This is a genomic window from Mesorhizobium sp. WSM4850 (assembly GCF_055811735.1).
This window is the reverse complement of sequence record NZ_JBVVPV010000043.1, coordinates 1-56,164: the sequence shown is the minus strand read 5'-3', so window position 1 is coordinate 56,164 and position 56,164 is coordinate 1. Positions and strand designations below refer to the sequence as shown.

The following is a 56,164-nucleotide window of genomic DNA, read 5'->3' as shown; positions in this document are numbered from 1 at the left end:
TGGCGAAAGCGGAGATGCCGGCCAATCTCCCCCCAAGTGGGGGAGATGCCCGGTAGGGCAGAGGGCGCTGTCCCACCGATCTCTGGTCAGCGAGCACCTAACCCGCAAGCCGGCTAACCATCTCGTGCTGCGCATAGGCGCGGCCGAAGCGGTTGGCGAGGAACGCGTCGAGCGCGATGTCTTCCTGCTTGATAAAACCCTGCGCCGGCAAGCTGCCGTCGGCCAGCATGTCGAGCACAGCGCAGATGGCGGAGGCGGTGGTAATCTGGATGGCGCTGCGCACCTTGTCGCCGACGCGCTTGGCGTAGATCTTGTTGGCGTAGGTTTCCTGGAGCAGGCGGCCGTTCTTGCGGCCGCTGACGGTGACGAAGACGATGACGACGTCCTGCAGCGTCGCCGGCAGGGCGCTCTCAAAAATGTCTTTCAGCACGTCGCGGCGGTGGCGCAGGCCGAGATCGTTGAGCAACGCCTTCATGATCGCGGCGTGGCCGGGGTAGCGGATGGTACGATAGTTCAGCGTGCGCACCTTGCCCTTCAGGGTTTCGGCCAGTGTGCCGAGCCCGCCCGAGGTGTTGAACGCCTCGTAGGTGACGCCGTCGAGCGAGAATTCCTCGCGCTCCTCCAGCGGCGGTACCTCGATCAGTTCGCCTTCGACGATCGCCTCGCAAGGCTCGCAATATTCGTTGATGACGCCGTCCGTGCTCCAGGTCAGATTGTAGTTCAGCGCATTCGACGGGTATTGCGGCAGTGCGCCGACCCGCATGCGCACGCTCTCCAGCGTGTCGAAGCGGCTGGCGAGATCATTGGCGACGATCGAGATGAAGCCCGGCGCCAGCCCGCATTGCGGGATGAAGGCGCTGTTGGCTGTACGCGCCAATTGCCTGACGCGCCGGGTCGCGACGACGTCCTCGGTCAGGTCGAGATAATGCACATCGGCACTGGCCGCCGCTTCGGCGATGCGCGTGGTCAGGTGGAAGGGCGCGGCGCTGAGCACCGCGAACTTGCCGGCAAGGGCCGCTTCGAGCGTGCCGGCGGCTTCGATGTCGAGTTCTAACGTCTCGACCGTTTCAGGCAGTTCGGCCGCGCCGAGCTGTGCGGCCGAACGGTCGGCGAGGGTTATGTGATAGTCGCCGGTGGAAACCAGCATCTCGGCGATGGTCGAGCCGATCTTGCCGGCGCCGACAATTATGATGTTCTTCATGACAGTTCCCTCGCCTTGCCTTTCACAGAGCGGACAGAATCGCAGCTTGCCTGTCGAAAGGAAGTGTTGAACTGTTCAAAACGAAGTGCCAAATTGGACAGTATGCTGATGAGGTTCGTCGAAAGTGCTTAGCAACGCCGAACAGGCCCTGCTCTCCCTGCTGCGCGCGAATGCGCGCGCCTCGACGGCCGAACTGGCGCGGCGGCTCGGCGTGTCGCGGACGACGGTGCAGAGCCGGATCGAGCGGCTGGAACAGCGCGGCATCATCACCGGCTATGGCGTCAGGCTTTCACCCGACTACGAACAGGGACTGGTGCGGGCGCATGTCCTGCTCACCGTCACGCCCAAGCTTGCCGACAAGGTGGTGCGCAGCCTGCAGGCGCTGCCGCCGGTGCGGACGCTGCATTCGGTGAGCGGCAATTTCGACATGATCGTCATCGTTGACGCGCCCTCGATCAAGGATCTCGACACGCTGCTTGATGAGATTGGCGCGATGGACGGGGTCGAGCGGACATCGTCGTCGATCATCCTGTCGACGCGGATCGACCGGTGAGTGCCTTGGCGGAGCATGGCACCGCTTCCCTCCTTCCAAAATGCTGCTGCCGGGCAGAACCTTGCGGAAAGTCGGCGGGACAGCGCCCCCCTCTGTCCTGCCCTCTTTGCCAAAACTTGGCATCTCCCCCACTTGGGGGGAGATCGGCAATTTTTGGCGCTACGCTTACGCTTGCGACGCTCCTGTAACAAAGCAACATGAAGTCCGAAAAAATGTTGCTTTCTGACATGGCCTGTATGAGAATTGCGCGGACAGGCCGGTTGAACGAGAACAGACAGGAGCCGGACGCCGATGCAATTTGATCTCCTGCTGAAGGGCGGCCGCCTCATCGATCCGGCATCCGGCCTCGATGCGCAACGCGATCTGGCCATCGCCAACGGCCGCATCACCGCGATCGATCCCGACATTCCCTTCGAGCGCGCCGCGCGCGTCATCGATGCGACGGGGTCCATCGTCGCGCCCGGCCTCATCGACCTGCACAGCCACGTCTATTGGGGCGGCACCTCGCTTGGCGTCGATGCCGACCGCCTCGCTGCAAAAAGCGGCACCACAACCTTCATCGACGCCGGAAGCGCTGGCGCCGGCAACCTCCTCGGCTTTCGCCGCCACGTCATCGAGCGCTCGAAGCTCCGCATCCTGGCCTATGTCAACATTTCCTTTGCCGGCATTTTCGGCTTCTCGCAGACCGTTTCGGTTGGCGAGTGCAGCGATCTGCGGCTCTGCGAACCGCGCGAGACGGTGGCGGCGGTGCGCGAGCACGCAGACGTGGTCGTCGGCGTAAAGGTACGCTCGGGTCGCCATGCCGGCGGCAGCAGCGGCATCGCGCCGGTCGATCTGGCGCTCGAGGCTGCCGACCAGGCCGGCCTGCCGCTGATGGCGCATATCGACGAGCCGCCGCCAGGCCGTTCGGAAGTGCTGCCGCGGCTGCGCAAGGGCGACATCCTCACCCACTGCTTCCGGCCGTTTCCCAACGCGCCGGTCTTCGCCTCGGGCGCGGTCCGGCCCGACATGCGGCTGGCGCGCGAGCGCGGCGTCATCTTCGACATCGGCCACGGCATGGGCTCGTTCGATTTCTCGGTTGCCAGGGCGATGCTCAGCGAAGGGCTGGCGCCTGACGTGATCAGCAGCGACGTGCATCTCTACTGCGTCGACGGCCCCGCCTTCGACATTCTGGTCTGCATGTCGAAATTGATGGCGCTCGGCATGCCGCTGGTCGAGGTGCTGCGCGCGGCGACACAACGGCCGGCCGAGGCGATCGCAAGGCCCGAGCTTGGCACGCTTAAGGTCGGTGCCGTCGGCGACATCGCGGTGCTGCGGCTGCGTCCGGGCCGTTTTACCTTTGTCGACGCGGTCGGTGCCTCGCTGACCGCCGAGCAGAGACTGGTCTCGGACGGCATCGTGGTCGGCGGCACCTGGTGGCCGAACGAAGCGGCTAACGATTTTGGCGATACCGACCGCTACGAAGCGCATGCGCATCAGACGCATGTCGATGTGGTGAGCCGGCATCTCGGGCGTGGGTGAAGGCTGGGCAGCTCTTCCTTCTCCTCTTGTGGGAGAAGGTGGCCGAGCGAAGCTCGGTCGGATGAGGGGTGCTCCAGAGAACACCAACGCCTCACTCCGTCCAACACCCCTCATCCGTCTTGGCGCTGCGCGCCAATCCACCTTCTCCCACAAGGGGAGAAGGAGAGATGCGCTGCTACCCATAGACCGGCGTCGCCATTCCTTCCATCCGCGCCTTGATCTGCAGCGCCACATATTTCGAATAGAAGCGCGACAGCGCCAGATTGCCGCCGTGGAACCATAGCGCTTCCTGCGCCGTCGGCTTCCACATGTTGCGCAATTCGCCTTGCCATGGTCCGGGGTCACCTTTCACGCCCGAGCCAATCCCCCAGCACGGCCCGACCTCGTCAGCGACGTCGCGCGAGACGATCGCCGCTACGGTTTCGTTCATCGACTGATAGCCGGTGCAGGAGATAATCGCATCGGCCGCCAATTCGCTGCCGTCGTCGAACAGGATTCCGGTCGGCGTCAGCGACTTGATCTCGACGCCGCTGCGGACGCCGATCGCGCCCTCGATGATCAGATCGGAAGCGCCGACGTCGATATAGTAGCCCGAGCCGGTGCGGTAGGCCTTCATCAGCAGCCCGGTCTCGTCGTCGCCGAAATCGATGGCGAAGCCGGTACCGCGCAAGCGGTCGTAGAAGGCCGCGTCACGCGCCTTGATGATGTCGTACAGCGCCCGCTGGCTTTGCGGCAGCAGCGCGAACGGCGTCGAGGCGACGATCATGTCGGCCTTTTCGGTGGTGATGCCGCGGGCCAGCGCCTTTTCCGAAAAGATCTCGAAGCCGACTTCCATCAGCGTGTCTGACTTGACCACCGTCGTCGGCGAGCGCTGGATCATGGTCACCGCAGCGCCGCTCTCCCAGAGGTCGACGGCGACATCGTGCCCCGAACTCGCCGCGCCGATGACCGCGACGCGTCTGTCGCGGAATGTCTCGCCGCTAAAATACTGGCTGGAATGCAGGATTTCGCCCTGGAACGCAGCGGCGCCCGGCAGGTCGATCTGCCGCGGCGGGCCATAGGCGCCGGTCGCAAAGACGATGTGTTTTGGCATCAGCGTGATGCGCTCGCCGGCGCGATCGACCTCGACCGTCCAGATTTTTTTGGCTTCGTCGTAGGACGCGCTGATGCATTCTGTGGAGGTCCAGTAATTGAGCTCCATGACGCGCGTGTACATTTCCAGCCAGTCGCCCATCTTGTCCTTGGGCGTGAACACCGGCCAGTTCTCCGGAAACGGGATGTAGGGCAGATGGTCGTACCAGACCGGATCGTGCAGCACGAGCGAGCGATAGCGGTTGCGCCAGGAATCGCCGGCCTGCGCATTCTTCTCGATGACGATCGCCGGCACGCCGAGTTGCCGCAGCCGTGCGCCCAGCATGATGCCGCCCTGGCCGCCGCCGATGACCAGGCAATAGGGCTGCTCAATGGCACCGAGATCACGCGTCTCGCGCGCCCTCGCCTCGGCCCAGGTCTCGCGGTCCGGGTCGGCCTTGTGGCGGACACCCAGCGGCCGCGCCGGTCCCCTGCGCTCCTCAAAACCCCTGAGGTCGCTCATCGCCGTGAACAGCGTCCGGCATCTGCCGTCCTGCAGGCGCATGATGCCTTGGCCCCAGGCCGACGACGTCTCGAAGCTGAACCAGGCCTCTATCATGCCTTCGTGCGAGCTTGCCTCGCCACTGAGCTGCCAGGCGGTCGGCTTGGTCGCCGCCAGAGTGGCATCCAGCATGTCGCGGATCGCCGCGCGGCCTTCCATCGTCTTGATGTTCCAGGTGAAGGTCAGCAGATCGCGCCAGTAGCAGTCCTCGACGAACAGATTGGTCGCGGCCGCGGCGTCGCCCGCCTCGAGGGCGCGGGAAAGAGAGGAAAGCCAGCAGGCCGCCTGTTTTGAGGGTGCCATGTCGAGCATTTTTTCTCCTTCGATTCGCCGCAGCTTCTTTCCTTCTCCCCTTGTGGGAGAAGGTGGATTGGCGCGTATGCGCCAAGACTGTTAAGGGGTGTTGGCCGAAGTGCCGTTGGTGCCAAGCTGGAGCACCCCTCATCCGGCCGCTTCGCGGCCACCTTTTCCCACAAGGGGAGAAGGCAAGAAGCCGCGCTGCTCAATCCCCCAGCGGCTCCATCTCCTTGCCCGTCCTGTGGATCTGGGCGTTGTATTTGATGCGGCGGACGGTTTCGCGGGCCGAGCCGTCGAGCTTGTATGCGGCCGCCACCGCCATCAGGTCGATCGCGGCCAGAAAGGCGAAGCGCGAGGCGGTCGGCTTCAGCGTGTCGGGATATTCGGGCACCGCCACCGTCAGCCTGACGTCGCAGGCGCGGGCAAGCTCGGTGTCGGGCGCGGTCAAGCCGATCGCATCGGCGCGGTAATGCTTGGCCAGCTCGACGGCCTCGATCACTTCGCGGGTGCGTCCGGTCGCCGAAATGGCGATCACCAGGTCGCCGGGCTTCAGGGTCGAGGCGGTCATCCGCATCAGATAGGGGTCGCATTGGGCGACGACGGTGATGCCGTAGCGGAACAGCCGGTACTGGGTTTCCTGCGCCAGCGCCGACGAGCTGCCGCCGAGGCCGAACACCGTGACCTGGCGCGCCTTGGCGATGAGCTCGGCGGCCTTCACCAGCTGCGCCGGATCAAGCTGCCGTTCGGCTTCCTGCAGTGCCCGGCGCGCCTCGCCGAACACGGCATTCCAGAACGGCATGCCATTGTCGCTGCTCACCGGCGGCGGCTTGCTCAGATAGAGCGCGCCGACGACCAGGCTCTGCGCCAGCTTCAGCTTGAAATCGCGAACCCCCTCGCAGCCGATGGCGCGGCAGAACCGGGTCACCGTGGGTTCGCTGACCTCGGCGCGCTGGGCGAGCACGGCGTTGGAGGCGTCGACCGCGAACCTGACATCGTCGAGCACGACATCGGCGACGCGCCGCTCCGCCGGGCGCAATTCACCGTAAGAGTCCTTCACCAGCGAAATGATGTCGGGGATGCGCCTGATATGATCGCGTCCATCCGGGTCGTCGCCCGAGGTCAATCGTACATGGCCTTCAGCTTCGGTCATGACTCATCCCCGCCGTTCGTGGAACTCGATCTCTACCATGTTTGCGCGGTCGGTTTGCGAAGTATGTAGGAAAGAAACAAGCTTTTCAAGAAATAGAAAAGCTAATTCAAACAACACTGTAGTCGCGGTGCGAACGATCCCGATGATTAGAGCCGTGGTCGCCGTTCGACCGCAAGTCGGAGAGTTACGGGACACGCGACTCCCCTTCTCCCCCTGTGGGAGAAGGTGTCGCCGAAGGCGACGGATGAGGGTGCTCCAGCTTGGCACTGACGCACTCCGTCCAGCACACCTCATCCGTCTCGGCGCTGCGCGCCGATCCACCTTCTCCCACAAGGGGAGAAGGAAAGGGCAGCGATGCCCCCCTCAGCCCGTGCGTCGATGCTGATCCGAACCGCCATCCAGCCACGCGATGTCGTCGGGCGAAAGCGCAATGTCGAGGGCCTGCAGACTGTCCTCCAGTTCGTCGAGCGTGCGCGGTCCGATCAGCGGGACGGACGGGAACGGCTGGGCCAGGACATAGGCGAGCGCGACATGGATCGGGCTCTTGCCCAGCCTGTTGGCGAGCTCGATCGCCCGGTCGCGACGGCCGAAATTTTTCTCGGAGTACCAGACCCGGACCAGCTCTTCATTGTCACGCTGGTCGCGCCCGGCGCGGCCGGTGAAGAAACCCCTTCCCTGGCTCGACCAGGCGAAATTGGGCATCTGCCGGGCGGTCAGCCAGGCCTTCCATTCGTCGCTGGACGAGGTGACGCAACCCGGCCAGATCGGCACCAGCATCTCGGCCAGCGAAAAATTGTTCGAAAGCGCGCCAGGCTTCTGCTTGCCGGTCCGCTCGGCATAGGCAATCGCCTCGTCCATGCGTTCCTTCGTCCAGTTCGAGCCGCCGAACGGACCGCGAATGCGGCCAGCCCTGACCTCCCGGTCCATCGCGTCGACGAATTCGTCGACCGGCACGTCGGGATCGTCGCGGTGCATGAAATAGACATCGACATGATCGGTCTGCAGCCGGTCGAGCGACTGGGTGAGCTGCTTGCCGATCACATCGGGATAGCAGAGCGGGGTGTGCGCGCCCTTGCCGATGACCACCGAGTGCTCCCGTACGCCGCGGTTCTTCAACCATTGGCCGAGCAGCGTTTCGGTGTAGCCGCTGCCATAGATGAAGGCGGTGTCGAAGACGTTGCCGCCGGCTTCGAAATAGGCATCGAGCAGGATCATGCCGGAGGAGAAGGTGCGAAAATCCTCGAAGCCGAGCGCCAGGCACGAGGCCGGCCGCGGCAGGCCCGGAATTTCGCGCTTCGCAATGATGGTGCCGCCGGAGCGCAGCCGCCGGCCAGAAATGGTGTCGACGCGTTTTTCGGGTTTTTCGATCTCGTATTCGAGCCCGATGGCGGCACGCCATTTGTCGAGCACACGCAGATTGCCGAGACTGTCGGCCCAGCCCATGCCCGGCCAGGCAAACTCCTGCTTTCCGGCCAGGATCGCCTCGCCGGCGGCGTCGACCTCGAAAGCGTAGAGCCAGCGGTCTTCCCTGACCTCGACCACCTCCTCACCGCCTGAACGGATGATGCGGATCTCGCCGGTGCCGCCTTCCCTGCCGCTCGCATACCAGAAATCCGCGACCTCGATGCGGCCTTTGGTACCAAGGATGCGCAGGACATTGTCCTGGGCGAGCGAGATCCCGCAGGAGACTTCGGCGACGATGCCGTTGGGAAAATGCAGCAGCGCCGAAGCCCATTCGTCGACGCCGGACTGGCCGAGATGCGCCGCACCCGCCACCTTGTCCGGCTCGGCGAAAGGCTTTCCTGATGCGGCCCCGGCAATCAGCCGCGCCATCGAAACGGGGTAGCCGCCCACGTCGAGAATGCCGCCGCCGGCGAGATCGTTGGCATAAAGCCGGTGCTCCGGCATGAAGCCAGGCATGGCGAAGCCGAAGCTCGATTTCAGCATGCGCACCTCGCCGATCGCGCCGGACCTGACGAGGTCGACCAGCTTTGCCGTCTGCGGATGCAGCCGGTACATGAAGGCCTCGCCGAGAAAGGTGCCGGCCCTGCGCGCCGCATGGATCATCGCGTCCGCTTCGAAAGCGGTCAGCCCCATCGGCTTTTCGCAAAGCACATGTTTTCGGGCCTCGGCCGCCCTGATCGCCCATTCGGCGTGGCTGGGGTGCGGCGTCGAAATGTAGACCGCATCGACGTCCGGGTCGGCGAGCAGAGCCTCATAGCCGTCGAGGATGCGGGCGCCGGGGAAGTTTTCATTAAGGCCCGATTTGCCGGGATTGCGCGCACCAATGGCGACCAATGTGCCGGTGCGCGAATGGGCGACGCCGCCGGCAAAGGCCTTGGCGATGGTGCCGGGCCCGAGAATGCCCCAGCGGATTTTTTGTGGTTCGGACGTCATTCCTGGATCTCCTTGGGGTCGCCTCGGCGTCGCGAGTTGGTGAAAGAAAATTGCGTGTCTTGGTGTGCATGGCGTTGTCCCAAACCGCTGCGCACCCTCGGTTCACGCCCGAGGGCATGCTTTTGGGCACTAGCGAATGCGAGCACCTGACTTGTCGAAGAGAAGCGATTGGCCAGCCTTGATCGACACCACCATGTGGTCGCCAGTCGCCCGCTGCCGCGACGCCTCGCGCTCGATGATCAGTTCCTCTGGTCCGGCATTGGCATAAATGTAGCTCACCGATCCGAGGTGCTCGGCGACATCGGCCTTGACGGCGATGTCGCAATCGCCTTCGCCGGCCTCGAAGAAATGCTCCGGCCGCACACCGAGCACGACCTCGGCGCCGGCCGCAGGCGGGGCGCCCGACAGCGGTTTCTGCAGCCGAGCGCCGCCATGGTTGGCGAGTTCGAGGAGCGTTGCATTGCCGTCGTTGCCGACCACTTGTGCCGCCAGAAAATTCATCTTCGGCGAGCCGACGAAACCGGCGACGAAGCGGTTGGCGGGGTCGTCATAGAGATCGAGCGGCGCGCCGATCTGCTCGATATTGCCGGCGTTGAGCACGACAATCCTGTCGGCCAGCGTCATTGCTTCGGTCTGGTCGTGCGTCACATAGATCATGGTGACGCCGAGCTCCTTGTGCAGGCGCGAGATCTCGACCCGCATCTGCACCCTGAGCTCGGCGTCGAGATTGCTCAGCGGCTCGTCGAACAGGAACACTTGCGGCTCGCGCACGATGGCGCGGCCGATGGCGACGCGCTGGCGCTGGCCGCCCGACAATTGCCGCGGGCGCCGCTTCATCAGCTCGGCGATGCGCAGGATCTCGGCGGCCCGCTTCACCCGCCGCTCGGTGTCAGCTTTCGGGTTGCCGTTCATTCTCAGCCCGAAGCTCAGATTCTGCTCGACGCTCATATGCGGATAGAGCGCGTAGGACTGGAACACCATGGCGATGCCGCGGTCCGCCGGCTCGACATTGTTCACTACCTTGCCGCCGATGGCGATCTCGCCGCCGCTGATGTCCTCGAGCCCCGCGATCATCCTGAGCAGCGTGGACTTGCCGCAGCCGGAGGGGCCGACGAAGACGACGAATTCGCCGTCCTCGACGCCGATGTTCGCGCCGTGAACGATCTCGAAGACGCCGAAGCGCTTGACGACATTTTTGAGTGTGACCGCTGCCATGCTGATCCTATTTGATGGCGCCGGCGGAAATGCCGGCGACGAAATGGCGCTGCAAGAGCACGAAGACGACGAGCATCGGCACCGTGAGCATCACGGCGCCCGCCATGATGCCGCCCCACGACACTTTGGTGAGGCCGATCAGCGTGCCGAGCGCCACCGGCGCCGTCATCGCGCCGGGCTTGGAATTGATCAGCAGCGGCCAGAGATAATTGTTCCAGGAGGCAAGGAACAGGATGATGGCGAGCGCCGCCAGCATCGGCCGCGCCAGCGGCAGCGCTACGAACAGGAAGATCCGCCATTCCTTGACCCCCTCGACGCGTGCGGCGTCGAACAGATCGCCCGGCATCATCGAGAAGCTCTGCCGCATGAACAGCACGCCGAGCGAATTGAACAGCGGTGGCACGATCAGCGCCACCCAGTTGTTGGCGAGCTTGAAGTCGCGCGCCACCATGATGAATTGCGGGATCAGCACGACAGCATAGGGAAGCGTGATGGTGCCGAGGATGATGGCGACGACGACGCCCTTGCCGAAGAACTGGTAGCGCGCCAGCGCCCAGCCGGCCATCGAGGTGAGCAGCACCGACAGGAAGGTGTAGGTCACCGCCACCGAGACGGAGATGCCGATGGCGCCGATGAAATTGGTGTCGCGCTGCAGATTGTTGACATTGTCGAGGAAGCTGCCGTGCGGCAAGAGCTCGATACTGGGGCTGAAAATGCCCCTGTCGGGCATGGTCGAGAAGATCACCATCATCCACAGCGGAAACAGCCAGATCAGCGCCAGCGGCGTCAGGAAGAGATGCAGCGCGATGCTGCGTCCCAATCTGGATGAGGAGCGGCTGGAGGAGGAACGTGAGCTCATTTCGGCTCCCTCGTCAGCCACAGTTGCACCAGCGAGATGGCGATCGCCAGCCCGGCCATGGTGTAGGCGATGGCCGAGGCGTAGCCGAAATTGAGCGACCTGAAACCCTGGCGGTAAAGCAGCAGCCCGAGCGTTTCGGTGCCGCCGCCCGGCCCGCCGCGCTCGGTGATCAGGAACGGTTCGGTGAACAGCTGCATGGTGCCGATGATCGACAGCACGGCGCAGAACACGATGATCGGCTTGAGCAGCGGCAGGGTGATGTAGAAGAACTGCTTGAGCTTGCTGACGCGGTCCAGCGTCGCCGCCTCATAGACATCCTGGGGGATGGACTGCAGGCCGGCGAGCAGGATGATGGCGTTGTAGCCGGCCCAGCGCCAGGTCACCGCGATCATGATCACCGCCATTGCCGGGGTGACGTTGGAAAACCAGTCGATACGCGGCAGGCCGACGCCGTTCAGCAGCTTGTTGATGATGCCGTAGTCGAGATTGAACATCAGCCGGAACACCGCCGAATACGCGACTTCGCCGACCACGACCGGGGCGAAGAAGGCGAAGCGGAACAGGCCACGGGCCTTGAGCAGCGGCGAATTGAGCAGCACCGCCATGACGATCGCCAAAGTGATCATCACCGGCACCTGGATGACGAGGATGAGCAGCGTGTTCTTCAATGCGTTGAAAAAGGCCGGGTCGCCGATCAGCCGGCTCCAGTTGACGGTCGGCGCGAACCGCCACGGCACGGTGCGCGTCGCCTGGAAGGAGATCAGGAAGGAGTTGATGATCGGCCACAGCCAGAAGATCGAGAAGATCAGCAGATAGGGCGCGAGGAAGCGGTACGCCGTGGCGTTCTGATAGCGCATCGTTGCCTCCTTCGCTTCCCGTTTCTAGGTTTACCGGCCTGCTTTGCCTTCTCCCCTTGTGGGAGAAGGTGGATTGGCGCGCATGCGCCAAGACGGATGAGGGGTGCTGGACGGAATGAGACGTTGGTGTTCCCTGGAACACCCCTCATCCGACCTCGCTTCGCGAGGCCACCTTCTCCCACAAGGGGAGAAGGGGAGTCGCGTTCAGATCACTCCTCGACCGGCAGGCCGGTCGCCGAGGCGATCTGGCTTGCGGCATCATCGAGCGCCGCCTTGGCGTCGGGGTAGCCGCCGCCGAGATATTTGGTCTGCACTGCGCGGACGATGATTTCCGCGTCGCTCTGGAACGGCGTGCCGCGGCTGGGGACGACTTTCGGCAAGGTCCCAAGAATGTCCTTCCACACCGCCTGGCCGCCCCAATAGGGCTGTCCTTCGGAGACATAGGGGTCGTCGAGCGCCGAGATCAGCGACGGCACCAGGCCAAAACCCTTCAGCATCGCTATCTGGCCCTCATTGGTCGCGAGCGAATATTTCAGGTAGGCGTAGGCGGCTTCCTTGTTGTTCGACACCGAGGTGATGGCGAGCGAGGAACCGCCGAGATTGGCGGCGCGCGGGCCGTCGGCGGTGAGGCTCGGCATCAGGTAGACGCCCCATTTGCCGCTGCCGTCGGGCGATTCGGTGCGTATGGTGCCCTCGTACCAGCCGCCATACATCTGGCTGGCGACCTTGTCGGCGGTGTTGTTGGTGATCTTGGTGCCCCAATCGGCCGAGGTGATGATGCCGGCGTCCTTCATCTCCTTGATCTTGGTCATCGACGCCACGCAGCCCGGCTCGTTGACGGTGATCGACTGCCCGTCGGCGGCGAAATAGGCGCAGCCCTGCTCGTTGGCGATCATGCGGAAGAATTCGGAGTCGCCGTTGAAATCGGCGTTGGTCATCGTCACGCCGGGGTTGGCCTCCTGGATCTTCTTGCCGGCGGCAATGAAATCGTCCCAAGTCTTGATCGATGCGGGATCGACGCTGGCCTTCTCGTAAAAGTCGCGGCGATAGTACATCGCCACCGGGCCGGAATCCCACGGCATCGCATAGGCCTTGTCTTCCACTTCGAGCTCGGTGCGCTTGAAATCGGGGAATTTTGCCTGGTCCTCGGCGGTATAGCCGAGCGTATGGAGGTCGACGAAGCAGTCCGGGAACTGGCTCCAGTAGTTCTCGGCCTCACCGTTCTCGATCGTCACGATGTCCGGCAGCCCCTCGCCGCCGGCGGCGCAGCCGGCGATCGACTTGTCGTAGGTCGGCTGGTTGCCGAGATCCTGGACCGTGACCTTGATGTCGGGGAACTGCTTGTTAAAACCTTCTATGGTGGCCTTCAGCGACGAAGCGGCGACGTTCCAGCTCCAGATCGTGATTTCGCCGGATTGCGCAAAGGCCGGGGCTGAGCCCAGGGCAAGCGCGAACGCGGCGCAGGTCAGTGTGATGCGCATTGAAATCCTCCCATTTCATTTGCTCTCTCTTCGCGAGCATGGCTAGACTAGGCGCCGGCGAAGGCTTGTCCGCGACAAAGGGAATAAAGAATGGGCGGAAAGTAAGATGCCGGAAAGGCCGTTTTACCAGCCCGGCGCCAGCAGCGTGGAGGGTCTGCCGCTGCTGCTGCAGATGTTTCACACCCAGCCCCTGGTGATGCTGAAGCCGCATTGGCATGCCCAGGTCGAGGTGAATTTCATCGTCCGCGGCGCCGTGCACTACCGCATGGACGAGCACGAGATCGCGCTTTCGGCCGGCGACATGTGCCTGTTCTGGGGCGGCCTGCCGCACCAGATGGACGATGCGTCGGACGATGCCGTCTATGCCGGCGCGCATCTGCCGCTGGTGCACTTCTTCCGGCTGCACCTGCCCGCCGACGTCCGCAACCGGCTGATGACCGGCGCGACATTGGTGACCAATGCCACCGACCGGTCCGACAGCGACAATTTCGAGCGCTGGAACCGCTACGTCCGCTCGGGCGATGCGGGCAAGGCCGAGCACGCCGTCAACGAACTCTTGCTGCGGCTGGAGCGGGTGCGCTTCGAACCCTACCGGCTGGTACCCGAAACGCCGATCGAGCAGGAAGCAGGCAGCCCCTTCGACCAGCAATCGCTGCGCAATGTCGGGCGCATGTGCGACTTCATCGCCGAGAATTTCCTCTACGACATCGACTGCGTCGACATCGCGGCGGCGGCCGACATCCATCCCAAATACGCCATGAGCGTTTTCAAGAAGTCGACCGGCATGACGCTCAACGAGTATGTCAATTTGTTGCGGCTCAGCTACGCCCAGGCGCTGCTGATGCACCAGGACGCCAACGTGCTGCGCGTCGCCATGGACTCCGGTTTCGGCTCGCTCAGCGCCTTCAACAAGTCGTTCCGCAAGCTGGCCGGCATGTCGCCGTCGGATTTTCGCAAAGGCGCCGGCGCCAGATAGCAATGCGCAGGGCATTTCGAGGTCGATGCCGGCGCGCTCGATCCATTCGCACCGGCCAACCTCCCGATCCCGTGCCCTGCCTGCTGCTCGGACAGCTGGCCACCGACGCCGGCTGGGCCGGCCGCGGCATCGGAACCGGCCTGGTCAAGCACGCGCTGCAGCGCTGCGTAATGGCTGCGGAGCTCGTCGGCGGCCGCGCGCTCCTGGTCAACGCCATCGATCCCGAAGCCGCCGCGTTCTGGCAGCGGCGTGGTTTCATTCCGCTAAGGGATGACCCGCTCGTGCTGTTCCGCTCGATTGCGGCGATTGCCGCTTCGTTGGCCAACGCGCATGGATGAAGATCGGCCGGAAACGGCCACGGCTAGCGCCAGTCGAGCCCGCGCCCCAAGAACGCACCACCGGCCCGAGGCCGGTGGTGCTCGCTGGACCGTCTGTAGGGGCAGGACCGTTCCAGGGGATCCCTTAGGATCGGACTCGAATGTCGGCTGTTTCTTGACCCACGGCATCGGCCGAACAGATGAAGCAGCCCGGCAAGTGACCAAGAATCTCGATGCTAGGATGCGCCGCCGCGCAGCGCATGATTTGCGATTTTTATTCGGCTGCGTCAGGAATTTCGCCGGAGGTATCGTCGGCCGGATCGGCCTTTCTTGCCAGGAACTTGTCCAGGGCTGCCTGCAAGGACAGGGTGGCCTGCGGCGAGGCCGGCGTCGTCGAAACGACAGCCATTGCATGAGCAATTCCCCGCGTCGACTTATCCCTAGCCGCCGCAGACGTTGCGGCTCCGTGGCCCTGCGATCCGGCTGCAGCCGAGTTTCCGCCATTGCCGTTGCTTGCGCCATTACCCTTCCCGCCACCATTGCCGCCGGGGCCGGCGAGGACTGGAGACGCGACAAGGGCGAGAGCGGCGACCGTTGCGAACAGACTGGTTCGAGTTTTCATAATTCCTCCTTCGAGCCGCCCTCCCGCCAGGATGGTTCCAGACTATAAATAGGAGGACTCTCTAATATGATGGTCCACTACTTCGCCAGTTTGGTTTAAATACACCTGTCCGCAAGGGACCTTGGTCCGAAATTGAAAAGCAAAAGTCCTAACTCTATTGGGGGTATTCCGAGCGGCGAACAAAGCGCCTGAAGGCCACAGGCAGCCGGCAAGTGACAAGCTCGCTCCGTCTGCTGGGTGATGCCGTGCTGCCCAAAAACGAAAAAGCCGCGGTGGACCGCGGCTTTTCGATGCTTGATTCCCTTAGAGGACACTGGAGCGGGTGAAGCGATTCGAACGCTCGACCCCGACCTTGGCAACCCATTGATTCCACGAAACTTATCGTCGCAAACCGTAACCTATTCAGCCAGAAAACGATTGTCCAGCGCTCCGGGAGCGGAACACTCTGTCCCACGGAGTTCCGTCGAAAACCGCGCCTTGCGGCTCCCCCTCGGAAACCCGGCAAACGATCGACTCAAGCAACCCGAACACCCAGGGGAGCAAATGGCTAGGACGAGTAAGAAGCGACTGACGAACCAGGTACTTGAACGCATGACGCCGCCCAAAACAGGGCGGCTGGAAGCCCGGCCTTGCGATTGCGTGGCACGGTTCTTGCTTCTACAGCTTCAGACATGCCGGGCGGCGAAGACCCTGTTCCACATCAATACCGGCGTGTGAGGTAGGGACAATGATGTCGCGTAAGCTTCTGTTCGGCCCTCCAGCAGCGTTTTTGGCCGCCGCCCTGGGGGTAGGCCTCTTGTCGTCCGTCACCTCGTGGGAATTTTTGACTGCGACCCAATCCGATTCGGTCTTTTGTTCAAGCGGCCGATCAACCGAGACCGTATCGACGTCGGCGTCGCGGACTTTGCCACCATGTCCGCCGGCCGTCACAAGGTCATAAGGAGCGCCTCGATGGCCGCGAGACTGTGGATGTGGTCGCACATAGCATTCCTGAAAGATGCGGCCGCCGCCGGTACATCCGCGGTCGGCGGAAAAGGCGTCGTAGCGCAGACAAAAATCGGGAACGAACAGCCTCCCGCGGCGGCGGCTTGCGGTTACAGGAATCGGCTACGAGTGCGCCCAGGGAAAGTTGTCATGGATCGTTCGACTCGGTTGGCATCAGCCTTTCGCGAACTCGTTGCACCGCGCTACCGGCCGGAGCTCCACTATATGCGCGGCCCGGGGCCAGCCTCCGCGCGCCGCGAGAGCGCACTGAAGGCCGGCCCTCATCCCTCCTGATCTGATCTCTTGCAGTGCCGCATGCCCCAGCAACCGCGCGCCTCGCTGACCGTGCACTGCGTCTTCCGGCTTGGCGCCCAGGCACTCGGCAAAACATTTCCGGTCCGGTCGGTCCGGTATGTCTCCAATTCTCCTGCTGCCTTCGCCACTAACGGTTCTTGGTTGCCGTTCGCGCTTAGAATTAGAAAGAGATCGGACCGACCGGACCGTTTCGAGTCCGAAAACCACGTTCCTCTGGCGCGAGTGCAGCATGGCGTGCCTGATCTGTCTGGATGACCATGGACCCGAGTGGATTAGCAAGAGACTGGTGTTGGTTCTTCCTCTAATTTTGGTCTGAGAAACCTGACCGGAGGAATCGCCATGACTGCCCCACGTCCGTCCAAGACGCATATTGGAAATCATCGGCTGCATCCGGAAACGTTGATGGTGAGCTACGGCTTCGACCCTCAGCTGTCGGAAGGTGCGGTGAAGCCGCCGGTGTTCCTCACCTCGACCTTCGTGTTCCGATCTGCCGAAGAGGGCCGCGATTTCTTCGATTTCGTATCCGGACGCAAGGAACCGCCGAGCGGAACCGGAGCCGGGCTGGTCTATTCCCGCTTCAATCATCCCAACAGCGAAATCGTCGAGGATCGCCTGGCAATCTACGAAGGGGCCGAGGCCTGCATCCTGTTCTCGTCCGGCATGTCGGCCATCGCCACCACTCTGCTTGCCTTCGCCCGTCCGGGTGACGTTATCGTGCATTCGCAACCGCTTTATGGCGGCACCGAAACTTTGTTAGCCAAGACCTTGGCCAATTTTGGCGTCGGCGCTGTGGGTTTCGCCGATGGCGTCGATGAGTCAGCCATTCGCACAGCGGCGGATGAAGGCTGCAGGAAAGGCCGCGTATCGCTCATCTTCATCGAAACGCCCTCCAACCCGACCAACTCGTTGGTCGATTTCGTGGCGGTCGACCGCATCGCCGACGAGATCGCCGCCAAACAGGGACAGCGCCCGGTCGTCGTGTGCGACAATACTTTGCTCGGACCGGTTTTTCAGCGTCCGCTTGACCACGGCGTGGACGTTTCCGTTTATTCCCTGACCAAGTATGTCGGCGGCCATTCCGATCTGATCGCCGGCGCGGCACTTGGCAGCAAGGCCGTCACCAAGTCGATCAAGGCGCTCAGGGGGGCGATCGGCACGCAGCTCGATCCGCACTCGTGCTGGATGCTCGGCCGCTCGCTGGAAACGCTGAGCATCCGCATGGAGAAAGCCAACGCCAATGCTCGCATTGTCGCCGAATTTCTGGCCGACCATCCGAAGGTCGCAAGGGTGGCCTATCTGCCATTCCTTGGCGACGACACTGCGGCCGCAGGGGTATTCAGGACGCAATGCACAGGCGCCGGATCGACGTTCTCGTTCGACATCCGCGGTGGTCAGGTCGCGGCGTTCGCGTTTCTCAATGCCCTTCAGATATTGAAACTTGCCGTCAGCCTTGGCGGCACGGAATCGCTGGCTAGCCATCCTGCCGCCATGACCCATTCGGGCGTGCCCAAGGACGTTCGGGAACGGATCGGCGTTCTTGAGTCGACAATAAGGCTGTCGATCGGCGTCGAGCACCCCGACGATCTTGTTGCCGATATCGCCCAGGCGCTTGCCCTCGCCTGAAATATGCCTGACCGCTGGTGGGCGGACTGGCGTCCATCTCGTCGCGATTGCCGCGTCCAGGAGTCACCCTGACCCCACCGGTTTTTTTTAACCGGGAGGGGGCATCTCCGCTGAAAAAAGCGCGGCGGCTCCCCCGACGCTCCCCGCGACCGGTCCAGCGCTGGCAAGAAGCCCGCACCAACAAGCTTCGCGGCCCGGCACCCTAACCCTTGCAGGAGTATGCTGGAGCTGATTGGCGCGCAGCTCCAACCTTAAAGTCAAACGCTCCGCTCCCTGGTGTTTTCTCGTCAGTCGTGGCTTATTACAAGAACCCGCGTCCAGTAAGATTACCGGCATGCCCCCCGAGATTATTGGTTTGATCGAAGAGCCACATCTGCTGATCGCCGTTCTCTTGGTCGGCGCCTTTGGTGGTATGGCCGTCGAGCGGTTCTGTTCAAAGATACGACGGCAGGCGTGGCGGGAAAAGAACCGTTGGCGCTGGGACAGGAAGCGCGATTGGAGCAAAATAGATAACAGGCCGTTAGCGCCGAAGCCTGATCCAGTCACTCCAAAACAACCCGACGCTGCTGACCAATTACGCATCGTTATGGGGGCTCACTTCACGATACAGCCGCTCCTCAACAAGAGCGAAGCGCGCGTATTCCGGGAGCTCGACACCATAGTGATAGGCTGCAATCCCGGATGGCAGGTGATGGCACAAGTATCGTTAGGCGAAATTCTGCGCAGCAAGGACGCGGACGCCTACCGTTGCATCAACTCGAAACGGGTCGACCTGCTTCTGGTGAACGAGGACTGCCAGCCCCGACATGCGATCGAATACCAAGGCGGCGCCCATCACCAAGGTCTCGCCGCAGCGCGCGATGCTGTCAAGAAGGAGGCCCTACGAAGGGCAGGGATCGGTTATCACGAGGTTGTTGCCGGGCACACCACTCCTTCCGAGCTCAGGCGGCTGGTCGAGAAACTCGTAGACAAACCAAAGGACGGCTGAGTATCTGCTACGCCAGGCTGAGTAGAGCTAAACACTATGTGCCCTGAAATCATTATCGCGGGAGATCGATCCGTTGCCAGCGATGCCGATCGGCGACGTACCGCCCTGTGCGTTAGCGAAGGCAGCGAGCGTCTCTATGGTTACGCCTTCCGGGACCCTAGTACGCATCAAACCGTTCAATCACACGTGCACCGTGACGTCGTGTCCCAAAGAACGCAAAGCCTTACTTGTACGGCCGTTGCGCGGTGGAAATTGGTTCGGCAGGGCCCAGCCTACTAGCTCGCCCATCGCGCTAATGCCGAAGTTTTCAATTCTTAACTTTGGGTCGTGCAAAGCATCCCACATGCGGCTAGGCAGTTCCTTCGCAGGGCCGCCGTAAAGTACATAATTCAAGGTCGCCACCGGTGACGGCCCACCTCTCTCTGGCTGCTTATAGATGTGTTTGGCCAAAGCGATCACTTTTTCGGACATGTTGTAAGGAGGACCCTCCTGAAGACCCACCGCCCGGTTTGACACTCGGCGCGCGTATTCTATTGCAGCGTGGATGTGGGACAGAATCTCAGCAAATTCGCCCTCCGTAGTCGCCATGATGCGCTCGGCGCTTAGGATCTGACGAAGATATGGTGCCCACTTGTTAAGAGTGAGGTCTTCACCGTTTGGAGCTGACTTAAGAGATCGCCACCAAGACAAGGCTGTCTCTTCAGCCAAGCCGGGGTTTGTTTGGTGGCTTTTAAAATGCGTCTCGTAATCGGCTCGCCGACCATCGAACGTATTTTGATAGTAGTGCGCATGGAGAAACTGGTCAGCCTGAGCGCCCCAAGGTGCATCCTTGGCGACCCAACTTGGTCTATTCTCATCGGCGGAAACTTTTGCGGCCAGATCGCGGAGGAGTTGAAGCGTCTGCATCCACTCATTCAGAAACGCATCTCTCCTGAGGTCGAGGGCGGCTTTGCCTGAAACGTTCCCAAGCCCCTCCCATGGCTGCACGTAGTCGGTGTTCCAAAATTTCTTTGCAGCTTCGCGATCAATTGCGGCCTGTTTGTCCAAGGCGGCAGATCGTTGCTCGATCAAAGCGTAAAGCTCGTCGGTAAGTGGAGACGAGTGGGCATGAACAGCTTGGAAAAACAATTCAAGTTCCAGAGCCTTGTTGTCGCCTACCAACTCGTCGCCGTGAGGAAAACACCGACTTCGACATTCTTCCACCAAGCAGACTGGCTTAGATTAGCAGAACCGATGTAGACTCCAAATCCTCTCCACCAAATCACCTTTGGATGAAACTGTCTGACGAGTCTGCAAACGTAGTTTGGGGATTTGCGATCAAGGAAACGTTTAAGGATGTGTGGACTGATCGGGACGCCCTCATCAAAGCGCCCCCAAAACCGAAGAGGAATATCTCGCTTCCAACACCACTCAAAAAGAAGATCTTGGTCTGAAACATACGCTACGGCCGCGTCCACCCGTTCGGTCAGATTGGAGCCGTTTTTCAGTTCGGCCGCCGCGCTTTCAAGAATGTTTCGCAGGTAGCTCCCGTTGAGCCCGTTTAAAACCATCTTCAATTTGTCGTCCCCCGCCATCGCTTTCGTAGGACGCTAACCTTTACAAGTATAAGTTAATGGTCCGCCCATGCGACCGACATAAGTCGGACAGCGGCTGATCGCCGAGGCGGGTATGTTCAACTTCGAGGGTGCGATACGATGCCTGTCGATTACAGATTGTCGAAAGTCGTAATCAAAAATTTTCGCGGAATCGATTATTTTGAGCTCGAACTGCAACCAGGGTTTCCAACTGTCCTAATCGGAACTAACAACGCCGGTAAAACTACAGTGCTTAACGCCATTGCTTTGGCGTTTCACCAAGCCGAGTTCTACAATTGGTCGCCCGCCGAAACTGACTACTCTGCGATTCGACGGGCAGCCGGTCAAAAGAATTTTTGGTTCAAGTCCATTTTCAAGCTGGCGGTGAACTGGCGCTGCCTGCCGTCCGGACAATCGGTGATGCAACGTTCGTTCACGGAGTCCAAGTCGTAGGTAAGACCAGCAGGGACGGCATTTTCAGCCATACTCGAACGCTGTTGGGAAAGGACGGTAAGTCCATCACGCTCAATCTTCGAACAAAGCAATCTGAGGCCGATAAGAAGGCCCTGGTCGATCAAAATGTCGGCTGGAAAACAGTGAACGCGAAGATAGACGAAGTCCGCGACCATCTGCCGGAAACCTGGTTCTTCAAGCCGGAGGACATAGAGGCTTCCCTTTACATCTGGAAGACCGGCCTGCTCGCGAAGCTGTCGAGGCATTTGGCAGAGCGGTTCATGAGCGACAGTTGGGAGATGGAGACCGTGAACGGTGATAAGCGGGAGATGCCAGCTACATTGGAGAATGGGTATCGGTTCTTCCAGCAAATTGTTGAGGCATTTCCCTTCTGGAAGGATGTCATGAAACCGGATCTGGAGAGGGTCTTCAGCGGCTACGTCGGGGGGCAGCCCGCATTGATCCTAAGACCAGCACTCAGTCGATCAAGGATTGGCTAGCGCAGCAGCTAATGATCTCGATGGCAACGGATCCGGAGAGCGCTCCAACGCCATTGCGAAGTATGGGCGACGGTTGGCAGAGTGTTATCCGTCTCGCTGCCCTGGAAGCCTTAACTCTTTACCCCGAGCTGATCCGAGAGCGAGTAGTTCTTTTGCTCGAAGAGCCAGAGACGCACCTGCATCCGCACCTTCGTCGAAAAATACGGAAAACCCTCGGCGACCTGGCGACGAAGGGATGGACCATTATCTACACTACGCACTCTTCCGAGCTTGTGTCATTCGAGGACAAGATGGCTATAACCCGCCTCGTCCGCACCAAAGGTAGCGTGTCGATGAGGACCGTCTACACGGACAAGATTGAAGCGCCGGCCAAACTTCAGTCCAAGCTTGACGACAATGGCTCCCACGACTTCCTTTTTGGAACGGCAGCAGTGTTCTGCGAAGGTCCATCCGATACCTTCAGCTTGAAATACGGAATGGAAAAGCTGGGCTTTGATCTTGATGGCCATGCGGTAAGCATCACCTTTTGTGGCAGCTGCACCGCCATTCCCTCGTTCGCCTACATCGCGTCCGCGCTGGGGATTCGCTGGTGTGCCTTGACTGACGAGGACCGGCTGCCCGACCAAACCGTTAAGCCGCAGATGGTGCGGCAGCGCGCGAATATTGAGAAGCACCGCACATCCTCTGACGCGCAGGTCATGTGGAAAGTCGATCTTGAAACTAGCCTGGGGATACTCAAAGGCGGAGCAAACTCTCGAATATCTTCGAGAAGCTGAACCTACCTGGATGGACGACGGACTTCCCAAAGTTCAAAGCGACACTGTCTGAGATCGCGACCTGGGTCGATCCTGAGATAAGGGTGTAGCTGAGGCAGCCGCGGATAGTTGCCCTTCTGCGCAGGCTCAGGTCCAGGCTGCCGGCAAAAGGTTCGGACACAAGAGTGCGCAAAGTCGAGGCTGTCAAGAAATCCAATGTGCTAGGCAGCCATTGTTTGCGAAAGTTGGCGTAGCCTTGAGAGGGGTTAGGGATGTGGCAATGGCTGTCAGAACTACAGGGTGCGCAAGCGAGCTTGCTAGGCTCGTTTGCCGGCTTTTTGTTCGGTATCTGCGCGCTTGTCGTCGGCGCACTCGTCAATTTTCGGCTAAACCGCAGAAGGGATGCCCTGCTTCGTGGTGAGGAAGCCGACTCGGTCGCTGCGGCCCTATACGGCGAGATCGTCCTCATTAGGAAGGAATTAGCACGAACGGCCAACATCGTGGCGAAGACTGAAATGAGAGGTGGTACGTTCGACAAACACTTCCTCGAGTTGACCCGACTTCAAGAGCCGTTGCTCTACAAGGCGCTCGCAAACAAATTGGGCCTGCTTGCCCCGGAGGTGGTTCTGGCAATTACCGACTTCCATGGCAATGTTGAACTCGCACGCGGCTGGCTTCCCCAGCTGGTAGAAAGTGATGATCGCAAGTTCAGCTACAGTCCGCTTACCGTCCTGGAGCCGGCAATAAAGGCGATCGATGGCGTTAAGCCGACGCTGGATCATATCGCCAAAACAATGCGAATTGGACCGCCAGAAGATGATTTCGATCTCAGCAATCCCTATGCAATCGCCGAAAATGAAAGGGAAAAATTTGGAGAGAGATAGGCGCAATCTGTGGCAAAGGCGCACTTCAGGGAGACCTGGTGACGCCGCGATCCCATACGACTTCTTAACTTCGCGAACTCGTAACCGCGCGGTAACCATGGCCTTCTGAGCTGCCTAAGCCAACTGCGATTTCGACAACCCCGAAAACGAAAAAGCCGCGGCGAACCGCGGCTTTTCGATGGCTTGATTCCCCTTGGGGAAACTGGAGCGGGTGAAGCGATTCGAACGCTCGACCCCAACCTTGGCAAGGTTGTGCTCTACCCCTGAGCTACACCCGCTCGCGCGGCGTTTGGGCCGCAAGCCGAGCCTATATGGCTGAAGGGCGCGGCGATTGCAACAGGGAAGTCGCAGGTTTTTTGGCCGCACCCGGCGACGTAAACGAGCCTTCCCGGCGCGGATGGGAATGCAATCGGCAGCCTTGCTGCGCAATGGTCTTGTCTCGGCCGCGTCATTGGCCGTAAACGGCATGATCCAACCACGACAACAAGCCAAACCGCAACAACAAGAAAGTCCGACAAGAAACGACATGCCGAAAACCGAAGCCGAGCTTTTCGCCTTTCTCGCCGATCTCGGGATCGAGGTCTCGACGCTCCGCCATCCGCCGCTGTTCACGGTCGCCGATTCGCAGGCGCTGCGCGGGGAAATCGCCGGCGGGCATACCAAGAATCTGTTCCTCAAGGACAGGAAGGACAATTTCTTCCTGGTCAGCGTCGCTGAGGAGGCGGTGGTCGATCTCAAGCAGATCCACCAAATCATCGGCGCCGCCGGGCGCGTTTCCTTCGGCAAGCCGGAGATGCTGATGGAGCTTCTCGGCGTCGTACCGGGTGCGGTCACCGTGTTCGGCTTGATCAATGATACGCAGTTGCGGGTCAAGGTCGTTCTCGACCAGGAGTTGATGCGCCATGCCGCCATCAACGCCCATCCGCTGACCAACGAGGCAACGACATCGATCGCCGCCGCCGACCTGGTCAAATTCGTCGAGGCAACCGGGCATGATGCTGTTATCTTGAAAGTCACGGCATGATCGCCACATGGATGACGATAAACCGGCTTCTGAGTGAGAATTAAGGATGTTGCGCCGGGCTGGCGGCCGGGCGGCGACCGAAAGGGCACGAGATGAGCGACAACAATCAATTTGGCGGCCCGTTTGGCAGCAATGCCGGACAGTATGCCACCACTGTGCAGTATGGCGGCACTGACGCCACCCCCGCGAAAGTGGCGCTTGGCGACCCGCCTGTCGCTGCCGACGTCATCAAGGAGACGACGACCGCCACATTTGCCGCCGACGTCATCCAGGAATCGCGCCGTCAGCCGGTGCTCGTCGATTTCTGGGCGCCATGGTGCGGGCCCTGCAAGCAACTGACGCCGCTGCTGGAAAAGGCGGTCACCGCCGCCGGCGGCAAGGTCAAGCTGGTCAAGATGAACATCGACGACCATCCTTCGATCGCCGGACAGCTCGGCATCCAGTCGATACCGGCAGTCATCGCATTCAAGGACGGCCAGCCGGTCGACGGTTTTATGGGGGCCATTCCCGAGAGCCAGATCGCCGCCTTCATCCAGAAGGTCGGCGGCAAGGGCAATGGTGCGCCGCAGGTGGCCGAGGCGCTTGCCGCGGCCGCGGAGGCGCGCGCCGCCGGCGATGTGCATACCGCGGCGGACATTTTCGACGCGATCCTGGAACAGGCGCCGGAGACGATCGAAGCGATTGCCGGGCTGGGCGATCTGCTGTTCGAGGCCGGCGATGCCGAGGGCGCCGAAGCCGTGCTGGCGCGGGCGCCGGAAGCAAAAAAGGATGCGCCGCCGCTCGCCGCGGTGCGCGCCAAGATGGCGCTCGCCGTGCAGGCACAAGCACTTGGCAATCCGGCCGAGCTCGAGCGACGCCTGGCTGAGAACCCCGGGGATCATCAGGCACGTTTCGAGCTTGCCATGATCCAGAACGCCAACGGCGAGCGCATGGCCGCAGCCGACAATCTGCTGGCGATCGTCAAGGCCGATCGCTCGTGGAACGACGACGGCGCCAAGACGCAGTTGCTGCAGTTCTTCGAGGCATGGGGCATGACCGACGAGGCAACGCTGGCGGCGCGGCGCAAATTGTCGTCGCTGCTGTTTTCCTGAGCGCAGCCTCAAGCTGTTTTTGCGTGACGGTCTTGCGGTCGGCGACGGCTGCGCCAGATTAGGAGGCCTGACCGATCCGTTCTTCGCCTGGTGACGATTTTGCGCCAGGTTGCTAAGGGATGGGCGGGCTTGATGCGCTTCTTGAGGGAGCGAGCGGAGGTTTGACGTGCAGGCGGGAAACGCGCATTACCGGCTCGATACGGATTTCCCGCCGACGGTGCCGATCTTCCCGCTTGAAGGCGCCTTGCTGCTGCCGGGCGGCCGCATGCCGCTCAACATTTTCGAGCCGCGCTATCTGGAGATGGTGGACGAGGCGATCGCCGGACCGCGGCTGATCGGCGTCATACAGCCCAGCCTCGACGGCGCGCGGCGTGCCGACGGCGAGCCGGCGCTTTGCAATGTCGGCTGCGCCGGACGCATCATCGCGCTTTCCGAGAGCGGCGACGGCCGCTACCTGATTTCGCTGCAAGGTGTGTGCCGGTTCCGCATCGTGCAGGAGCTTGCGGTCAAGACGCCCTTCCGCCAGTGCCGGTTTGCGCCCTTTCTCACCGATCTCGACGAAGATCAGGCGGAGGCCGAGATCGACCGGCCGGCGCTGCTCAAGGCATTTCGCGCCTATTTGCAGGCCAACGATCTTGAAGCCGACTGGGAAAGCGTCAGCCGCGCCGAAAACGCCATGCTGGTCAATGCGCTGTCGATGATGGCTCCCTACGGGCCGGCCGAGAAACAGGCGCTGCTCGAAGCGGCGGACCTGAAGACACGCGCCGAAACGCTGATCGCCATCACCGAAATGGCGCTGGCACGCGAAAACGAGGATTTCGGCTCGAGTTTGCAGTAGGCAAAGTAAAAGGAACGCTGGGACTAAGCCAATTGCGGAAGTCGGCGCCGCCCCTCATCGCCCTGCCGGGCACTTCTCCCCGTATAGGGACGGGGAGAAGGGGCTTTCGGCAGCCTTGGCGGACGTTCTGCAACGCGGGTGATTGGCGAAACCATCGATGAGAGCGTCCCTCTCCCCGTCACTATACGGGGAGAGGATGCCGGCAGGCAGGTGAGGGGCAGCGTCAACGCACGAAGACTGAGGACGAACGAGAGGACTGCAAAAATGGTGGACGGGCGTGAGGGAAAGAAGGTCAATGTCGATCCCAAGCTGCTGGAATTGCTGGCCTGCCCGCTGACCAAGGGTCCGCTTAGCTGGGATCCGGAGCGCGGCGAGCTCATCTCGAGGGTCGCGCGGCTTGCCTATCCGGTGCGTGACGGCATTCCGATCATGCTGCCTTCGGAGGCACGCTCGCTCCCCTTCGACGACGGATTGCCGCCGCCGCGGTTGGGTGGGCCGTCCTGAAGCGTGGTGATCCTTCGCTGTCCCGCCGACACATCCCCTATTGAAAATTGCGCCCCTTGGGCATGACCCTTTCTGTCTTCCCCGCGATGTCCTGCCGGTCGTTTTGCACGACAGGGACATCGGGCTTCTCCTGCAAAAGCACGGACAGCCAGGGTGTCAGGTCCTCGACCTTCTCGGCGACGATGTGGATGACGTCCGATTCCGACTGCAGTTTGCCGGTGACGCGGACCAGCCGCGCGCCCATGACAATGGGCCGGTAGCGGTTGAAGGTTCTTTCCCAAAAAATGACGTTGGCGACCGCCTGCTCGTCTTCCAGCGTCAGGAAAATCGCTTTGGCGTTACCCGGCCGCTGCCGCACCAGGACAAGGCCGGCGACCGAAACGCGCTTGCCGTCCCGAACCTGGCCGAGGCGCGCATTGGGGGTGACGCCGGAACGGTCGAGCCGCTGGCGCAGAAAGGCAAGCGGATGCGCCTTCAGCGACAGGCCGAGCGAGCGGTAGTCGTGGACGACGTGCTCGCCGAGCGGCATTGTCGGCAGCCTGGTCTCGGGCTCGAGATCGCGCAAGCGGATCTCAGGTCGGTCGAACAGCGGCAGGGTCTCCGTGGCACTCCTGCCGTCGAGCGCGCGGACCGCCCACAGGGCGTCGCGGCGGTCGAGGCCGAGCGAACGGAAAGCGTCGGCTTGCGCCAGCTTCTCGATCTCGTCGACGTAGAGGCCCGAGCGCAGCCAGACATCGCGAACGGATGCGTAGCGGTCGCCGCGTCTGGCGACAAACACCTCCATGCGCTCCTTCGACAGGCCCTTGACCTGGCGAAAACCCAGCCGGACGGCATGATTGGTCCGGATGACGCCGCGCATCTGGGCATGGCGGTCGAGAATGCGGGTTGGATCGAAAGGCACTTCTTCCAGCGCGCAATCCCAACCGGAAAAATTGACGTCGACCTCGCGGATTTCAACGCCATGGTCGCGCGCGTCGCGGACAAGCTGAGCCGGCTGATAAAATCCCATCGGCTGGGAATTCAGGATCGCGGCGCAGAACACGTCGGGATAGAAGGTCTTGAACCAGCAGGAGGCATAGACCAGCAGGGCGAAGGAGGCGGCATGGCTTTCGGGAAAGCCATATTCGCCAAAACCCTCGATCTGCTTGAAGCAGCGCTCGGCGAAGTCCTTTTCGTAACCCCGCAAAATCATGCCGTCGACCATCCGCCTGCGATAATTGCCGATCGTGCCGGTGCGCTTGAAGGTGGCCATGGCGCGGCGCAGTTCATCGGCCTCGCCCGGCCTGAAGCCGCCGGCGACGATGGCGATCTTCATCGCCTGTTCCTGGAACAGCGGCACGCCCAGCGTCCTGCCGAGTATCTCTTCCAGTTCCGGCTTGGGATATTCGGGCTTTTCCTTGCCTTGCCGGCGGCGCAGATAGGGGTGGACCATGTCGCCCTGGATCGGGCCGGGCCGCACGATCGCCACCTCGATGACGAGGTCATAGAATGTTTTCGGCCTGAGCCGCGGCAGCATCGACATCTGGGCGCGCGATTCGATCTGGAAGACGCCGATCGTGTCGGCGCGGCAGATCATGTCGTAGACATGTTTGTCCTCGGCAGGGAGGGTGGCCAGCACATAGGGCCGGCCAAAATCATCCCGCGCATCGGGATAATGATCCTCAAGCAGCGTGAAGGCGCGCTGCAGGCAGGTCAGCATGCCGAGCGCCAGCACGTCGACTTTCAGGATTTTCACCGCGTCGAGATCGTCCTTGTCCCACTCGACCATCTTGCGTTCGTCCATCGCCGTCTTGATGATGGGCACGATCTCGTCGAGCCGGTCCCTGGTGATGACGAAGCCGCCGACATGCTGCGACAGATGACGGGGAAAGCCCATGATCTCGTTGGCGCATTCGATCACCTGCCTTGTCGACGGATCGGTCTGATCGAGGCCGCCGGCCCTGGTCTCCTTTTCGCCGAGCTCCGAGGTCGACCAGCCCCAGATCGAGCTGGACAGCGCGCTCCTGACATCGTCCGACAGGCCCATCGCCTTGGCCACTTCGCGCATCGCCGACCGGCCCCGGTAGCTGACGACGGCCGCGGCAAGCGCGGTGCGCTTGGCGCTGTATTTCGAGTAGATATACTGGATGACCTCCTCGCGCCTTTCATGCTCGAAGTCGACATCGATGTCGGGCGGCTCGTTTCTTTCCTCGGAAATGAAACGCTCGAAAAGCGAATCGATCCGCTCAGGCCCCACTTCGGTGATGCCGATGCAATAGCAGACCACCGAGTTGGCCGCGGAGCCACGTCCCTGGCAGAGTATGCCCTGGCTGCGGGCAAATTTGACGATGTCGTAGACTGTCAGGAAATAGCGCGCGTAATTCAGGCGCTCGATCAAAGCGAGTTCTTCGCGGATGCGCCTGGTCACATCGGCGGGAACGCCCGAGGGGTAGCGTATCGCGGCTCCCTCCAGAGCCAGCCTTTCCAGTTCGGCCTGGGGCCCGAGGCCCGATTCCGTCGGTTCGTCGGGATAGTTATATTGGAGGTCACTGAGAGAGAAGCTCAATTCGCCGGCAAAGTGCTGCGTTTGCGCCAGTGCCTGCGGATGCCGCCGGAACAGCCGCGCCATCTCCATTGGCGGTTTCAAATGGCGCTCGGCATTGGCCGCCAGTTCCAGCCCGGCTTCGGCAACAGGCAGGTTGAGGCGGATCGCCGTTAGCACGTCCTGCAACCGGCGCCGTTCGGACGTATGGTAAAGAACGTCGTTGGTCGCCATCAGCCGAATGCCTGATGCCTCGGCCATGGCAGCCGCCTGCTCAACACGGTAGCGGTCGTTGCCGTGATAATCCGGCGAAACGGCAAGCCGCAGGGTCTTGCCGAAGCGATCTTTCAGGCGGCTGATCAGCCTGAGGTGATCCTCGGCCGGCGTCGACAGATCGGGCAGGATCGCCAGCGACATGCGATCGCCCCATTCGAAAAGGTCGTCGCGATAGAGCAGCGGTGCGCCCTTTTCGCTGTCGTCGCGCATATTGGCCTGCGTCAGCATGCGGCACAGATGGCCCCAGCCCTTGCGGTCCTGCGGATAGGCGAGAACGTCGGGCGTGCCATCGCAAAACACCAGGCGGCAGCCGGGATGACAGGAAAGACCTTCCACCTTGGCCTGCTGCCAGGCGCGCACGACGCCAGCCACCGTGTTGCGGTCGGCAAGCCCGATCGACGAAAAGCCCAAAAACTTTGCCGCGACCACCAGCTCCTCCGGTTTCGAGGCGCCGCGCAGGAACGAGAAATTCGACTGGATGCCGAATTCGGCATAGGGGACGACCGCCAGCGCATTCATGCGAAGACCCCATGCATGAACCAGCGCGGCGCCGCCTGCGAGGCGCCGTAGAGACCCTGGCGATAAAGCCAGTAACGGCGACCGTCGCTATCCTCGATGCGGAAATAATCCCGGGTCGCTTCCTGCCCCGCTGCCTCCCGCCACCATTCCGCGGCGATGCGTTCCGGCCCTTCGGCGCGCGCCACCCGGTAGAGAGCCCGCCGCCAGCGGAAATTCATCGGCGGTCCCTCAGGCATTTCGGTGGCCGGCACCTCGATCGGTTCGGGCGAACGGAACAGCCGGATCGGCCGTTCCGGCGGAAAGACAGGCCTAGTGTCTTTCATCTTGCCCGGCTGCTTCGGCGCAGAGACCCTTTGCGGCGCCTCCGCATAGGGATGCGTGGCGACGGCGCGCTCGGGCAGATGACTCTCGACGGCAACCGGTTTCAAAACCGCGCTGTCGCCGAGCCGGGCGCGGATGCGGTCGGCGAAAAGGGCGATGTCGGCGCCGTCATCGCGCGTCTCGCCGGTCAGATCCGCCTGCTGCATGTCGAAGGCCGCGGCCGACAGCACCGAGAGGCGCACGAGATCGAAGCCATAGCCGGCATCGATGTCCTGTTCGAGCGCGGCAAGCCTCTCGTGGAACAATTTCTGGATCAGCAACGGCTCGCGCAACGGCCGCGAGGTGCCGACGGCGATGCGGCTGACGGCGCCGTCGACGCGGAAAAGCAGCAGCGCCAGCCTTCTTGCGCCCTCGCCGCGGCGCTCGAGGTCCGCCTTCAATGTCGTCGCCAGCATTTTCACCAGCCGCTCTATTTCGTCGGTCAGCATGATCGGTTCGGCGAGATGGCGTTCGACCGAAAGCGGCGCCACCGGCAGGCGCGGCGACACCGCCTCGTCGAGGCGGCCGAGCGCCTGGTCGAGACGCAAAAGCAGCGATCTGCCGAAGCGGCGGGCGAGCGGCGCGCGCGGTGCTGCCATGACGGCGCCCGCCGTGCGCAGGCCGACGCTTTCCAGGCTGGCGCGGATGTCAGGCTCGATGCGCAGCGCCGCCAGCGGCAAGGGCGCGAGAAGCGCTTCCTCCTCGCCACCGGGGACGATGCGATCACCAGAAAACCGCGCTGCCGCCCAGGCTGCACCTGGTGTGGCGGCAAGGCCGGCGCGGACATCGAAACCCTGATGGAAAAAGCGCGACAGGATGTCGTCCAGCATCGCCCGTTCGCCGCCGAAAAGATGGGTGCAGCCGGTGACGTCGAGGAACAGGCCATCGGCTGCGTCGATCGCCACCAGCGGAGTGTAGCGGTCGCACCAGTCGGCGAGGCTTTCGAGCAGGCGGCGGTCGGCCTCGGGATCGGCTTCCACGACGTCGATCGACGGATGCATGGCGCGCGCGTCGGCTATGCCCATGCCGCGCTTCAGATGAAGCGCCTCAGCCCGCTCGTCGAGGGCGGCGATGCGCTGCGCGTTCGCCTGGCGATGGCTGATCACCAGCGGCAGGTGATCCGACGGCCGCGAACGCCAGGACCGCCCCAGACGCTGGCGCAGGATCCTTTCCGCGGCGAGATGCGGAAACCACAGGGACAGGATTCGCTGCCCGTTCTTGCCGTCTTTCCCCGGCCCTTCTTTCCTCGAAACTGCGTTCATCGGGGTTCCACTCCAGTGTGAATTGTCCTGGCAAGGCGGTGCGGCTCTTGCCGATGCTGACGGTGAAGGCGGGACGGCCGATCGAGCCGGCGAGCGGCCCGGCGATCGTCTGGCGTGGTGCCGACGGCGCCGCCGACAGGACGAGGCGGACGGGTGCCGCCGTCGGCTCGGGTTCGCCGGCCTGGCGCAGCAAAAACACCGGCCGGCCGGCGCTCTGTGCCCGGGCGTGCAGCCGCCGCGTCGCGGTGAGGTCCAGCCGCTGCGGACTGCCGCGGATTTCGAGGATGACGGCGGCGAGCGCCGTCATCCGGGCGGCCTCCTCGGCGGTCCACAGCGCATCGAGGAGCCTTGGCGCCTCGGAAAACAGCAATTGCTCCGGCTCGATGCCGAAAAGGCGATGAAGTCCTGTGGCATAGGGGAAGCCGGCCTCGCGGAAGATTTCCGCGGTGCCGATCCACAGGACCGGCAGTCGCGGCCCCTGTTTGAGGATCAGGCTGACGAGCGACAGGGCGAAGCCGGCGACGGCCCCGGCATCGCGGGTCGCGGCGCCATGGATCTCGCTCAGCGCCGCCTTCGGCAGGCCGCCGCCGAGCGCAGTATCGAGATCTTCGGCGCCGGTGCGCAGAAACGCATCGGGCGGCGCCACGGCGAGGCCGCGGCGGACGATTGTCAGATTTTTGGGCGTGATTTTTTTGGGCGTGACATCAGCTGTTGGATCCCCGGGAGTGACATCAGCTGTTGGATTCCGGGGCGCATCAACGGGGGCTGCGGCCGGCGCCTGCAGGCGCTCGGGCAGCGTTCCCTCGATCTTCGCGATCTGGCGGCGCAGGGCAAAAACAGTCTCCCGCGCCACGGCGCTTGTCGCCATGACGGTCAGCTTCCACTCACAATTGTTCCTGTTATGTTCTAATAGATTCCAGAGGGCGGCCGAAGAGTCAAGCGGAGTCATGGGCGCAGTCATGGGGAATTTATTCCTGCCGCGCGTGGACGGCAACCCGGCCAATTGCCGAGTCCGGCGCGAAAGCCTATATGCCGGGATCAGAAGGACAAAGCATGGCCCGCATCTACAAAACCCGTACCTGGCACGACGAGCTTTCGCCGTCGATGGAGGAAATGGAGTTCCTGGCGCTAGAAGCTTACGCCCATCTGCCGGAGGAGTTTCGCAAGCTGACCGGCGAGATCGTCATCCAGATCGCCGAATTCCCGACCGACGAAATCATGGACGACCTGTCGCTGGAAACGCCTTTCGACCTGCTCGGCCTGTTCGAGGGGCGCGGCATCGCCGAGCGCTGGAATCCGCAGACCGGCGAGGGGCCGAACCGCGTCACGCTCTACCGCCGCGCCATCCTCGATTACTGGGCCGAGAACGAGGAGACGCTGGGCGACATCGTCACCCATGTGCTGATCCACGAGATCGGCCACCATTTCGGCCTGTCGGACGACGATATGGAGCGGATCGAAGAGGCGGCCGAGTAGGCTGTGCTGATATTAAGGTGATGCCGGCCTGCGAACGGCAGTTCCCTGCGCTTCCGGTGCTCACACCCAAAAGTACGCTCCGCTCCGGTTCTCGGAAACTACCCAGTCTGGTCGCTTCGCGCCCGTCTTCGACTCCGGCGCGGCCTGACCTGAATCTCAACACACCCTGCGTCGAGCTTTGCAAATCTACCAATCGCTGAGCTTGGTGTCGGGCCCGTATTCCTGGCCCTCGACATCCTTCACCACGGCCTGGCCGCAGCGCATGACCTTGGTCTGCTTGTCGTAGGAATAGGTCGGCGAGCCGAACAGGTGCCAGCCCTTGTTCAGCGCTGCCGTCACCTTGTGGCAGAAGCTGGAATCGTCCGGGCCGGACAGAAAGCGGTAGAGTTTCATTTTTCATTCCTGTGGTGGGTTGCGATCATGTCCCGCTGGCGCTGGCGGCCGCCTTCGCCAGCAGTTTCTCGGCCTGCGCCAGATGCAGCCGCTCGAGCATTTTTCCGTTCAGCGCAATGACTTGCCTGCCGGCATTTTCGGCAAGCGCGAAGGCCTCCTTGACCGCACGCGCCTCGGCCACGGCTTCGGCAGATGGTGCAAAGGCGCGGTTTGCGGCATCGATCTGGGCCGGGTGGATCAGCGATTTGCCGTCGAACCCCATGGCGGCTGCTTCCGTGCATTCGCGCGCAAAAGCGTCCAGATCACGAAAATCGTTGAAGACACCGTCAAGCAGGTCGAGGCCACCGGCGCGTGCTGCGAGCACCATCTGCATCAGCCATGGCGTGAGATAGCGCCGGTCGGGCGTAGCGAGAATGCCGGTGTCCTTGACCAGGTCGTTCGTTCCGGCAACGAAACAGACCAGCCGCGAGGCCGGATCGCGGCCAAGCTCGGCAATCGGGCCGATGTTGAGCAGCGCCTTGGGCGTCTCGATCATCGCCCACAGCTTCACCGCGTCGGGTGAAAAATTGTCGTCGAGGACGTCGCCGGCTTCCAGGACGTCGCGCGGCGTGTCGACCTTGGGCAGCAGGATGGCGTCGGGCTCGCAGCTTGCCGCCGCCAGCAAGTCCTTGGCGCCCCATTCGCTGGAGAGCGGGTTGATGCGCACGATCATCTCGCAGCGTAGGCCGGGGCGGTTGGCGAAGATGCCGGCCAGTTTTTCGCGCGCAAAAACCTTGTCGGCCGGGGCGACGGCATCTTCGAGATCGATGATGACGGCATCGCAGGCCAGCGACGAGATCTTGGCCAGCGCCTTGTCGTTCGAGGCCGGGACGTAAAGCACCGAGCGGCGCGGGCGGCAGGTTTCAGTCATGCCTGATCTATGCCGCCTGGAGGCGATCGAAGCAAGCACACAGGGCAATCGCTTCGGGCAGTCATAGCTTGCATTGGATGCAAGCCAATCATCGAAGTTGGCGCCGCCCCTCATCGCCCTGCCGGGCACTTCTCCCCGTATAGGGACGGGGAGAAGTGGTTGGCGCAGCCTCGACGCCATTCTTGCAACGCTGGTGATTGGCGAAACCGGCGATGAGAGCACCCTCTCCCCGTCACTATACGGGGAGAGGATGCCGGCAGGCAGGTGAGGGGCAGCGCAAGCGCCCGGAAAGGGGTGACGGGGCGGATTCAAAGCTGAAGTGATTCCTGACCCTGCACAAAAACTGCACAACATTGCGGAAAATCTCCTCGGACCCGCCTCGCTGCCTGCATCTCGGCCGGCGAAAAGGGCGCATGCAAGAGCGCGAAAAGCCCCGTTGGTCCCTACCCCTCCGCGATGACGTTTGCTGGCTCATCGATCCGCCGCGTTCGGCGACTCTCTTTCCCTTCATCCGCAAATCTCCGCCCCCCGGCCGGATCAAAGCCGCTGAGAAAACCCGATCATGACGTCGCTGCTTACCGCCGCGCCGGGCACTTGCGCGCGCTTCGGCGTTGCCGTCCTGCTTGCCGCGCTGGCCGATTTCTTCTTCTATGGACAGCCGGTCGGCATCACGCTCTTCCTGTTCGGCATGACGCTGGCCGCCGCGGCCGTGGCGCTCCAGCCGTCGGCGCTCGGCGCCGGCCGGGCCTGGTTCAAACCCGTTGCCCTGCTTGTCGGGCTACTGCCGTTCCTTGAAAATGTCAGCGCGCTGTCCGTCGCGATCGGGCTTGCGGCGCTGGCCGTCTTTACGCTTTCGCTGGTCGGGCGGCTGCGGCGCGGATTTGCCCGCATTGCCGGCCAGGTCGCGCTGTTCCTGCTCGCAGCGCCGTTTCGGTTCGTCCACGATTTCGTCCGCTGGCGCAAGGCGGCGCGGCGGCTTGGCCGGCGGCGCATCGGCTTCGCGGCGATCGCCGTCTGGATCATGCCGCTGACCCTGGGCGCAGTGTTTCTGGCGCTGTTCGGCGCCGCCAATCCGGTTATCGAATACTGGCTGTCGCTGATCGATCTCCACGCACTGCTCGACCTCATCCAGCTGCCGCGGCTGGCCTTCTGGCTGGTCGTGCTTGCCGGCGTCTGGGCTTTTTTGCGCCCGCGCCTGCCGCGCTTCTTGCGCCGCATTGCGCGTCGGGTGACACCTGTCCCTGTCAGCGCGGTGACGACGACGACAAACCCCGCCAGAGCGATCGAGGACATCATCTTCGGCATGGCCGCCATCCTTCGTGCGCTGGTCATCTTCAACATCCTGTTCGCGATGCAGACCGCGCTCGACGCCACCTATCTGTGGGGCGGCATCGCCCTGCCCGACGGGCTGACCTACGCCGCCTATGCGCATCGCGGCGCCTATCCGCTGATCGTCACGGCGCTGCTCGCCGCCGGTTTCGTGCTGGCGGCGCTCAGGCCGGGAAGTGCCACTTCCAGCGATCCGTTCATCCGCCGGCTGGTCTATGTCTGGGTGGCGCAGAACATCGTGCTGGTCATCTCGTCGATCCTGCGGCTTGAACTCTATGTCGGCATCTATGCGCTGACCTACTGGCGCGTCGCCGCCTTCGTCTGGATGGGGCTGGTGGCGGCGGGCCTTGCCCTGATCATCGCCCGCATCGCGCTCGGAAAATCCAATGAATGGCTGCTTTCCGCCAATCTTCTGACGCTATCGGCGACGCTTTATGCCTGCTCGTTCATCAATTTTGCCGCCCTGATCGCCAACTACAATGTCGAGCACTCATTCGAAATGACCGGCCACGGAACCGAGCTCGATTTCTGGTACCTGCGTTCGCTCGGTCCCAGCGCCCGGCCGGCACTCGATCGCTTCCTCGAGCAGCAGGCCAGGACGAATGCGGCCAGCTTTTCCCCCTACCGCGAACTCGCCCGTTTGCTGGGACAGGACGAGGCCCGCTACCGCGCGGCCCAGGAAAACTGGCGCGCCTGGAGCTTTCGCGACTGGCGGCTCCTTCGCACTCTCGACACGTCTATCCCGTTCGTGGTTCCTCAGGGCTCCGAACCCTTCGTGCCGGGCCGCTGATCGATGCCGCATCACATCCTGATCGCCGACGATGATCCGCACATCCGCGAGATCATCTGTTTCGCACTTGAAAAGGCCGGCATGAAAACGGTTGCGGTAGCCGACGGCGGCGCCGCCTTGCAGGCGATCGAGCGCCGCGCGCCTGACCTTGTCGTGCTCGACATCGGCATGCCGGAGATGGACGGGCTGGAGGTCTGCCGGCGGCTGCGGCACACATCCGATGTGCCGGTGCTGTTCCTGTCCGCGCGTGATGAAGAAATCGATCGCATCCTCGGGCTCGAAATGGGTGGCGACGACTATGTCACCAAGCCGTTCAGCCCGCGCGAGCTGGTCGCCCGCGTCAACGTCATCCTGCGGCGCGCCCGCCCGGCAAAAGCCGAACAGGCCGACGACAGGCAATTCTTGCACGGCCGTCTGGCTTTGCTGCCGGCCAGCCACGCCGCCAGCTTCGACGGCAGGCCGCTAGTGCTGACCTCGATCGAATTCGCCATCCTGAAAGGGTTTCTGGCGCGCCCGGCGCATGTGCTTGGGCGCGACATGGTGATGGCCAATGCCTATGCCGGCAACATCCATGTCGCCGACCGCACCGTCGACAGCCATATCCGCAACATCCGCGCCAAGCTGGCGGCGGCCGGCTGCACGGATGCGATCGAGACCGTGCATGGCGTCGGCTTCCGGCTCGGCCGGTGCGGCGCGTGACCGCGCATAAATGGCGGCCGCGCCTCGCCACCATCGTTGTCGCCATCCTGATCATGGTGATGGCGCTGCCGCTGGTCGGCCTGTTCTTCTTCAGGCTCTACGAGAACCAGCTGATCCGCCAGACCGAGGCCGAGCTGATTGCGCAAGGTGCCGCCCTTGCCGCCATCCATGCGCAAGAGGTCCGCGACGCCGGCATCGCGGCTGAAAAGCTCGGCGCGGCCGTGCCTGCCGACAGCGACAATCCGGACTCTCCCTACCGGCCGATCGAGCCGCGTCTCGATCTCGCCTCCGACAGGGTTCTGGCGACACGGCCTGCGGCGACGGTCGCCACCGTCGATCCCGCCTTCACGGCGATCGGCGCGCGGCTGTCGGGTATTCTTGCCGAGACGCAGAAAACCACGCTTGCCGGCTTTCGGCTGCTCGACCCAAAAGGCGTCGTCATCGCCGGACGCGAGGAGATCGGCCTGTCGCTCGGCGCCGTCGGCGAGGTTCGCGCAGCACTTGCCGGCCGCTATGCCAGCGCGCTCCGGCAGAGGGTTCCGAACCAGCCTTCACCTTCGCTCTATTCGGTCAGCCGCGGCACGAGGGTCCGCGTCTTCGTCGCCATGCCGGTCGCCGTCGACGGCAAGGTCGCCGGCGTCGTCTATCTGTCGCGGACGCCGAACAACATCGTCAAGCATCTTTATGGCGAGCGCGGCAAGGTGGTGCTGGCGGCGATCGCCATCCTCGGCGGCACGCTGCTCATCGGCCTGATCTTCCTGCGCACCGTCAGCCGGCCGATCTACGCGCTGATGGAGCGGACAAAGCGGATCGCCGCCGGTGATCGAGCAGCGATCAGGCCGCTCGACCATCATGGCACGCGCGAGATGGCAGCGCTGTCCGACGCTTTCCTCGAGATGGCCGAAAAGCTGCATGCGCGCTCCGACAGCATCCAGACCTTCGCCACCCATGTCTCGCACGAGCTCAAATCGCCGCTGACGGCGATCCAGGGGGCGGCCGAACTGCTGCGCGATTCAGGTAGCGCAATGGACGAGGCCGAGCGGCGGCGGTTTTCAGACAATATCGTCACCGATGCCGGGCGGCTCAATCTGCTGGTGCGTCGTCTGCTCGACCTGGCGCGCGCCGAAAATCTTGCGCCCAGCGGCGAAAGCACGTCGCTCAGTGCGGCCCTGGCGCTGTTGCCGACCGGGGACAGGCTGGCGCTTCGGGTCGAGGCGGGCGGCGAGACCGGCCTGCGCATCTCGGCCGAGAACGCAGCGATCGTGCTCGCCAATCTCATCGACAATTCGGCAAGGCATGGCGCGACGCTGGTTTCGATCACGGCGGCGAGCGCAGGCGGCAAGGCGACGATCCAGGTGAGCGACGACGGCGCCGGCATTTCGCCGAGCAACCGCGCGCGTATTTTCGAGCCATTCTTCACCACACGCCGCGATTGCGGCGGCACCGGCATGGGCCTCGGCATCGTTCTGGCCCTGCTGAAAGCGCATGATGGCACGATCCGCCTGGTTGACTCCGAGCGCGGCACGCGCTTCGAGATCATCTTGCCGGCTGTATGAATTGCAGCATGATCGTTTCAGAAAACCGGCTTCGGGATCATGCTTCAGAACTGGAGAAGCGAAAAAGTGCGCTACGACGTCGTCATCATCGGCGGAGCCATCGTCGGCTCCTCGATCGCCTATTATTTGCGCGCGGAAGGGTTTTCGGGCTCGATCGCGCTGGTCGAGCGCGACCCGCAGTTTGCCCATGCGGCGACGACGCTGTCCTGCGCTTCGATCCGCCAGCAGTTTTCGATTCCGCAAAACATCCGGCTGTCGCAGTTCACGCTGAAACTGTTCCGGCGGCTGACGGAAGAGTTCGGGGCCGACGCCGATATCGGTTTTCGCGAAGGCGGCTACCTCATCCTTGCCGGCGAGAACGGGTTGCCGATCCTTGAGGCCAACCACCAGACGCAGTTGGCCGAGGGCGCCGACATCGTGCTTGAGGATGCGGAGGCGCTCGTCCGCCGGTTTGCATGGCTGTCGGCCGAGGGCATCACCGCCGGCGCCTATGGCCGCAGCGGCGAGGGCTGGTTCGACGCGCATGCCATGCTGATGCTGTTCCGCAAGGCGTTGCGCGACAAAAAGATCGATTTCATCACCGCCGACGTGACCGGCATCGAACGGCAGGGCGACCGTGTCACCGGCGTCAGCCTCGACAATGGCGAAAGGCTCGACGCCGGCATCGTCGTCAACGCCGCCGGGCCGAATGCCGGAAAAGTCTCGGCAATGGCCGGACTGGTGCTGCCGGTGGAACCGCGCAAGCGCAATGTCTTCATCTTCGAGGCGCGCGAGAAATATGACGACATGCCGCTGCTGGTCGATCCCTCAGGCATCTATGTCCGGCCGGAAGGCTCGGTCTACATCACCGGCGGGGCCGAACCGGAAGACGGCGACGGCCCCGCCGATCCCAACGATTTCGAGCCCGACTGGCCGCTGTTCGAAGAGGTAATCTGGCCAGTGCTGGCGACCCGCATTCCGGCCTTCGAGGCGATCAAGCCGACGCGCGCCTGGGCCGGCCATTACGATTACAACACGCTCGACCAGAACGCGGTGATCGGCCCGCATCCGCAGGTGCAGAATTTTCTCTTCGCCAATGGTTTTTCCGGCCACGGCCTGCAGCAGGCGCCGGCGGTCGGCAAGGCGCTGGCCGAGCTGATCGTGCATGGCGGCTACCGCACGGTGGACTGCTCGGCGTTTGGGTATGAGCGCGTTGCCGAGGGGCGGGCTTTCAGGGAGTTGAATGTGATCTGAGGCTGGCGGACAGAGGGGGTGCTGTCCCTCGGTCACCAAAGGGTTCCGCACCGCAAGGCCAGCCGTCAGCGCTCGCGGCCAAACCAGAACGCGTCCGCCATCCGCGTCATGCCGATCCGTTCGTAGAAGCCGACGGCGTCGGGCACGGAGATCAGTGACATGGCGACGGATGGCCCGAGCTGCCGCCGCGCTTCGTCGAGCAGGCCCTTGCCGATGCCGAGCCCTTGCGCCGATTTGCAGACGGCGAGCTCGGAAATATAGCACACCCACGAGAAGTCGGTGATGCCTCGGGCGAGGCCAATCAGCGGCTTGCCAGGCGCATCGAGGCGCGCCGTCAACACCAGATCTGCATTGGCAAGCATCGCCTTCAGACGGACGTCGTCATCGATGGGCCGAGTGACGCCGAGGCCGGATTCCACCAGCACGCGGCGGAACTCGGCTGCGTCGAGGTTCGGTTCGCTGGCGTAGAGTACTTTGGGACGTGTTGTCATGCCGGCCAAGGTGCACCATAGGGCGGCAACTTTGAAGCGGTCCGTGCTCTAGGACCAAAGCTTGCGAAAACAGCCGCCTTTTATTTGCCTGCAGCTTTGTGTAAACCGGGCGCCAATACATCCCCGCAGCGAAAAGAAGACGGGCAAGACCTATGGAAAAATTCACCAAGCTCACCGGCGTTGCCGCGCCGATGCCGATCGTCAATGTCGACACCGACATGATCATTCCCAAGGATTATCTCAAGACGATCAAGCGCACCGGGCTCGGCAGCGGACTGTTTGCCGAAATGCGCTACACGGACGACGGCTCGGAAAACCCCGACTTCGTGCTCAACAAGCCGGCCTACCGCAAGGCGCAGATCTTGGTCGCCGGCGACAATTTCGGCTGCGGCTCGTCGCGCGAGCATGCGCCGTGGGCGCTGCTCGACTTCGGCATACGCTGCGTCATCTCGACCTCGTTCGCCGACATTTTCTACAACAACTGCTTCAAGAACGGCATCCTGCCGATCACCGTCAGCCCGGAGGATCTGGACAAGCTGATGGACGACGCCTCGCGCGGCTCCAACGCAACGCTGTCGATCGACCTCGAAGCCAAGGAAATCCGCGGACCGGACGGCGGCGTGGTCAAGTTCGACCTCGACGACTTCAAGCGGCACTGCCTCTTAAACGGGCTCGATGATATCGGCCTGACCATGGAGAAGGCCGACGCCATCGCCTCGTTCGAGAAGAAGAACGCCGAGCTGCGGCCCTGGGCCTGAACGGTAGGATGACCCCGGCCGCGACAGGCCGGGTTCGTGGCGGCTGAACGGAGGGACAGGCATGACACGTTCGCTGCTTGCCGGCGCCTGGGCGCTGGCGTGGATTCTGATGCCGGTGGCTGGCGCGCATGCACAGACCGACACGGTGCTCGTGCCGGCTGACGATGCGTCCGGCGGGGCCGCCGACCTGGGCGCGTCGAGCAATGCGGCCCTGGCCGAGGATGACGGCCAAGCACCGGTCCCGTTCGAGAATGGGCAGCTGACCATCACCCAGCAGGAAGACTATGGCGAGAGGGTGCTGGCCTATGACGGCAAGCAGCTGGCGCGCAATTACGATGTCTTCTTCGACAGGATTGTCGAGGTCGGCGGCGTCACGGTGGCGCTGGTCGATGTCGGCGACGGCGGCAATCAATGCGGTCCGGCCAAGGTGATCGTGTGGAAGCCGGAAGGCGGCACGATCCAGACGACCACCGTCGAGCAGGACGAATGCGGCGCACCGCCGGCCGCGCTATCCGACGGCGCCATCTATTTCGTGCCCAATCTCTTGCCGGGCGAATCGAAGCCGGCGCTGCAATGGTCGCCGACCGGCGGGTTGTCGACCTCGGGCAACCTCGCCTACATGCCGGAGCCGGGTACAGGCTGGAAAGATGTCGACCCGGAGAAATACGACAGAATCGTCGATGCCTTCCATAACGAGGCCGTCTACAGGCAAGCCGCGTCGCTGCTCGGCAAGGAGATGCCCGACATGGCGACCAGCCTGCTGGTCGGCGGCGGCACCGAGAAAACCACCTCGGGCGTCTTCCACGCCAGCGGCTGCATCCCGCATGATTGCGGCGGCGACGACGGCTTCATGGCGATCGATCCGGCCAACCACAAGCTCTATTTCGCCCGCCGCGGCGACAAGCCCGAGCCGGATGCGTGGCCGGCGGTGAACACGTGGCCGGCCGAGGTCAGGGAAGCGATGGACAAGGCGCTCGGTTCGCCGAATTAGCTTCTCTGCTTCATGCCTTCGTTCCCAAGGCGGGGCCGAGCGGCGGCAGTCGTACTCAGACCATCGACAAAAAAGCCCGGCGCATGGCCGGGCTTTCCGTCGAATAGAGACTTGTATCACTCGCCATCGATCGCCGTGGCGATGCGGGCGATGGCCTGTTGATAGTTGCTCGCGTCATTCCAGCCGGCAATTGCACCGAGATTCGCCTGTGCGCTGGCACCCGCCTGCCAACCATGAGCCTTGAGGAAGTTGGCGGTGGAAGCCAACGCAGTGGCCTTGTCGCGCAGATTTCCGCTGCCGACCCCGTATTTCAAGACATTTCCGGGCAGGAACTGTGTATGGCCAATCTCGCCATGCATGGCGCCGACCGACGAGGCGCTCAACGCGCCGCGATCAACCAGTTTCAGGGCTGCAACAGCATGCGGGTAGAAGAACTCCGGGCGGCGGCAATCATAGGCGAGCGTTACAATGGCAGAGACCGTATTCTGCTTGCCCAAGAAGGAACCGAAGCCGGTCTCCATCCCCCAGATGGCGAGCAACACACCCGGCGTCACGCCGTAGGTCCGTTCGATCTTGTCGAACAGCGCCGCGTTCGACTTCTTCAGTGAACGGCCCTTGGATATGATCGTGGACGCGCCACGGCGCTTCATGAAAGCATCCAACGAGCCACCGAAAGCCTTGTGGATAGCGCGGTCGGCGGCGATCGTCCTTTTTGCGTAGGTCGCACTAGCCAGAGCGGCCAGACCCTTCGAGCCTACACCGCTGGCCCTTGCTTCCTGCGCGAACTCCGCCTTCCACGCTTCGAAGCCCGCGCCCGTTTTGCCGCATTGGGCGGCCTGTGCCGCTGTTGCCGCCGCAAGCATCATCGATGCCGCCGCCGCTAAAATCTTTGCCTTGGCAAAAAATGCCATGTTGCTCTCCTGGTTGCCTGGATCTTGTCCCAAATACGAATTTGCCAGCGAAACGCCCGCTTGTCACCGTTGGAGCGATTTGCGCCCACTTGGACGCAGTACGCTCCAACACTTTACAATCTGCGCATCGTGCTTTCCGAAAATCGGCACCGATTTTCGAGCCGATGCGCTAAGAACTCGTTTACGCATCCTCGCCGCAGCGCTGGCGAATGCCGGACAACTTGCTTACGATCAAGTAATTATTGTGGCGGGGGGCTAGAATATTCATGGAAGACGTTGACGTCGTGGTCATCGGCGCCGGTTCGGCGGGACTTTCCGCCGCCAGGACCCTGCGTGCGGCCGGCCTTTCCTTCAAGCTGGTCGAAGCGATGAACCGTATCGGCGGCCGCGCCTGGACCAGCGACCAGCATTTCGGTGTTCCTTTCGACATCGGCTGCGCCTGGCTGCACGCGGCCGACCGCAATCCCTACTTTCCCGAGGCGCAAGCCGCTCGCTGGACGCTCCATCATCACGACATGAATGTCGATCATCTCTACTATCGCAACCGAAAGGCGAGCGAGGACGAAGAGGCCGCGATGAAGGCGGCCGATATCAGGCTGTTCGAGCTGCTGGCGGCGCATGAGGTCAAGGTTGGTGACGACGACCGTCTTTCGGCCCTGCTCGCTAAAGGCCATGCGCCGCGCGCCGCCGCCACCTTTGCCGGGCCGATGGACTTCGGCGCCGACGAGGACGAGATATCGATCCGCGACTTTCGGGCTGCCGCCGATCTCGATCCGAACTATTTCACCAAGGAGGGGTTCGGCGCGCTGGTCGCCCGTTTCGGCGCCGACGTGCCGGTCGAGCTGTCGACGCCGGTGCGGAAAATCCTCTGGGACGTGCCCGGCGTCGCCTGCGTCACCGATCGCGGCATCATCCGCGCCAAGGCGGTCATCGTCACCGCCTCGCCGGCGGTGCTCGCCTTCGAGGAGATCGAATTCGCGCCGGCGCTGCCAGACAGGCATGTCGCTGCCTTCTTCGACCTGCCGATGGGCATGCTGACCAAGCTGCCAGTTGAGATCAGGGGCACAAGGCTCGGGCTGGCGCCGTTCGACGACCTGCTGATCGAGCGGCTGGCCAGGCACGACATCTACTTCCTTTGCTTTCCCTTCGACCTCGACCTGATGGTCGGCTTCGTCGGCGGCGATTTCGCTTGGGAGATGTCGGCGGCGGGCGAGGCGGCAGGCGTCGACTTCGTCGTCGATCGGCTGTGCGCCATCTTCGGCGGCGACGTCAGAAAACATGTCGGGCGCGCCATGATGACCAATTGGGGCGGCGAGCGGTTCGTGCGCGGCGCCTATGCGGCGGCCCGACCCGGCCGTTCGCAGGCGCGCGCCACGCTGATGCAGCCGGTGGCGGAAAAAATCTTCTTCGCCGGCGAGCATCTGGCCGGTCCGCTGATGCAGACCTGCGGCGGCGCCAGGCTATCGGGCGAGGCGGTGGCGAGAACGGTCGCCGCCCAGCTTGCGGCAAAATAGCAACAGCAGGAACGCCGGCCGCCGACAGGCGTTTGGGCGATATGCCGCTGCGCACTATATCCGGGCCACATAATTTGAGACCTGGTGATTCGAGATTGGGATGAAGCTCTTCGATTGCCCGCATTGCGGCCACCGCCTCTATTTCGAGAACGCCCAGTGCCTGAACTGCGCCAGCTCCGTGCTCTACGATCCCGGGCATGCGCGCTTCGTGCTGTCTGGCGCCGGCGGCGTTTTCCAGTGCACCAATGCCGACGAGTGCGCCTGCAACTGGATGGCGGAACCTGGCCATGCCTTCTGCGGCGCCTGCGCGCTGAACCAGCTGATCCCGGACCTTTCGGTCGATGGCAACCGCCGTCGCTGGATCCGCGTCGAAGCGGCAAAGAAGCGGGCCATCTATTCGCTGCTCGCCGCCGGACTGCCGGTCGCGCCCAAGCGGAACGCCGGCGACGAGGCCGGCCTCGCCTTCGACTTTCTCGCCGATCCGATCGGCGGTCCGGGTGGCGCGCGCATCCTGACCGGCCATGACAACGGCCTGATCACACTCAATGTCGCCGAGGCGGATTCGGCCGAGCGCGAAAGACGGCGCGTCGAGATGGGCGAGAACTATCGCACTTTGCTCGGCCATTTCCGCCATGAGCTCGGCCACTATTACTGGGACCGCTTGATCCGCGACGACCCGCAACGGCTTGCCGCCTTCCGCACCTTGTTCGGCGACGAGCGCGCCGATTACGAGCAGGCGCTGAAGGCCTACCATGCCAATGGCGCGCCGCCCGACTGGCAGCAGGACCACATTTCCGCCTATGCCACGTCCCATCCCTGGGAGGACTGGGCCGAGACATGGGCACACCATCTGCACATCACCGATACGCTGGAGATGGTGCATGCGCTGAATTTCCCGCTCGGCCGGCTGGAAACCATGGAGGCCAACGACCTGTCGCGGGGCGACACCGGCGGCGAGCTCCAGCCGGCGCCGTCGGAACCTGCCGCCGTTCCCGAACCGTTCGAAAAGATCCTGGCCCGCTGGCTGGTGCTGTCGGAAGCGTCCAACTCGATCAACCGCTGCATGGGCCTGCCGGACCTCTATCCCTTCGTCATCTCGGAGCTGACGGCACAGAAGCTGGCCTTCGTCCATGAACTCCTGACCGGAGTCGTGAAAGAAACCGGAACAAAACGTGAGCCGGCCGAGGCGTTTTAGCCGGAACGCATGAGGTCTTGTTTCGTTTTCGTTCGCGAGGGACCATCAACACGGAGCGAAACCATGAAGCGCATACTGTTTCCTGCTGTCGCCGGAGCGCTTGTCGCCATGTCCGGCACAGCCTTGGCCGATACCGCCGTTTCGGCGGTCGCCGATCTCAACATTCGCGCTGGCCCAGGGCCGCAATACCCGGTGATCGGAGTGCTCGCCGCCGGCCAGTCGGCAACGCTCGATGGCTGCATCCAAAACAGCAAATGGTGCACCATAGCCGAGGCCAATGGCCAGGGCTGGATCTATTCCGACTATGTGACGGCCGATTTCGGCGGCAACGAGGTCGTCCTGACCCGGCGCCCGGCCGACGCAGACATTACCATCGTCGAAGCCCCCGCCGATGTCGACGATCCCGACATCTATACCGGAGCGATCGTCGCTGGCGAGCCGATCGAGCCGATCAGGCGGCCGCCGGCCGAAGTCCGCACCTACATCGAGACCAACCGGGTCGACCCGGTTTATCTCGAGGGCGAGGTGGTTACCGGCGCGACCTTGCCCGATACCGTCGAGTTGCGCGAGATTCCGGACTATGACTACCGCTATGTCTATGTGAACGGTCAGCCGGCACTGGTCGACCCCGGCACCCGACGCATCATGTACGTCGAGCGCTGACGGTGCCGAACAGGGCAATCGCCTCAGACAAATGACGGAATCCATGCTCGTTGGAGACCACCAATTGTCGAGATTGGCGCCGCCCCTCATCGTCCTGCCCGTCCTCCGCAGCAGCTGCGGAGGGTGGACCGGGCACTTCTCCCCGTATCGTGACGGGGAGAAGTGACCTTGCAATGCTGGCGGCTAGCGATTGCGCGGCACGACCCGATCGAATAGATCATGCGACCCGAAGCACCAGCCTGTGAGCCCGCGTGATAGACCCTGCCGCTTTCGAGCGCTATCGGCATACTCCCAACGCCAAGACGACCCTGCCGCGGCTCCTGCTCGGAACGGCGATCGTCGTCCTGTTCTGGGTCGCGACGACCGTCGCCATGCTGTTCGGCGGCGCCTATTTCTTCGTCGTCTGGCAAGCATCGTCCGGCGCCCCGATGGAAGGAGGGGCGATGCAGAATTTCATGGCCTCACCCGCCGGGATCCTCGCCGCGCTCGCCTCCTTCGCCGGAATCTGGCTCGGCCTGTGGGCTGCCATGCGCTGGGTCCATCGCGAGCCCCTGATGGCGCTGATCGGCACCAGCCGCCGCGTTTCGCGCTCGGGATTTTTTAGGGGATTGGCCGCGGTGCTGGTCACATCGCTGCTCTCCGAGATACTGCTCTATCTCTTGCAGCCCGACATTGCGCGCGGTGCGATCGCCCTGTCGTCCTGGCTGCTGTTCCTGATCCCGATCGCCGCGCTGACCCTGCTGCAGACCTCGTCCGAAGAGGTGCTGTTTCGCGGCTATCTCCTCAGGGGCCTGGCCAACCGCTTTCAAAACCCCTTCATCTGGGCGCTGCTGCCAGGACTTCTGTTCACCGCGATGCATTGGAACCCAGGCTCGACGACCGCCATCAACGCCTGCGTGCTCGCCTCGATCGCCGCTTTTGCGCTGCTCCTGACGCTTGTGGTCTATGCCACGGACAATCTCGGCGCGGCCTTCGGCGCCCACCTCGGCAACAATCTGACCGGCTTCCTGCTGATTTCGCACCAGCAAAGCTACAATTCCTTCGCCCTGTTCAACGCCAAGCCGCTCGAAGGCCCCGGCTGGACGACGCTTGATGCCGTCCTCATCGCGGCGATCGGCATCGTCTGCAGCCTGTTGACCGTTCTGCTGCTGCTGCACCCGCGCTCGCCGCTGAAGGTCGAGCCGGATTTTTCGCACCCCGGCGGCCCAAGCTGATGCGCATCACGCTGGTGGTGCTGCCATAAACCGAATCGGCCCGGTTCAGCGTATTCGGCCCCGCACCTTGACTCCGCGGCCGATTTCCTGTCTACAGCCCGCGAATTCCGCGACGAGTATCCCTCCGAGCAAGCCGACCGGGACGCCGAAGCCTGTTTGAGGCGACGTGCTGTAAATCGATCCTGGAGGCCAACATCCGGCAGCGCTGTGCGCCCCCGGGTGCTTTTTGGCTTTGGGCTTTTGCCTGGACAGCTTGAGTTGGATACTGGGCGCGAACGCATTACCTCTCGGGCATCATCCGGGTGCCAGGGAAAAGGAAGAAGAATGTTTGAATCGCTACAGGAACGTCTTGGTTCGATCCTGAACGGCCTCACCGGCCGCGGCGCCCTGTCCGAGGCCGATGTCTCGGCGGCGCTGCGCGAGGTGCGCCGTGCGCTGCTTGAGGCCGACGTTGCGCTGGAAGTGGTGCGTTCCTTCACCGACAAGGTGCGCGAGAAGGCCGTCGGCGCCGCCGTGCTGAAGTCGATCAAGCCCGGGCAGATGGTCGTCAAGATCGTCCACGACGAGCTGGTCGGGATGCTGGGCGCCGAGGGCGTCGCCATCGACCTCAATGCACCGGCTCCGGTCGTCATCATGATGGTCGGCCTGCAGGGTTCCGGCAAGACCACGACATCGGCCAAGATCGCCAAGCGTCTTACCGAGCGTCAGAACAAGAAGGTCCTGATGGCCTCGCTCGACACGCGGCGTCCCGCCGCGCAGGAGCAGCTCCGTCAGCTCGGCGAGCAGGTCAAGGTCGCCACGCTGCCGATCGTCGAGGGCCAGACGCCGGTCGACATCGCCCGCCGCGCCGTGCAGGCGGCAAAGCTCGGCGGCCATGACGTCGTCATCCTCGACACCGCCGGCCGCACCCATATAGACGAGCCGCTGATGGTCGAGATGGCCGACATCAAGAAGGTCTCGTCGCCGCACGAAATCCTTTTGGTCGCCGATTCGCTGACCGGCCAAGATGCCGTCAATCTGGCAAAAAGCTTCGATGAGCGCGTCGGCATCACCGGCCTGGCGCTGACCCGTATGGATGGCGACGGCCGTGGTGGTGCGGCACTTTCCATGCGCGCCGTCACCGGCAAGCCGATCAAGCTGATCGGCACCGGCGAGAAAATGGACGGGCTGGAGGAATTCCATCCCAAGCGCATCGCCGACCGCATTCTCGGCATGGGCGACATCATCAGCCTCGTCGAAAAGGCTGCCGAAAACATCGACGCCGAGCAGGCGGCGGCGATGGCCAAGAAGATGCAGTCGGGCAAGTTCGACCTGAACGATCTTGCCGGCCAGCTTCAGCAGATGTCGAAGATGGGCGGCATGGGCGGCATCATGGGCATGATGCCGGGCATGGGCAAGATGAAGGATCAGATGGCTGCCGCCGGTCTCGACGACAAGATGTTCGGCCGCCAGCTCGCCATCATCTCGTCCATGACCAAGGCCGAGCGCGCCAACCCCGATATTCTGAAGCACTCGCGCAAGAAGCGCATCGCCGCAGGCTCCGGCACCGATGCGGCCGAGATCAACAAGCTCCTGAAGATGCACCGCGGCATGGCCGACATGATGAAAGCGATGGGCGGCAAGGGCAAAGGCGGTGGCCTGATGCGTGGCATGATGGGCGGTCTGGCCCAGAAGATGGGACTCGGCGGCATGATGCCAGGGGGCATGGGTGGCCTGGGCGGCACGATGGGCGGCGGCATGCCGGACCTGTCCAAGATGGACCCCAAGCAGCTCGAAGCCTTGCAGAAGCAAGCACAGGCAGCCGGTCTCGGCGGCATGAAGGGTCTTCCCGGTGGCCTCCCAGGTGGCGGTGGTCTGCCTGGGCTGCCCGGCGGCATGAAGCTTCCTGGTTTGCCAGGATCCGGCGGCGGTCTGCCAATGCTCGGCAAGAACGCCCCTGGCAAGAAGAAGTGAGGGCGCGATGAACGAAGAGAAGGACATGGCCGACGCACGCGCGGCGCTGGTCGACTACCGCGCCTCGATCGACAACATCGACGCAGCGCTCATCCACATGCTGGCCGAGCGTTTCCGCTGCACCAAGGCGGTCGGCGAACTGAAGGCATCGCATGGCCTGCCGCCGGCCGATCCGGCGCGCGAGCAGCAGCAGATCGCCCGCCTTCGCCAACTGGCGAAGGACGCCCATCTCGACCCGGATTTCGCGGAGAAATTCCTGAACTTCGTCGTCCGCGAAGTGATCCGCCATCACGAGCATATCGCCGCATCCAACGGCGGAACGAAAACCGGCTGAGGACCAGCCGTAAACCCGAAATCAGCGTTTTAGGAGAAAAGAAATGCCATTGAAAATCCGACTGGCCCGTGCGGGCTCGAAAAAGCGTCCCTATTACCACGTCGTCGTCGCCGACGCCCGTTCGCCGCGCGACGGCCGTTTCATCGAGTCGCTCGGCTCGTGGAACCCGCTGCTGCCCAAGGACGGCGAGCGGGTCAAGGTCGACGCCGACCGCGTCAAGCATTGGCTCTCGCACGGCGCTCAGCCGACCGACCGCGTGCTGCGCTTCCTCGACGAGGCCGGCATCGCCAAGCGCGAGGCCCGCTCCAATCCCAAGAAGGCCGAGCCCGGCAAGAAGGCGCAGGAACGCGCCGCACTTCTGAAGAAGGCGCAGGACGATGCAGCCGCCGCTGTTGCCGCTGCGGCAGCCGCGCCGGCCGAGGCGGAAGCCGCGACCGCCGAATAATCCGCTTTTTATCGCTTACGGAACGGCGGGCGCTTTGCCCGCCGTTTCATTTCGTCGGAGCTATGACGCGGCCCGATCAATAGCCTGCCGGGCAGCGGGCGATGTAGACGCGTCCATAGCGATCGCGATAGCGGCACCGGCCGGGTTCGGTCGCACGACCGATCAGTGCGCCGGCGACGGCGCCGACAGCACCACCAACAACAGCTCCCTCCACCGGGTCATTTGCAACGGCAGCGCCGACAGCAGCGCCTCCCAGGCCACCGACCGCGGCGCCCTGTTCTGTCCGGGAACAGGCTGCGAGCGTGGTTGCCAATATGATCATGACCACCAATTTCTTCATCGTCGCTCCTCCCAAATGGGGTTTTCCGTCCTCGCCCCACATGGTCTAACTCGCAACCGGGCGATTTGATCCACGGACAAGGAAGAAGGGTGGCGGCGCCCTCTCTGGCGGCGCGACCGCCATCGAACGGCTTTTGATGTCGCCGCTACCGGCTGAACGGGATCAGCGAGCGCACCCCGGGATTGCGCAGGAAAAGGCCGCCCCACAGAATGAGGCCGAGATAGACGCCGAACAATGTGTGCGAGAACAGCGGGCTGCCAAGACGCGCGTGGGTCGCGATGGCGCCGCCGAGATAGGCGGTGAGCAGGACGGCGCCGAGCACCGAGGTGCGCGGCACCGCATAGAGCGCGGTCGAGACCAGCCCGACGATGCCGAGCATGCGCGAGACATCGGGATCGGCCGGCCAGCCGAGTTGCACCATGGTCTGGGTGACGACATCGAGCGGCGGCAGCTTGATGACGCCGTCGAAGGTCATGAACAGCACGATGAGGGCGCTGAGCCCGCGGCCGGTCCACAGCGCGCTCGGCGTGACGGATGCTGTTTGAGACATAGTCATTGGTCCTCCGGTTGTTTCGAGCCCTCTTGGCGAGGGTCGAACCAAGGACGCGGCGTGAGGCGGCGATCCGACACGCTTATGATTTTTCCAGCGCACGGTGCTTCGGTGAGCGCGGGAACAAACCCTAGGAAAAATAGTATTTTTTGGCGGAGATCATTTTTGGCGGCGCTTCGCCGAGCGCCTCGAACACCGAGATTTCACAGACGCGGCACAGACCGTCGAGGGCGAGATCGTTGGCCTCGGTGCCGAACGGGTCCTCGAGTTCCTCCGAAAGCGCGTCGAGGCCGAAAAAGGTGTAAGCGATCAGCGCCGTGAACAGCGGCGTCGCCCAACCGGCAGTCGAGGCCAGCCCAAACGGAAGCAGCAGGCAGAAGATATAGGCGGTGCGCTGCAACAGCAGCGTGTAGGCAAACGGAAGCGGTGTTCCCATGATGCGCTCGCAGCCGGCCTGCGCTGCGGCGATTTGCGACAGGCGCTCGTCGAGAATGCGGTAGCCCATGACATCGATTGCGCCGGCCCTGTACAACGCGGCGGCTCGCTCGCCCATCCGCCGCAGCATGGCGTCCGGCGGGTTGGCCAGCTTGGCAGCACTTTCGGCCGCTTCATCGATGAACGCGCGTGCTTCGGTCGTGGCATCGACCCGCCGAAGCAGGCCGCGCAGGAAGTGACAGAAGGCGATCGCCTCCATCAGCAGCCCGCGCAGTTCGACCCGATCCTCGATCAACCCGGTGCTGGCGCGCGCCAGATTGCGAATGTCGAACACAAGCTGGCCCCACAGCTTGCGCGCCTCCCACCAGCGGTCATAGGCGGCATTGTTACGGAAGCCGAGATAGATCGACAGCGCCACACCGAGCAAGGCGAGCGGCGCGGGCCCGGCATTGCCGAGGTCAAGCTGCAGGGCCCTGACCGCCAGCACCACCAGTGCGCCATAAATGCCGAAGCCGAAGATCTGCGGCAGGATGCGCGGCACCACCGAGCCGCGCATGATGAAGAACAGATGCAAAAATCCCGGGCGCGGGCGAACGATCATCGAAACCCCTTTCACGGACCGGCAATGATCCTGGTCGGTTCCATTGTGCGACGCAATACACGCACAAGCCCAGCCGCCAGCGACATGGCGATGTCGTCTTGCCGGTTTGAGGGCAGAGCAGGGCCAGGTGATGCCGGCCCGACGCGACCTAACTGAGGCGCCGGTGCCGCCCCTCATCCGCCTGCCGGCATCCCGGCCCTTCGCTATCGCTACGGGCGTTCGTCGTTCGGAAAGCCAAGCAATTGGCTTTCCGTCCGCTTCGCGGACCACTTCTCACCCCGTGAACGGGGAGAAGGGAGCTAACGGCCGAAGGCCGAGCCCGCGACTGCGGGCCGCCGGTCGTCCGGCGCCCCCGCAGGGGCCTGCCGCGGCAGCGGCGATACGGCCCGTGAGCGAGAAGTTACGCCGCCTTCTTCTTCGGTTGGATCAGCCCGCGCTCGATCAGCAATTCGGCGATCTGCACCGCGTTGAGTGCCGCGCCCTTGCGCAGATTGTCGGAGACGATCCACATCGACAGGCCGTTGTCGACGGTCGAATCCTCGCGGATGCGCGAGATGAAGGTCGCGTCCTCGCCGGCCGAGTCCAGCGGCGTGATGTAGCCGCCGTCCTCGCGCTTGTCGAGAACCTGGCAGCCCGGCGCTTCGCGCAGGATCTCACGTGCTTCCTCGGCGGTGATCGGCTTTTCGAACTCGATGTTGACCGCTTCGGAATGGCCGATGAACACCGGCACGCGCACGCAGGTCGCCGTCAGCTTGATCTTGGGGTCGAGCATCTTCTTGGTCTCGGCGACCATCTTCCACTCTTCCTTGGTGAAGCCGTCGTCGAGGAAGACGTCGATGTGCGGGATGACGTTGAAGGCGATGCGCTTGGTGAACTTCTTGACGTCGACCTGGTCGGCGACGAACACCGCGCGGGTCTGCGTGAACAGTTCGTCCATGCCTTCCTTGCCGGCGCCGGATACCGATTGATAGGTGGCGACGACGACACGCTTGATGGTGGCGAGGTCATGCAGCGGCTTCAACGCCACGACCAGTTGCGCCGTCGAGCAGTTCGGGTTGGCGATGATGTTCTTGCGCGTGAACAGCGAAATCGCGTCCGGGTTCACTTCCGGCACGATCAGCGGCACGTCCTGGTCATAGCGGAAGGCCGACGAATTATCGATGACGACGCAACCCTGCTTGCCGATCTTCGGCGACCATTCCTTCGAAACGTTGCCGCCGGCCGACATGATGCAGATGTCGGTATCGGAAAAATCATATTGGTCGAGCGCCCTGACCTTCAGCGTGCGATCGCCGAACGACACTTCCGTGCCCTGGCTGCGCCGCGAGGCCAGCGCCACCACCTCGCTCACCGGAAAGCCGCGCTCTTCCAGTATGTTGAGCATTTCCCGACCCACATTGCCCGTGGCGCCGACGATTGCAACCTTGAAACTCATCGAAATCTCCTGTCCTCTCCGCTCGGTTTTTTGGAGAAAACCCGCCGGCCGATGCGGGTTTCAACCCCCGGGCCGGACCCGGGAGAGGGTGGTTAGGCCAAGGGAATCAGACCGTTTTAGTGGTCGTTTTACCGGTTTTTTTGGCCAAGAACGTGGTTTTGCTGGAACGAGTAGACGCGCCGAAACGCCCGGCCCAATGGTTCGCATTGCGGCCCGGGACGTCGAAGGCAAGAAGCGCCATCAAAAGGCCGCGCATCGAAACTACCCCATTCGGTGCCGGCTTTTACGCGGTTTGCGTAAAGAGTCAATCGCGACGCGCCAGGCGGCTTGCCCTGTACAATGGCGGCGGCGCGAAGTACGAACGATTGGATCGTTTGGCTCGTGGCGCTCCTGGCGCTCGCCGACGGATGACCCATTGCCGGGCATAAAAGAATCCGAATTCCGAAAGAGTGAAATGTCCAATTTCGAAGCACTTGTCCCCGCGCTGGCAAAGGCGCTGGAAAAACGCGGCTATGTCGAGCTGACGCCGGTGCAGAAGGCGGTACTCGAGCTCGGACAGGCCGATGCGCTGGTTTCCGCCCAGACCGGCTCCGGCAAGACCGTCGCCTTCGGGCTGGCTCTGGCGCCGACCCTTCTCGACGGCGCCGAGCGCTTTTCCCAAGCCGCAGCACCGCTGGCGCTGGCCGTGGCACCGACGCGGGAGCTCGCTTTGCAGGTGACGCGCGAACTCGAATGGCTCTACGAACTGACCGGCGCAGCGATAGCGTCCTGCGTCGGCGGCATGGACATGCGGACCGAGCGCCGCACGCTGGAGCGCGGCGCCCATATCGTCGTCGGCACGCCCGGCCGGCTGCGCGACCACATTACCCGCAATTCGCTCGACATGTCCGAGCTGAAGGCAGTGGTGCTCGACGAGGCCGACGAGATGCTCGATCTCGGCTTTCGCGAGGATCTGGAATTCATCCTCGACGCCGCGCCGGCCGAGCGCCGCACCTTGATGTTTTCGGCCACCGTGCCGCGCTCCATCGCCACGCTGGCCAAGGGCTACCAGCGCGATGCGGTGCGCATCTCGGCCGGCGGCGAGGAGAAGCAGCATCTCGACATTGAATACCGGGCGCTGAGCGTGGCCCAGGCCGACCGGGAAAATGCCATCATCAACGTGCTGCGCTATTACGAGGCGAAGAACGCACTGGTGTTCTGCAACACGCGCGCCGCCGTCAATCACCTGACCGCGCGCTTCAACAACCGCAACTTTTCCGTCGTCGCGCTTTCGGGCGAGCTGAGCCAGAACGAGCGCAGCCACGCGCTGCAGGCGATGCGCGACGGCCGCGCAAAAGTCTGCATCGCCACCGACGTGGCGGCGCGCGGCATCGACCTGCCCAACCTCGAACTGGTGATCCACGCCGACCTGCCGACCAATCCGGAGACGCTGCTGCACCGAAGCGGGCGGACGGGACGGGCGGGACGCAAGGGTGTCAGCGCGCTGATCGTGCCCAACAATGCCCGCAGGCGCACCGAACGGCTGCTGCAAAGCGCTGGCCTTGCGGCGACCTGGGCAAGCCCGCCTTCGGCCGACGACGTCCTGCGCCGCGACGACGAGCGCATCCTCGCCGACCCGGTTTTCAGCGAGCCTGTGACGGATGATGAACGCGGCTTCATCAATGCGCTTCTTGAGCAGCACGGCCCCGATCAGGTGGCCGCCGCCTTCGTGCGTCTGTGCCGCTCCAGCCGCTCGGCGCCCGAGGATCTCCTAGACGTCGCTCCGTTCACGCCATCGGGCGACAGGCCCTCTGGCGACAGATTTGCCCGTCGCGGCGAGGCGCCAAGCCGCCGCGACGATTTCGGCGACAGCGTCTGGTTCTCGCTGTCGGTGGGACGCAGGCAGAATGCCGAGCCGCGCTGGCTGATCCCGATGCTGTGCCGGACCGGCGGCATCTCCAAGCGCGAGATCGGCGCCATCAAGATGCAGCCGGAGGAAACTTTCGTGCAGATCGCGGCGGATTGGGCCGATCGGTTCCTCCAGGCGATCGGCCCGGACCGCAAGCTGCAGAACAACATCGCGGTGAAGCGGCTGGACGGCACGCCCGACCTGTCGCGGGCCGGCTATCAGGAGCCACGGCCGGACAAGAAGCCGCACCGCGGCAAGCGGACGTTCGACCAGAACGCGCCCAAATTCGAGAAGCGCGCACCGTCAGCCGATCAGCGCCCCGCCGCATTCGAGGCAAAACCCTGGGCCGGGAAGGCAGGCAAGCCGAAATTCGACAAGGCCGGACCCGCCAAGAGCAAGAAAGCGAAGAAGCGGCCGGCTTAGCGATTTGCTGGCATCGTTGGCTTATCATGGCCTGCAAGGGCTGGCCCTCGCCAAGGCAATCGATTCAGGTCTGCGCCGCCCCTCATC

51 protein-coding genes and 1 tRNA gene are annotated in these 56,164 nt (G+C 63.2%); 29 read left to right on the top strand and 23 right to left on the bottom strand.

The features are described 5' to 3' along the window. Positions 1 to 97: 97 nt before the first annotated feature. On the bottom strand, positions 98 to 1,201 hold the full coding sequence (locus AC0L2Z_RS28680; RefSeq protein ID WP_473536362.1) for a saccharopine dehydrogenase family protein: 1,104 nt from the start codon (positions 1,199 to 1,201) through the stop codon (positions 98 to 100). 124 nt (positions 1,202 to 1,325) lie between these two features. On the opposite strand from AC0L2Z_RS28680, the gene AC0L2Z_RS28675 reads away from it, so the two are divergent. Next, positions 1,326 to 1,754: an Lrp/AsnC family transcriptional regulator gene (locus AC0L2Z_RS28675; protein WP_027153643.1), complete on the top strand. Its 429-nt coding sequence runs from the start codon at positions 1,326 to 1,328 to the stop codon at positions 1,752 to 1,754. A gap of 291 nt (positions 1,755 to 2,045) precedes the next feature. Further along, a complete protein-coding gene (locus AC0L2Z_RS28670; RefSeq protein ID WP_473629933.1) occupies positions 2,046 to 3,275 on the top strand; it encodes an amidohydrolase/deacetylase family metallohydrolase in 1,230 nt (409 codons plus the stop codon). A 175-nt stretch (positions 3,276 to 3,450) separates the two neighbouring features. On the opposite strand, the gene AC0L2Z_RS28665 is transcribed toward AC0L2Z_RS28670, so the two are convergent. The 7 genes from AC0L2Z_RS28665 to AC0L2Z_RS28635 all read right to left on the bottom strand — a co-directional run bounded on the left by AC0L2Z_RS28665 (position 3,451) and on the right by AC0L2Z_RS28635 (position 13,164). Then, positions 3,451 to 5,220 (bottom strand): flavin-containing monooxygenase, encoded by a 1,770-nt coding sequence (locus tag AC0L2Z_RS28665; RefSeq protein ID WP_473629932.1) that lies wholly within the window; start codon positions 5,218 to 5,220, stop codon positions 3,451 to 3,453. 190 nt (positions 5,221 to 5,410) lie between these two features. Beyond that, on the bottom strand, positions 5,411 to 6,355 hold the full coding sequence (locus AC0L2Z_RS28660; protein ID WP_473536359.1) for a MurR/RpiR family transcriptional regulator: 945 nt from the start codon (positions 6,353 to 6,355) through the stop codon (positions 5,411 to 5,413). A gap of 363 nt (positions 6,356 to 6,718) precedes the next feature. Then, entirely contained in the window at positions 6,719 to 8,752 is a 2,034-nt protein-coding gene (locus AC0L2Z_RS28655) for an aldo/keto reductase (RefSeq protein ID WP_473536358.1), read from the bottom strand. 129 nt (positions 8,753 to 8,881) lie between these two features. Then, a complete protein-coding gene (locus AC0L2Z_RS28650; protein WP_473629930.1) occupies positions 8,882 to 9,967 on the bottom strand; it encodes an ABC transporter ATP-binding protein in 1,086 nt (361 codons plus the stop codon). A gap of 7 nt (positions 9,968 to 9,974) precedes the next feature. Next, a complete protein-coding gene (locus AC0L2Z_RS28645; protein WP_473629929.1) occupies positions 9,975 to 10,826 on the bottom strand; it encodes a carbohydrate ABC transporter permease in 852 nt (283 codons plus the stop codon). After that, positions 10,823 to 11,683, bottom strand: a complete 861-nt coding sequence (locus AC0L2Z_RS28640) for a carbohydrate ABC transporter permease (protein WP_473629928.1) — start codon at positions 11,681 to 11,683, stop codon at positions 10,823 to 10,825. The genes AC0L2Z_RS28645 and AC0L2Z_RS28640 overlap by 4 nt, the downstream gene beginning before the upstream one ends. Positions 11,684 to 11,892: 209 nt before the next feature. Beyond that, a complete protein-coding gene (locus AC0L2Z_RS28635; protein ID WP_473629927.1) occupies positions 11,893 to 13,164 on the bottom strand; it encodes an ABC transporter substrate-binding protein in 1,272 nt (423 codons plus the stop codon). Between the two features lie 106 nt (positions 13,165 to 13,270). Here AC0L2Z_RS28635 and AC0L2Z_RS28630 point away from each other — a divergent pair, with 106 nt between their 5' ends. Together AC0L2Z_RS28630 and AC0L2Z_RS28625 are read left to right on the top strand one after the other, a co-directional pair. Then, positions 13,271 to 14,140: a helix-turn-helix domain-containing protein gene (locus AC0L2Z_RS28630; RefSeq protein WP_473530389.1), complete on the top strand. Its 870-nt coding sequence runs from the start codon at positions 13,271 to 13,273 to the stop codon at positions 14,138 to 14,140. Between the two features lie 71 nt (positions 14,141 to 14,211). Next, positions 14,212 to 14,478 carry a GNAT family N-acetyltransferase gene (locus AC0L2Z_RS28625; protein WP_287068149.1) on the top strand — a complete coding sequence of 89 codons (267 nt, stop codon included), beginning with the start codon at positions 14,212 to 14,214 and terminating at the stop codon, positions 14,476 to 14,478. Between the two features lie 253 nt (positions 14,479 to 14,731). Here the strand turns inward: AC0L2Z_RS28625 and AC0L2Z_RS28620 are convergent, their stop codons facing one another. Next, positions 14,732 to 14,866, bottom strand: a complete 135-nt coding sequence (locus AC0L2Z_RS28620; protein ID WP_287068147.1) for a hypothetical protein — start codon at positions 14,864 to 14,866, stop codon at positions 14,732 to 14,734. 1,851 nt (positions 14,867 to 16,717) lie between these two features. Between AC0L2Z_RS28620 and AC0L2Z_RS28615 the strand changes: the two genes are divergently transcribed. Together AC0L2Z_RS28615 and AC0L2Z_RS28610 are read left to right on the top strand one after the other, a co-directional pair. Further along, a complete protein-coding gene (locus AC0L2Z_RS28615; RefSeq protein ID WP_473629926.1) occupies positions 16,718 to 18,001 on the top strand; it encodes a cystathionine gamma-synthase family protein in 1,284 nt (427 codons plus the stop codon). A 334-nt stretch (positions 18,002 to 18,335) separates the two neighbouring features. Next, positions 18,336 to 18,989, top strand: coding sequence for a DUF2726 domain-containing protein (locus AC0L2Z_RS28610; RefSeq protein WP_473530548.1), 654 nt, complete (start codon positions 18,336 to 18,338; stop codon positions 18,987 to 18,989). Positions 18,990 to 19,169: 180 nt separating this feature from the next. On the opposite strand, the gene AC0L2Z_RS28605 is transcribed toward AC0L2Z_RS28610, so the two are convergent. Both AC0L2Z_RS28605 and AC0L2Z_RS28600 read right to left on the bottom strand, forming a co-directional pair. Next, positions 19,170 to 20,150: a phospholipase D family protein gene (locus AC0L2Z_RS28605; protein ID WP_473629925.1), complete on the bottom strand. Its 981-nt coding sequence runs from the start codon at positions 20,148 to 20,150 to the stop codon at positions 19,170 to 19,172. Then, on the bottom strand, positions 20,144 to 20,539 hold the full coding sequence (locus AC0L2Z_RS28600) for a phospholipase D family protein (RefSeq protein WP_473536376.1): 396 nt from the start codon (positions 20,537 to 20,539) through the stop codon (positions 20,144 to 20,146). Before AC0L2Z_RS28600 ends, AC0L2Z_RS28605 begins: the two co-directional genes overlap by 7 nt. A gap of 144 nt (positions 20,540 to 20,683) precedes the next feature. Here AC0L2Z_RS28600 and AC0L2Z_RS28595 point away from each other — a divergent pair, with 144 nt between their 5' ends. The 4 genes from AC0L2Z_RS28595 (at position 20,684) to AC0L2Z_RS28580 (ending at position 23,155) form a co-directional block, all read left to right on the top strand. Beyond that, on the top strand, positions 20,684 to 21,016 hold the full coding sequence (locus AC0L2Z_RS28595; protein WP_473522984.1) for an AAA family ATPase: 333 nt from the start codon (positions 20,684 to 20,686) through the stop codon (positions 21,014 to 21,016). Positions 21,017 to 21,060: 44 nt separating this feature from the next. Next, a complete protein-coding gene (locus tag AC0L2Z_RS28590) occupies positions 21,061 to 21,516 on the top strand; it encodes a hypothetical protein (protein WP_473629924.1) in 456 nt (151 codons plus the stop codon). Between the two features lie 11 nt (positions 21,517 to 21,527). Continuing rightward, positions 21,528 to 22,292, top strand: a complete 765-nt coding sequence (locus tag AC0L2Z_RS28585) for an ATP-dependent nuclease (RefSeq protein ID WP_473536352.1) — start codon at positions 21,528 to 21,530, stop codon at positions 22,290 to 22,292. Between the two features lie 251 nt (positions 22,293 to 22,543). Continuing rightward, complete coding sequence (locus tag AC0L2Z_RS28580; RefSeq protein WP_287068137.1) at positions 22,544 to 23,155, top strand: hypothetical protein; 612 nt, start codon at positions 22,544 to 22,546, stop codon at positions 23,153 to 23,155. Positions 23,156 to 23,358: 203 nt separating this feature from the next. Here AC0L2Z_RS28580 and AC0L2Z_RS28575 read toward each other — a convergent pair. Continuing rightward, a tRNA-Gly gene (locus tag AC0L2Z_RS28575) sits at positions 23,359 to 23,433 on the bottom strand. A gap of 248 nt (positions 23,434 to 23,681) precedes the next feature. Here AC0L2Z_RS28575 and AC0L2Z_RS28570 point away from each other — a divergent pair. The 4 genes from AC0L2Z_RS28570 to AC0L2Z_RS28555 all read left to right on the top strand — a co-directional run bounded on the left by AC0L2Z_RS28570 (position 23,682) and on the right by AC0L2Z_RS28555 (position 26,612). Further along, the gene (locus AC0L2Z_RS28570) at positions 23,682 to 24,179 is read left to right on the top strand and encodes a prolyl-tRNA synthetase associated domain-containing protein (RefSeq protein WP_473629923.1); all 498 of its coding nucleotides are present in this window, start codon (positions 23,682 to 23,684) and stop codon (positions 24,177 to 24,179) included. 92 nt (positions 24,180 to 24,271) lie between these two features. Then, complete coding sequence (trxA, locus tag AC0L2Z_RS28565; protein WP_128170051.1) at positions 24,272 to 25,270, top strand: thioredoxin; 999 nt, start codon at positions 24,272 to 24,274, stop codon at positions 25,268 to 25,270. A 166-nt stretch (positions 25,271 to 25,436) separates the two neighbouring features. Further along, positions 25,437 to 26,108 carry an LON peptidase substrate-binding domain-containing protein gene (locus AC0L2Z_RS28560; protein ID WP_023802714.1) on the top strand — a complete coding sequence of 224 codons (672 nt, stop codon included), beginning with the start codon at positions 25,437 to 25,439 and terminating at the stop codon, positions 26,106 to 26,108. A gap of 264 nt (positions 26,109 to 26,372) precedes the next feature. Then, on the top strand, positions 26,373 to 26,612 hold the full coding sequence (locus AC0L2Z_RS28555) for a Trm112 family protein (RefSeq protein ID WP_023802715.1): 240 nt from the start codon (positions 26,373 to 26,375) through the stop codon (positions 26,610 to 26,612). A gap of 37 nt (positions 26,613 to 26,649) precedes the next feature. Here the strand turns inward: AC0L2Z_RS28555 and AC0L2Z_RS28550 are convergent, their stop codons facing one another. Genes AC0L2Z_RS28550 through AC0L2Z_RS28540 form a run of 3 tightly spaced genes read right to left on the bottom strand, consistent with a single transcriptional unit; the run spans position 26,650 to position 32,418 of the window. Beyond that, positions 26,650 to 29,928 carry an error-prone DNA polymerase gene (locus AC0L2Z_RS28550; RefSeq protein WP_473629922.1) on the bottom strand — a complete coding sequence of 1,093 codons (3,279 nt, stop codon included), beginning with the start codon at positions 29,926 to 29,928 and terminating at the stop codon, positions 26,650 to 26,652. Next, complete coding sequence (locus tag AC0L2Z_RS28545) at positions 29,925 to 31,394, bottom strand: DUF6504 family protein (RefSeq protein ID WP_473629921.1); 1,470 nt, start codon at positions 31,392 to 31,394, stop codon at positions 29,925 to 29,927. Before AC0L2Z_RS28545 ends, AC0L2Z_RS28550 begins: the two co-directional genes overlap by 4 nt. After that, a complete protein-coding gene (locus AC0L2Z_RS28540) occupies positions 31,336 to 32,418 on the bottom strand; it encodes an ImuA family protein (protein ID WP_473629920.1) in 1,083 nt (360 codons plus the stop codon). Before AC0L2Z_RS28540 ends, AC0L2Z_RS28545 begins: the two co-directional genes overlap by 59 nt. Before the next feature lie 185 nt (positions 32,419 to 32,603). Between AC0L2Z_RS28540 and AC0L2Z_RS28535 the strand changes: the two genes are divergently transcribed. Further along, a complete protein-coding gene (locus AC0L2Z_RS28535; protein ID WP_023802719.1) occupies positions 32,604 to 33,026 on the top strand; it encodes a metallopeptidase family protein in 423 nt (140 codons plus the stop codon). Between the two features lie 186 nt (positions 33,027 to 33,212). Here AC0L2Z_RS28535 and AC0L2Z_RS28530 read toward each other — a convergent pair whose 3' ends face one another. Then, a complete protein-coding gene (locus AC0L2Z_RS28530) occupies positions 33,213 to 33,419 on the bottom strand; it encodes a DUF1737 domain-containing protein (RefSeq protein WP_473629919.1) in 207 nt (68 codons plus the stop codon). Between the two features lie 25 nt (positions 33,420 to 33,444). Continuing rightward, positions 33,445 to 34,329, bottom strand: a complete 885-nt coding sequence (locus AC0L2Z_RS28525) for an HpcH/HpaI aldolase/citrate lyase family protein (RefSeq protein ID WP_473629918.1) — start codon at positions 34,327 to 34,329, stop codon at positions 33,445 to 33,447. 562 nt (positions 34,330 to 34,891) lie between these two features. Here AC0L2Z_RS28525 and AC0L2Z_RS28520 point away from each other — a divergent pair. From AC0L2Z_RS28520 to AC0L2Z_RS28505, 4 genes are all read left to right on the top strand, one after another. Beyond that, positions 34,892 to 36,448: a DUF4153 domain-containing protein gene (locus AC0L2Z_RS28520; RefSeq protein ID WP_473629917.1), complete on the top strand. Its 1,557-nt coding sequence runs from the start codon at positions 34,892 to 34,894 to the stop codon at positions 36,446 to 36,448. Positions 36,449 to 36,451: 3 nt separating this feature from the next. After that, positions 36,452 to 37,147 (top strand): response regulator, encoded by a 696-nt coding sequence (locus AC0L2Z_RS28515; RefSeq protein WP_473629916.1) that lies wholly within the window; start codon positions 36,452 to 36,454, stop codon positions 37,145 to 37,147. 59 nt (positions 37,148 to 37,206) lie between these two features. Beyond that, positions 37,207 to 38,703: an ATP-binding protein gene (locus AC0L2Z_RS28510; protein WP_473629935.1), complete on the top strand. Its 1,497-nt coding sequence runs from the start codon at positions 37,207 to 37,209 to the stop codon at positions 38,701 to 38,703. A gap of 66 nt (positions 38,704 to 38,769) precedes the next feature. Beyond that, positions 38,770 to 39,936 carry an NAD(P)/FAD-dependent oxidoreductase gene (locus AC0L2Z_RS28505; protein ID WP_473629915.1) on the top strand — a complete coding sequence of 389 codons (1,167 nt, stop codon included), beginning with the start codon at positions 38,770 to 38,772 and terminating at the stop codon, positions 39,934 to 39,936. 65 nt (positions 39,937 to 40,001) lie between these two features. On the opposite strand, the gene AC0L2Z_RS28500 is transcribed toward AC0L2Z_RS28505, so the two are convergent. After that, positions 40,002 to 40,427 carry a GNAT family N-acetyltransferase gene (locus tag AC0L2Z_RS28500; protein ID WP_419695245.1) on the bottom strand — a complete coding sequence of 142 codons (426 nt, stop codon included), beginning with the start codon at positions 40,425 to 40,427 and terminating at the stop codon, positions 40,002 to 40,004. 152 nt (positions 40,428 to 40,579) lie between these two features. On the opposite strand from AC0L2Z_RS28500, the gene leuD reads away from it, so the two are divergent. Then, the gene (gene leuD / locus AC0L2Z_RS28495) at positions 40,580 to 41,185 is read left to right on the top strand and encodes a 3-isopropylmalate dehydratase small subunit (RefSeq protein WP_023803774.1); all 606 of its coding nucleotides are present in this window, start codon (positions 40,580 to 40,582) and stop codon (positions 41,183 to 41,185) included. Between the two features lie 61 nt (positions 41,186 to 41,246). Further along, positions 41,247 to 42,176: a hypothetical protein gene (locus AC0L2Z_RS28490; RefSeq protein ID WP_473629914.1), complete on the top strand. Its 930-nt coding sequence runs from the start codon at positions 41,247 to 41,249 to the stop codon at positions 42,174 to 42,176. Between the two features lie 116 nt (positions 42,177 to 42,292). Here the strand turns inward: AC0L2Z_RS28490 and AC0L2Z_RS28485 are convergent, their stop codons facing one another. Further along, complete coding sequence (locus tag AC0L2Z_RS28485; protein WP_473629913.1) at positions 42,293 to 43,087, bottom strand: lytic murein transglycosylase; 795 nt, start codon at positions 43,085 to 43,087, stop codon at positions 42,293 to 42,295. A 266-nt stretch (positions 43,088 to 43,353) separates the two neighbouring features. Here AC0L2Z_RS28485 and AC0L2Z_RS28480 point away from each other — a divergent pair, with 266 nt between their 5' ends. From AC0L2Z_RS28480 to rpsP, 7 genes are all read left to right on the top strand, one after another. Further along, positions 43,354 to 44,601 (top strand): flavin monoamine oxidase family protein, encoded by a 1,248-nt coding sequence (locus tag AC0L2Z_RS28480; RefSeq protein ID WP_473629912.1) that lies wholly within the window; start codon positions 43,354 to 43,356, stop codon positions 44,599 to 44,601. Between the two features lie 100 nt (positions 44,602 to 44,701). After that, positions 44,702 to 45,796 (top strand): zinc-binding metallopeptidase family protein, encoded by a 1,095-nt coding sequence (locus tag AC0L2Z_RS28475; protein ID WP_023803770.1) that lies wholly within the window; start codon positions 44,702 to 44,704, stop codon positions 45,794 to 45,796. Between the two features lie 63 nt (positions 45,797 to 45,859). Continuing rightward, positions 45,860 to 46,459, top strand: a complete 600-nt coding sequence (locus tag AC0L2Z_RS28470; RefSeq protein ID WP_023803769.1) for a DUF1236 domain-containing protein — start codon at positions 45,860 to 45,862, stop codon at positions 46,457 to 46,459. Positions 46,460 to 46,710: 251 nt separating this feature from the next. Then, positions 46,711 to 47,673 (top strand): lysostaphin resistance A-like protein, encoded by a 963-nt coding sequence (locus tag AC0L2Z_RS28465; protein WP_473629911.1) that lies wholly within the window; start codon positions 46,711 to 46,713, stop codon positions 47,671 to 47,673. Between the two features lie 324 nt (positions 47,674 to 47,997). Then, positions 47,998 to 49,626, top strand: coding sequence for a signal recognition particle protein (gene ffh, locus AC0L2Z_RS28460; RefSeq protein WP_287173065.1), 1,629 nt, complete (start codon positions 47,998 to 48,000; stop codon positions 49,624 to 49,626). Positions 49,627 to 49,633: 7 nt separating this feature from the next. Then, the gene (locus AC0L2Z_RS28455; RefSeq protein ID WP_023803766.1) at positions 49,634 to 49,960 is read left to right on the top strand and encodes a chorismate mutase; all 327 of its coding nucleotides are present in this window, start codon (positions 49,634 to 49,636) and stop codon (positions 49,958 to 49,960) included. A 43-nt stretch (positions 49,961 to 50,003) separates the two neighbouring features. Further along, entirely contained in the window at positions 50,004 to 50,405 is a 402-nt protein-coding gene (rpsP, locus tag AC0L2Z_RS28450; protein WP_027153676.1) for a 30S ribosomal protein S16, read from the top strand. 76 nt (positions 50,406 to 50,481) lie between these two features. Here the strand turns inward: rpsP and AC0L2Z_RS28445 are convergent, their stop codons facing one another. The 4 genes from AC0L2Z_RS28445 to AC0L2Z_RS28430 all read right to left on the bottom strand — a co-directional run bounded on the left by AC0L2Z_RS28445 (position 50,482) and on the right by AC0L2Z_RS28430 (position 53,766). Next, a complete protein-coding gene (locus tag AC0L2Z_RS28445) occupies positions 50,482 to 50,745 on the bottom strand; it encodes a YMGG-like glycine zipper-containing protein (RefSeq protein WP_287173062.1) in 264 nt (87 codons plus the stop codon). 145 nt (positions 50,746 to 50,890) lie between these two features. After that, a complete protein-coding gene (locus AC0L2Z_RS28440) occupies positions 50,891 to 51,301 on the bottom strand; it encodes a DoxX family protein (RefSeq protein WP_091592141.1) in 411 nt (136 codons plus the stop codon). Between the two features lie 124 nt (positions 51,302 to 51,425). After that, the gene (locus AC0L2Z_RS28435; RefSeq protein WP_287173060.1) at positions 51,426 to 52,331 is read right to left on the bottom strand and encodes a bestrophin family protein; all 906 of its coding nucleotides are present in this window, start codon (positions 52,329 to 52,331) and stop codon (positions 51,426 to 51,428) included. Between the two features lie 400 nt (positions 52,332 to 52,731). Further along, on the bottom strand, positions 52,732 to 53,766 hold the full coding sequence (locus AC0L2Z_RS28430; RefSeq protein WP_091592145.1) for an aspartate-semialdehyde dehydrogenase: 1,035 nt from the start codon (positions 53,764 to 53,766) through the stop codon (positions 52,732 to 52,734). A gap of 454 nt (positions 53,767 to 54,220) precedes the next feature. Between AC0L2Z_RS28430 and AC0L2Z_RS28425 the strand changes: the two genes are divergently transcribed. After that, positions 54,221 to 56,077 carry a DEAD/DEAH box helicase gene (locus tag AC0L2Z_RS28425; protein WP_473629910.1) on the top strand — a complete coding sequence of 619 codons (1,857 nt, stop codon included), beginning with the start codon at positions 54,221 to 54,223 and terminating at the stop codon, positions 56,075 to 56,077. Positions 56,078 to 56,164 lie beyond the last annotated feature (87 nt).

Coding starts and splice junctions, on each gene's coding strand:
- AC0L2Z_RS28680 (WP_473536362.1), bottom strand. CDS start 1,201: ATGAAGAACATCATAATTGTCGGCGCCGGCAAGATCGGCTCGACCATC.
- AC0L2Z_RS28670 (WP_473629933.1), top strand. CDS start 2,046: ATGCAATTTGATCTCCTGCTGAAGGGCGGCCGCCTCATCGATCCGGCA.
- AC0L2Z_RS28665 (WP_473629932.1), bottom strand. CDS start 5,220: ATGCTCGACATGGCACCCTCAAAACAGGCGGCCTGCTGGCTTTCCTCT.
- AC0L2Z_RS28660 (WP_473536359.1), bottom strand. CDS start 6,355: ATGACCGAAGCTGAAGGCCATGTACGATTGACCTCGGGCGACGACCCG.
- AC0L2Z_RS28655 (WP_473536358.1), bottom strand. CDS start 8,752: ATGACGTCCGAACCACAAAAAATCCGCTGGGGCATTCTCGGGCCCGGC.
- AC0L2Z_RS28650 (WP_473629930.1), bottom strand. CDS start 9,967: ATGGCAGCGGTCACACTCAAAAATGTCGTCAAGCGCTTCGGCGTCTTC.
- AC0L2Z_RS28645 (WP_473629929.1), bottom strand. CDS start 10,826: ATGAGCTCACGTTCCTCCTCCAGCCGCTCCTCATCCAGATTGGGACGC.
- AC0L2Z_RS28640 (WP_473629928.1), bottom strand. CDS start 11,683: ATGCGCTATCAGAACGCCACGGCGTACCGCTTCCTCGCGCCCTATCTG.
- AC0L2Z_RS28635 (WP_473629927.1), bottom strand. CDS start 13,164: ATGCGCATCACACTGACCTGCGCCGCGTTCGCGCTTGCCCTGGGCTCA.
- AC0L2Z_RS28630 (WP_473530389.1), top strand. CDS start 13,271: ATGCCGGAAAGGCCGTTTTACCAGCCCGGCGCCAGCAGCGTGGAGGGT.
- AC0L2Z_RS28620 (WP_287068147.1), bottom strand. CDS start 14,866: ATGGCTGTCGTTTCGACGACGCCGGCCTCGCCGCAGGCCACCCTGTCC.
- AC0L2Z_RS28615 (WP_473629926.1), top strand. CDS start 16,718: ATGACTGCCCCACGTCCGTCCAAGACGCATATTGGAAATCATCGGCTG.
- AC0L2Z_RS28610 (WP_473530548.1), top strand. CDS start 18,336: ATGCCCCCCGAGATTATTGGTTTGATCGAAGAGCCACATCTGCTGATC.
- AC0L2Z_RS28600 (WP_473536376.1), bottom strand. CDS start 20,539: ATGGTTTTAAACGGGCTCAACGGGAGCTACCTGCGAAACATTCTTGAA.
- AC0L2Z_RS28595 (WP_473522984.1), top strand. CDS start 20,684: ATGCCTGTCGATTACAGATTGTCGAAAGTCGTAATCAAAAATTTTCGC.
- AC0L2Z_RS28585 (WP_473536352.1), top strand. CDS start 21,528: ATGATCTCGATGGCAACGGATCCGGAGAGCGCTCCAACGCCATTGCGA.
- AC0L2Z_RS28580 (WP_287068137.1), top strand. CDS start 22,544: ATGTGGCAATGGCTGTCAGAACTACAGGGTGCGCAAGCGAGCTTGCTA.
- AC0L2Z_RS28570 (WP_473629923.1), top strand. CDS start 23,682: ATGCCGAAAACCGAAGCCGAGCTTTTCGCCTTTCTCGCCGATCTCGGG.
- trxA (WP_128170051.1), top strand. CDS start 24,272: ATGAGCGACAACAATCAATTTGGCGGCCCGTTTGGCAGCAATGCCGGA.
- AC0L2Z_RS28555 (WP_023802715.1), top strand. CDS start 26,373: ATGGTGGACGGGCGTGAGGGAAAGAAGGTCAATGTCGATCCCAAGCTG.
- AC0L2Z_RS28550 (WP_473629922.1), bottom strand. CDS start 29,928: ATGAATGCGCTGGCGGTCGTCCCCTATGCCGAATTCGGCATCCAGTCG.
- AC0L2Z_RS28540 (WP_473629920.1), bottom strand. CDS start 32,418: ATGGCGACAAGCGCCGTGGCGCGGGAGACTGTTTTTGCCCTGCGCCGC.
- AC0L2Z_RS28535 (WP_023802719.1), top strand. CDS start 32,604: ATGGCCCGCATCTACAAAACCCGTACCTGGCACGACGAGCTTTCGCCG.
- AC0L2Z_RS28530 (WP_473629919.1), bottom strand. CDS start 33,419: ATGAAACTCTACCGCTTTCTGTCCGGCCCGGACGATTCCAGCTTCTGC.
- AC0L2Z_RS28525 (WP_473629918.1), bottom strand. CDS start 34,329: ATGACTGAAACCTGCCGCCCGCGCCGCTCGGTGCTTTACGTCCCGGCC.
- AC0L2Z_RS28520 (WP_473629917.1), top strand. CDS start 34,892: ATGACGTCGCTGCTTACCGCCGCGCCGGGCACTTGCGCGCGCTTCGGC.
- AC0L2Z_RS28515 (WP_473629916.1), top strand. CDS start 36,452: ATGCCGCATCACATCCTGATCGCCGACGATGATCCGCACATCCGCGAG.
- AC0L2Z_RS28510 (WP_473629935.1), top strand. CDS start 37,207: ATGGCGCTGCCGCTGGTCGGCCTGTTCTTCTTCAGGCTCTACGAGAAC.
- AC0L2Z_RS28500 (WP_419695245.1), bottom strand. CDS start 40,427: ATGACAACACGTCCCAAAGTACTCTACGCCAGCGAACCGAACCTCGAC.
- leuD (WP_023803774.1), top strand. CDS start 40,580: ATGGAAAAATTCACCAAGCTCACCGGCGTTGCCGCGCCGATGCCGATC.
- AC0L2Z_RS28490 (WP_473629914.1), top strand. CDS start 41,247: ATGACACGTTCGCTGCTTGCCGGCGCCTGGGCGCTGGCGTGGATTCTG.
- AC0L2Z_RS28485 (WP_473629913.1), bottom strand. CDS start 43,087: ATGGCATTTTTTGCCAAGGCAAAGATTTTAGCGGCGGCGGCATCGATG.
- AC0L2Z_RS28480 (WP_473629912.1), top strand. CDS start 43,354: ATGGAAGACGTTGACGTCGTGGTCATCGGCGCCGGTTCGGCGGGACTT.
- AC0L2Z_RS28475 (WP_023803770.1), top strand. CDS start 44,702: ATGAAGCTCTTCGATTGCCCGCATTGCGGCCACCGCCTCTATTTCGAG.
- AC0L2Z_RS28470 (WP_023803769.1), top strand. CDS start 45,860: ATGAAGCGCATACTGTTTCCTGCTGTCGCCGGAGCGCTTGTCGCCATG.
- ffh (WP_287173065.1), top strand. CDS start 47,998: ATGTTTGAATCGCTACAGGAACGTCTTGGTTCGATCCTGAACGGCCTC.
- AC0L2Z_RS28455 (WP_023803766.1), top strand. CDS start 49,634: ATGAACGAAGAGAAGGACATGGCCGACGCACGCGCGGCGCTGGTCGAC.
- rpsP (WP_027153676.1), top strand. CDS start 50,004: ATGCCATTGAAAATCCGACTGGCCCGTGCGGGCTCGAAAAAGCGTCCC.
- AC0L2Z_RS28445 (WP_287173062.1), bottom strand. CDS start 50,745: ATGAAGAAATTGGTGGTCATGATCATATTGGCAACCACGCTCGCAGCC.
- AC0L2Z_RS28440 (WP_091592141.1), bottom strand. CDS start 51,301: ATGACTATGTCTCAAACAGCATCCGTCACGCCGAGCGCGCTGTGGACC.
- AC0L2Z_RS28435 (WP_287173060.1), bottom strand. CDS start 52,331: ATGATCGTTCGCCCGCGCCCGGGATTTTTGCATCTGTTCTTCATCATG.
- AC0L2Z_RS28430 (WP_091592145.1), bottom strand. CDS start 53,766: ATGAGTTTCAAGGTTGCAATCGTCGGCGCCACGGGCAATGTGGGTCGG.
- AC0L2Z_RS28425 (WP_473629910.1), top strand. CDS start 54,221: ATGTCCAATTTCGAAGCACTTGTCCCCGCGCTGGCAAAGGCGCTGGAA.